The sequence below is a fragment of the Dactylosporangium aurantiacum genome (assembly GCF_000716715.1).
GTDB classification, from domain to species: domain Bacteria; phylum Actinomycetota; class Actinomycetes; order Mycobacteriales; family Micromonosporaceae; genus Dactylosporangium; species Dactylosporangium aurantiacum.
On the sequence record NZ_JNYJ01000038.1, the window covers coordinates 170,515 to 228,185 of the forward strand.

A 57,671-nucleotide genomic window follows, 5' to 3' on the forward strand; every position below is an offset into this window, starting at 1 on the left:
AAAAGATGGGCTGGCACTGCTCCGACACCGCCGAACTGTCCTTCGTGGACGTGCCGGTGCCGCGCGGCCACGACGTGGGCGGCTTCCACGCGCTGATGCGGCACTTCGCGGCGGAGCGGATCTCCCTGGCCGTGCAGTGCTACGCGACCGCGCAGCGCTGCCTCGACCTGACCGTCGCATGGGTGCGGGACCGGCACACGTTCGGCCGCCCGCTGGCCAGCCGGCAGCTGGTCAGGCACCGGCTCGCCGAGATGGCGCGGCAGGTGGACGTCGCCCGCACGTACGTGCGACACACCGCGCTGCGTGTCGCAAGCGGCGAGCGACTCGTTACGGAGGTGGCGATGGCGAAGAACACGGCGGTCGCGGCCTGCGACCACGTCGTCGACCAGGCCGTGCAGTTGCACGGTGGCCTCGGGTACCTGCGCGACACCGAGGTCGAGCGCCATTACCGGGACGCTCGGATCATGGGCATCGGCGGCGGGACCACGGAGATCATGAACGAGATCATCGCGAAGCAGTTGGGGGTCTGAGGCATGCCGGTTCTGACGAGTGCCCTCGACCCGCGCGGGGCCGCCTACCTGGACAACCGGGAGGCGATGCTGGAGCGGCTGACCGAGCTGGAGTCGGCGCTGCGGCAGGCGCGCGGCGGCGGGGGCGAGAAGTACGTGACCCGCCACCACGCCCGCGGCAAGCTGCTGCCGCGCGAGCGGATCGAGCTGCTGGTCGACCGGGACTCGCCGTTCCTGGAGATCTGCCCGGTCGCGGCGTGGGGCACCGACTACCCGGTCGGCGCCAGCGTGGTCACCGGCATCGGGATCGTCGAAGGCACGCCGTGCGTCATCGTGGCGAACGACCCGACGGTCCGCGGCGGCGCGGTCAACCCGTTCTCGCTGAAGAAGACCCAGCGGGCCGGCCAGATCGCCCGCGAGAACCGGCTGCCGATGATCAACCTGGTCGAGTCGGGCGGCGCGGACCTGCCGCAGCAGGCGGAGATCTTCATCCCGGGCGGGGCGGCGTTCCGCGACCTGACCCGGCTGTCGGCGGCGAGCATCCCGACGATCGCGGTGGTCTTCGGCAACGCGACCGCCGGCGGCGCGTACGTGCCGGGCATGTCGGACTACACGATCTTCGTGCGGGACCGGGCCAAGGTGTTCCTCGCCGGCCCGCCGCTGGTGAAGATGGCCACCGGCGAGACCGTCGACGACGAGACCCTGGGCGGCGCGGCGATGCACGCCACCCGGTCCGGCCTGGCCGACTACATGGCCGAGGACGAGCGCGACGCGCTGCGCCTGGCGCGCGGCTGCGTGCGCAACTTCCGGCACACGGTCGCCCGCAGCTACGGGCCCGAGCCCAAGTACGACGCCGAGGACCTGCTCGGCATCCCGTCGGCCGACCTGCGGGTGCCGTTCGACCCCCGGGAGATCCTCGCCAGGATCCTCGACAGCAGCGAGTTCGACGAGTTCAAGCCCGCCTACGGCCAGGCCCTGTGCACCGGCTGGGGGGCCATCCACGGCCACCGCATCGGCGTGCTGGCCAACGTCCGCGGCGTGCTGTTCTCCGCCGAGGCGCAGAAGGCGGCCCAGTTCATCCAGCTGGCCAACGCCGCGGGCACGCCGCTGCTCTTCCTGCAGAACACCACCGGGTACATGGTGGGCAGCGAGTACGAGCAGGGCGGCATCATCAAGCACGGCGCGCTGATGATCAACGCGGTGGCCAACTCGAGGGTGCCGCACCTGACGGTCAACATCGGCGCGTCGTACGGCGCCGGCAACTACGGCATGTGCGGCCGCGCCTTCGAGCCGCGGTTCCTGTTCACCTGGCCGAACGCCAAGTCGGCGGTGATGGGCCCGCAGCAGCTGGCCGGGGTGCTGTCGATCGTGGCCCGGCAGGCCGCGGAGGCCAAGGGCCACGCCTACGACGAGGAGCAGGACCGCACGATGCGGTTCATGGTCGAGCACAAGGTCGAGCAGGAGTCCGCGGCGCTGTTCCTGTCCGGCCGCCTGTACGACGACGGCGTCATCGACCCCCGCGACACCCGCACCGTGCTCGGCATGTGCCTGGCGCTCGTGGGCCGCGGCCAGGCCGAGCCCAACTTCGGCGTCTTCCGCCTTTGAGCCACTCCGTACAGGCTTCAAGCCACTACGCAAAGGACCGAGCCGTGATTCGCAGGCTGCTTGTCGCCAACCGCGGCGAGATCGCCAGGCGGGTGTTCGCCACCTGCCGGGCGATGGGTGTCGAGACGGTCGCCGTCTACTCCGACGCCGACGCCGACGCGCCGCACGTCGCCGAGGCCGACTACGCCGTCCACCTGCCGGGCAACGCGCCGGCCGCCACGTATCTGCGCGGCGACCTGATCGTCGCGGCGGCCCGCAAGTGCGGCGCCGACGCGGTGCACCCCGGGTACGGGTTCCTGTCGGAGAACGCGGAGTTCGCCCGGGCCGTCATCGACGCCGGGCTCACCTGGGTCGGGCCGTCGCCGAAGGCGATCGCGCTGATGGGTTCGAAGATCGAGGCGAAGGCGCTGCTCGCCGACGTTGGCGTGCCGATGCTGCCGACCGCGCTGGAGCCGGAGCAGGTCGACACGTTCCCGGTGCTGGTGAAGGCGTCCGCCGGGGGCGGCGGCCGGGGCATGCGCATCGTCCGGGATGCCGAGTCGCTCGCCGAGGCGGTCGCGGCCGCGCGGCGCGAGGCGGCGTCGGCGTTCGGCGACGGCACGGTCTTCTGCGAGCGGTACGTCGAGCGGGCCCGCCACATCGAGGTCCAGATCATGGCCGACTCGCACGGCAACGTGGTGACGCTCGGCGAGCGGGAGTGCTCGATCCAGCGCCGGCACCAGAAGATCGTCGAGGAGACGCCGTCGCCGGCGGTCGACCCGCAGCTGCGCGACCGGCTCTGCCAGGCGGCGGTCGCGGCGGCCCGCGCGGTGTCCTATGTGGGCGCCGGGACGGTCGAGTTCCTCCTCGCGCCGTCGGGCGAGTTCTTCTTCCTGGAGATGAACACCCGGCTGCAGGTCGAGCACCCGGTCACCGAGTGCGTGGTGGGCGTCGACCTGGTGCGGCTGCAGCTGGTCGTGGCCGAGGGCGGCCCGCTGCCGTTCAACGGCCCGCCGCCGCTGCGCGGGCACGCGATCGAGGTCCGCCTGTACGCCGAGGACCCCGCCTACGCGTGGATGCCCTCCACGGGCACGGTGCACCGCTTCGACGTGCCGGGCGTCGCGCACGCGTTCGGCCCGCTGCCCGCGCCGGGCCTGCGCCTGGACGCCGGGGTGGTGGACGGCTCGGTCGTGGGCGTGCACTACGACCCGATGCTGGCGAAGCTGGTCGCCTGGGCGCCGACCCGGGCCGAGGCGGCCCGCATGCTGGCCAACGCCCTGGCCAGGGCGCGCATCCACGGCGTCACCACCAACCGGGACCTGCTGGTGCGGGTGCTGCGGCACGCGGCGTTCCTGTCCGGCGGGACCGACACCGGCTTCCTGGACCGGCACCCGGAGGTGTTCGCGCCGCTGCTGTCCTCCGTGGACGCGGTGCGGCTGTCGTGCCTGGCCGCCGCGCTGTCCGGGGCCGCCCGCCGGGCGAAGACGGCCACCCTGCCCGGCCTGCCGTCCGGCTGGCGCAACGTCCCCAGCGCGCTGCAGACGGTGGTGTACGAGGGCCCCACGGGCACGATCGAGGTCGGGTACCGGCTGGACCGCTCCAACGACCTGGCCGCCTGGGCGGTGCGCCGCATCGACCCCGACGACATCGGGCTGCCCGGCGCCGCGCTCGACCCGGCCGGCGCGCCCGACCACCCGCCGGCGCGGATCGTCTCGGCGACCGGCGACCAGGTCGTGCTCGACGTCGCCGGGGTCCGGCTGCAGTTCGCCGTGCACGAGGTCGGCGGCGTGTCCTTCGTGGACAGTTCCGAGGGCTCGGTGACCCTGACCGAGCTGCCCCGCTACCCGCTGCCGGTCGCCGAGCAGCCCGAGGGCTCGCTGATCGCGCCGCTGCCGGGCGCGGTCGGGCGGGTCCTCGTCGTGCCCGGCCAGCGGGTCGCCGCCGGTGAGCTGCTGCTGACCGTGGAGGCGATGAAGCTCGAACACCCCGTGCACGCCCCCACCGACGGCGTCATCAGCGACCTGCGGGTCGCGGCCGGCTCGCAGGTCGAGTCGGGCGCCCTGCTGGCGGTGCTGACCCCGGCGTAGATACGCGACCAGATTGGAGCCCACCCCTCATGGACTTCGACTACACCCAGGAGCAGCAGGACCTCCGCGACGCGGTGGCGAAGCTCGGCCGGCGCTACGGGCACGAGTACTTCGTGCGCAAGGCCAAGGCCGGTGAGCACTCCGACGAGCTGTGGGACGAGGCGGCCAAGCTCGGCTACCTCGGCGTCAGCGTGCCGGAGGAGTTCGGCGGCGGCGGTGGCGGCATCACCGAGCTGGCGATCGTCTGCGAGGAGCTGGCCGCGGCCGGCGCGCCGCTGCTGCTGCTCGTCGTGTCGCCGGCGATCGCGGCCACGATCGTCAACCGGCACGGCACCCAGGCGCAGCGCGAGCGCTGGCTGCCGGGCTTCGCCGACGGCACGCGCAAGGTGTGCTTCGCCATCACCGAGCCCGACGCCGGGTCCAACTTCCACAAGCTGTCCACCGTGGCGAAGCGCGACGGCGACGAGTACGTGATCACCGGGCGGAAGGTGTACATCTCCGGGGTCGACGAGTGCTCCCAGGTCGTCGTGGTCGCCCGGATGGCCGACGAGCGGACCGGCAAGCTCAAGCCGGCGCTGTTCATGGTCCCCACCGACGCGCCGGGGCTGACCCTGTCCAAGCTGGACATGGAGATCGTCTCGCCGGAGAACCAGTTCCTGCTCTTCTTCGACGAGGTGCGGGTCCCGGCCGACACCCTGATCGGCGAGGACGCCGAGGCGGGCCTGCCGGCGCTGTTCGCCGGCCTGAACCCGGAGCGGATCACGGTGGCCGCGATGGCGTGCGGCACCGCCCGGTACGCGCTGGAGCGGGCCTCGACGTACACCGCGAGCCGCTCCGTGTGGGGCCGGCCGATCGGCAGCCACCAGGGCGTGGCGCACCCGATGGCGCACGCGCACATCCAGGTGGAGCTGGCCCGGCTGATGGTGGCGAAGGCCGCGGCGCTCTACGACGCCGGCCGGGACCTGGAGGCGGGCGTCAACGCGAACATGGCGAAGTACGCCTCGGCCGAGGCGTCGGCGCTGGCGGTGGACACCGCGATCCAGGCGCACGGCGGCAACGGCATGACCACCGAGTACGGCGTCGCGACCCTGCTCGGCGCCACCCGCGCCGGGCGCATCGCGCCGGTGTCCCGCGAGATGATCCTCAACTTCGTCGCCCAGCACCTGATGGGCCAGGAGAAGTCCTACTGACGGCGCAGCTGCTGGCCGGTGAACGTGCTCGGCGGGTTGCCGGCCAGGCAGCGGAACGTCGTCGGCCCGGCCTGCTGCTCGGCCGGGCCCGGCAGCAGGACGTCGACCCGCCAGCCGACCGCCGGCAGGTACACCAGCAGCAGGGTCTTCAGGCTGCACACCTCGCCGACCGTCGCGCTGTCCTTGGCGGTCCTGACCTGGCTGCCGGCCGGCAGGTCACCGTAGGCGAACACCTCCCAGGTGTGCGCCCCTGCGCAGTCAGCGGGCCTGCGGTCGGCGTCGAAGCACTCGACCGTCTGCGAGCAGCGGGCCGCCTTCGACACCGCCGCCGGGCAGGCGACCGTCGCCGGGATCCCGCCGGTGCCGCGGGTCGGCGAGGCCGCGGCGCCCGTCGGCGGGCCGGCCGACGGGCTCTTCGCCGGGTCCGGTCCGGCGCCGGCGTTGAGGTTGTACGCGATGCCGGCCCCCACCAGGGCCAGCACGAGCAGGATCACCGCGCCGGCGACCAGCATGAACTTCCGGGCGCCGGGCGGGGGCTGCGGCGTGTCCGGCACGATCCCGTCCCCGGGCGGCCCGGCCGGTGGTGGGGTCTCGCCGGCGGCGTGCTGGACGGTCTTGTCGGGGTCGTCGCCGCCGAGGAACGGCGAGTCGAGCAGGCGGCCCGGCGGCGGAGGCGGTGGGGGCGGGGGCGGAGGCTTGGAGGTGTAGACCGGCTCGACCGGCGGCGAGCCCAGCGGCGGCACGATCACCGGCGGCGTCGGCTCCAGCCGCAGCCCGATGAGCATGTCGCGCAGCTCGATCGCGCTCGGCCGGTCGGCCTCCTCGTTGGCCATGCCGGCGCGCAGGACCGCCATCAGGCTCTCGGGGCAGCCGGGCAGGTCGGGGATGTGCTCGTTGAACATGTCGACCAGCGACAGCAGGCTCGGTGCCTGGTCGTCACGCCAGCGCGGCGGGCGGCCGCGCATGAGCGCGTAGAGGGTGGCGCACAGCGCGTAGACGTCGGCGGCCGCGGCCGGCGGTGACTGCCGGAACGTCTCGGGCGGCGCGTAGGCCGGGGTGAGCGTGTCGAGGGTCATCGACTCGTCGCGCCACTCGGCGAGGATGGCCAGGCCGAAGTCGGCCAGCGCCGGCTCGCCGAACCGGCTGAAGAGGATGTTGGCCGGCTTGACGTCGCGGTGCAGCACCCCCAGCGCGTGCGCGTCGGCGAGGGCATCGGCGATCTTGAAGCCGACGTCGCGGGCCTCGGCGGCGGTGAGCGGCGAGTCGCGCATGCGCTCGGCGTAGGAGCCGTCGCACAGCTCCATGATCAGGTAGGGGTGGCCCTGGTCGGTCACGCCGGCGTCGAAGAGGTCGACCACGTGCGGGTGGCTGGACATCCGCCCGGCGGCGCGGGCCTCGCGCAGGAACCGCCGCCGGTCGCGCTCGGTCTCCAGGGTGCGGTTCTCGACCTTCACGGCGACCTCGCGGCCGACCGACTCCTGGGTGGCCCGGTAGACCGTCGCGTAGCCGCCGCGCGCGAAGACGGACAACCCGGTCATCCCGGGCACCGTCGGCAGGGGTGCGGCTGCGGTCACGGCTAGAACGGTACGACAGCCGCCGGACATTCGCCGTCACGCATCGGCAACAACGGATGCTGGCCCACCCGCGCCGCGCTCAGGGTGCGGGCGTCAGGGCCGCCGTCACCACCGCGGCCTCGTCACACTGGCCGTTGGCCTGCAGCGCGTCGGCGAGGACCCGGGCGGCGTAGACCCGGCTGCGGACGTCCTCCCCCGCCAGGGTCTGCGCCTGCCGGGCCCAGTCCAGGGCCTCGACCTGCCGGCCGGCGGCCAGCAGCGCGCCGGCGTAGGCGGCGACCGCGTACCGGCGGGAGAACATCACCGACGGGCCGGGCCGGTCGGCGGCCACGCAGCCGAGCACCTCCAGCGCCGCCTCCAGGTCGCCCTGCGCCTGGCGGGCCAGGCCGAACAGCACCTTCGGCGCGACCTTCGCCGCCTCCAGCACGTCATGGGTCTCCACGACCTGCAGCACCACGCGGGCGTCGTCCTCGGCGGCGGCGGGGTCGCCACGGTCCAGGAGCACGAAGCCGCGCATGGTCCGCGACATGCCGATGAGCAGCGGGTGGCCGGTCTTCTCGCCGTACTCGGTGGCGTCGGTGAGCAGGTCGTGGGCGTGCGCCGGCTCGGCCAGCTCGCGGGCGATCACGCCGCGCACGACGAGCGCGAGGCCGCGGCCCCAGTCGTCACCCGCGGCGGCGAAGTCCCGGTACGCCCGGCGCGCCTCCCGGTCCGCGTCGGCCAGGTCACCGCTCTCCGCGGCCGCGAACGCCTCGACCGCGCGCAGGGTGCCGACCGCCCAGGCGTCGCCGACCCGCTCGCCGAACGGCAGGAACGCCTTCGCCAGCCGCCTGGCCTCGCCGAGCCGGCCGGCGAGGAGCCGCACGAACGCGGTGGTGCCGCGCAGCCAGGCCCGCCCGACGGGGTCGCCGAGCTCGGCGAAGCGGCGGGCGGCCCGGCCGAGGGCCGCGTCCGCGCCGGCGAAGTCGCCGCGGGTGGTGGTGACCCACGCCAGGTGCTGCAGCGACCAGGCCTGCGCCCGCCGGTCGCCGGCGCTCACCGCGATCTGGAACGACTCGGCGAAGCGCCCGCCGGCCTCGGCGAGCCGCCCTTCGAGGAAGTCGGCCATGCCCAGGCGGCGCATGGCGTCGCCGCGCTCGTACGTGAGGCGCGCCGCCGTCGCGGCCTCGAGCGCCTCGGTCAGGGTCTGGTAGCTGCGGCGCTGGTCGCCGGCGGCACGGTAGGCGCGGCCGGCGACGAGGAGCGCCCCGACGCGCACCGCCGGGTCGTCGGGAGCATTGGCGGTGATCTTCTCGGCGCCGGCGAGGGCCTCCGAGACCCTGCCGAGCTGCAGCAGCGCCCGCGCGTGCACGAGCCGGTCGGCGGGCGGCACGACCCCGCCGCCGAGCGCGACGGCCCGCTCGGCGGCCTGCGCGGCCTGGGCGGGCTCGCCGGTGGCGAGCGCCTCGCGGGCGGCCCGGCCGAGGGCCTGGACGCCGAGCGGCGCCGCGGAGCGGGCGAGGGAGTCAGGGCGCAGCCCGACGACGTCGGCGAGGCGCGAGGCCCGCTCGGCGTGCTCGGCGATGAACGCGTCGGCGGCGCCGGCGGTCATGTTGAGACCGGTGACCGTGCCGCCGGTGTTGCCGGCGCCGTGGTGGGCGGCCATCGCCGCGGCGGCCCAGCGCGACAGCGCCGCGTGCCGCTCGGCGAGGTCGGCCTTGCCGATGCCGGCATACGCGGCCTCGCGCAGCAGCGGCGTGGCGAACGCGAACCCGCCGCGGGCGCGCCGCAGCATGCGCCGCTGCAGCAGCTCCTCCACGGCCCGCTCCAGCTCGACGGCGGCGACGACGGCGGGCCGGGCCGGCTGGCCGGGCGGGTTGAAGCGCAGCGCTTCCAGCGCCCGGCCGGGCACGGTGTCGCCGATGACGGCGGCGTCGCGCAGCACGGCGCGGGTGTCCGGCGGCAGCGCGTCGATGCGCGCGGCGAGGACGGCGGCGAGGTCGCGCGACAGCAGCCGCCCGCCGAGGGACCCGGGCGTGAGCCGCCAGCCGGTGGGGTCACTGCCGGGCACGGTGCTCAGCGCGCCGCGCTCCTGCAGCAGCGTGACCAGCTCGGCGAGGTAGAACGGGTTGCCCTGGGCGGTGGCCAGCAGCCGGTCCTCGTCCGGCGCGGCGAGCCGCCCGCCGCCGAGGTACGCGGTGAGCAGCCGGGCCGCGTCGGCGCCGCGCAGCGGCGGGATCGGCACCAGCTCGGCGTCGGGGACGCGGGTCAGCACGCCGGCGGAGCGGACCAGCTCCGGCCGGCCGAGCAGCACGATGAGGACCGGGCCGGTGATCCGCTCGATGACGGCGCCGAGCGCGTCGACGGTCTCGGCGGTCGCGTCGTGCAGGTCGTCGACGATGACCACGAGGGGCGTCTCGGCGGCCATGCCGGACAGCAGCTCGGCGACCGCGTTGGGCACGGCGTGCAGGTCGAGCTCGTCGGGCTTGGCGCCGGGCGCGACCCAGGACGCCTCCGGCGCCGAGCCGGAGTAGCCGATGAGGCTCAGCAGCAGGTCGGTGGCGAAGCGCGGCGGCTCGGGGCGGCCGCGGGCGGCGCGGGCCAGCCGCTGCGCGAGGCGGCGCAGGCGCTCCTCGACCGCCTCGCGGGTGAGGTTGGTGGCGTCCGGCGGCAGGCCGATGGCGGCGCGGACCAGGTCGGCGAGGGGCGCGAGCCGGCGGCGCTCGCCGAACGCGGCGCAGTGCACCGACAGCACCCGGGCACCGCCGCCGGGGGCGAACCCGGCGCTGGGCGTGTAGCCGGCGCCGCCGAGGTAGCCGGCGGCGAAGCGCTCGATCTCGCCGGCGAGCCGCGACTTGCCCAGCCCGGCCTCGCCGGTGAAGACCAGCACCCGGGTCTCCTGCCGGTCGGCGATCTCGGCGAGCCGGCCGGAGACCCGGGCCAGCTCCGCCTCGCGGCCGACGAACGGCGCCTCGTCGCCGAGGCCGGAGCGGGTGCCGGGGGCGTCGAGCAGGCCGAGCAGCTCGAACGCCTCGACCGGCTCGCGCTTGCCCTTGAGGCGCAGCGGCCGCAGCGCGCGCCACGAGGCGAGCCGCCGGGTGGTGGCCGCGGTGCGGTCGCCGGCGTAGACGGCGCCGATCGCGGCGGCGTCGGCGAGGCGGGCCGCGGTGTTCACCGTGTCGCCGATGACCGTGTACTCGATGCCGGCCTGGACGCCGGCGACGACGGCGCCGGTGTTGAGCCCGATGCGCAGCCCGAGGGGGGCGCCGCCGCCGCGCTCGTCGTCGAGCACCCGGCGCACCGCGCGCTGCATCGACAGGGCCGCGCGGACGGCCCGCTCGGCGTCGTCCTCGTGCGCGACCGGCGCGCCGAAGACGGCCATGATGCCGTCGCCGGTGAGCTTGTCGACGTGGCCGCCGAAGGTCTTGACCGCGCCGGCGAGCGCGGCGAGCACCCGGTCGGTGACCGCGCCGACCCGCTCCGGGTCGAGGTCCTCGGACCAGGCGGTGAAGTCCGACAGGTCGCCGAAGAGCACCGTCACGATCCGCCGCTCGGCGGCCGGCAGGGTGGCGGCGGCCGGCAGCGCGGAGCCGCAATGGTGGCAGAACCGCGCACCGGGAACGGCCACGGTCCCACACACCGAACACGTCACGTTGCGTCCAACCCTAAGTGGGGTGGTTGTGATTCCCGCCTCAGGTAGGCAAGTTGCGCGCGGACCGACCACTCCGCCGCCTCCCACAGGCTGCGGTCGACGTCGGCGTACACCCGGGCGACCACCTCGGCCGGCTCGAGCGCGCCGGCGGCGAGCGCCTCGCGGACCTGGTCGAGCCGCGCCTCGCGGTGCTGGCGGTAGAAGCGGGCGGCGACCGCGGCGTCGGTGAGCGCCGGGCCGTGGCCGGGCAGGGCGGGCACCGCGTCGAAACCGGCGAGGCGGTCCAGGCTGTCCAGGTAGTCGCCGAGGTCGCCGTCGGGCCAGGCCACGATCGTGGTGCCGCGGCCGAGGATGGTGTCGCCGGTCAGGAGCACCCGCTGGTCGCCGTGCCGGGCGGCGAAGCAGACCGAGTCGGCGGTGTGACCGGGTGTGACGACGGGCTCCACCACCACCCCGTCCACGTCCAGCGTCGCGTGTACGGGTGGCTGGTGCACCGGCGCGCCCGTGAGCTCCGCGAGCCGGGGGACACCTTCCGTGTGGTCGATGTGGCTGTGGGTAAGGATGATGGCGGCGACCGGGGCGTGCTCCGCCACCGCCCGCAGGTGGCCTTCGTCCAGCGGGCCCGGGTCGACGACGACACAGCCGCCACCCGGCGCCCGCAGGAGCCAGGTGTTGGTGCCGTCGAGCGTCATGGGCCCCGGATTGGGCGCGCGCACGAGCGTCACCCAGTCGGGCAACGTCGTGAGGACCTCGGCGGTCGGGGCGGTGACGTGGCTTACCACGAAGAGATCGTACGGCGGGCCAGTTCACTCGACACGTCACCCGACCGGCTGAGGGACCCGCGCCGGGACCCGCGCCGCCCGCCGGCCGGGGACCGCGTCCGGTCGCGTCAGGCGACCTCGAAGATGGCCTCGACCTCGACCGGGGTGTTCAGCGGCAGGGCGGAGACGCCGACGGCGCTGCGGGCGTGCCGCCCCGCGTCGCCGAAGACCTCGCCGAACAGCTCGCTGGCGCCGTTGACGACGCCCGGCTGGCCGGTGAAGCCCGGCCCCGACGCGACGAACCCGACGATCTTGACCACCTTGACGACCTTGTCCAGGCCGACCAGGGCGTGCACGGCGGCGAGGGCGTTGAGCCCGGCCTGGCGGGCGAGGTCCTTGGCCTGCTCCGGCGTCACGTCCTGGCCGACCAGGCCCTCGGCGGCCAGCTTGCCGTCGACCATCGGCAGCTGTCCGGAGACGTAGACGTGGTTGCCGGTCCGCACGGCCGGCACGTACGCGGCGACCGGCGGCACGACCGCCGGGATCGTCAGCCCGAGCTCCTCGAGCCGGGCGAACACCTCGCTGCCCATGTCAGCCGGCCTTCGGCCGCTTGAAGTAGGCGACGAGATTCTCCGGGTTGAGGCCGGGCACGATCGCCACCAGCTCCCAGCCGTCCTCGCCGAAGTTGTCCAGGATCAGCTTCGTGTTGTGGACCAGCAGGGGTGCGGTCAGGTACTCCCATTTCTGCATGAGGCGAGACTATCGGTCAGCCCCTGCGCGCCGATGGAATCGGGTCCCCCAATGCATGCGCGCGGCGGCTACCCTAAGGGCCGCGCCGCACGGGTCCCGGGAGCCGGACCGCCGGCGGACCCGGTCGTCGCACACGAGGTGGAGACATGACACAACCGCCCCAGTACCCAGGGCAGCCCGAGTACCAGGGCCAGCCAGGCGACCCTTACGCCGCGCCGGGCCAGCCTCCGCAGGCCCCGCCGGGGCAGGGCTGGCCGCCCGCGCCGGCGGTGCAGGACCCCTTCGCGCCGCCCACCTCCGCCCCGCCGACGTCCGCGCCGCCCACCTCCGGCCAGCCGTACGCGGTGCCGGTCCAGCCGCCGTTCCCGCAGGCCGGGTATCCGCAGCAGCAGCCGGACCCGACGCAGTTCGGGCAGCCCCCGCAGTACGGGCAGCCCGACCCGACGCAGTTCCCGCAGCAGGGCTTCCCGCAGCAGCCGCAGCAGTACCCGCCGACGGGCGCGTTCCCGACCGGCCCGCAGCCGACCGGGCAGTTCCCGCAGCAGCCGACCAGCGGCTTCCCTGGCCAGCCCACCAGCGGGTTCCCGGGCCAGCCGACCAGCGGCTTCCCCGGCCAGCCCACCAGCGGGTTCCCGGCCGACCCGTATGCCGGCGGCTACCAGCCCGGCTACCAGCAGCCGGCGCCGCCGCGCAAGCGCGGCCTGATGATCACGCTGATCGTCCTGGCGGTCGTGCTCGTCCTGTGCGGCGGTGGCGGCGCGGCCGCGTACTTCGTCACCAAGGGCAACCAGGGCAAGGGCCAGCCGACCGCGATCGAGGCGGTCAACGGCTTCCTCAAGGCGGTCTACAAGGACAACAACACCGCCGAGGCGCTCAAGTACGTGTGCTCGAGCGCGCGCGACAAGAACAAGCTGGCGGCGCGGGTCGACGAGATCCGCAAGTACAACTCCGGCCTGAGCAGCCCGACCTACTCGTGGCCGGCCCCGACGGTGGAGAAGCAGGACTCCTCCTCCGCGACGCTGCTCGTGCCGATCAAGGTCGCCACCAGCGACGAGAAGGTCGCGGAGACCAAGTACAAGATCCTCGCCACCAACGACAACGGCTGGTGGGTGTGCGAGATCACTGCGGCGTAGTCCCGCACGGCGCCCTGTAGCGTCGAGGGGTGACAACGCGCGAGGCTCAGGACGGGCGGGGCGGCCGGGTGGGAAACCTGGGCTGGCCCGCCCGTCTGCATGTGGTCACCGGCAAGGGTGGCACCGGCAAGACGACGGTCGCCGGCGCCCTGGCCCTGGCGCTCGCCCGGGACGGCCGGCGCACGCTGCTGGTCGAGGTCGAGGCGCGGCAGGGCATCGCACAGCTCTTCGACCGCGACCCGCTGCCCTACCAGGAGCTGCGGATCGCGACGGCGCGCGACGGCGGCGAGGTCCGGGCGCTGGCCGTGGACGCCGAAGAGGCCCTGCTGGAGTACCTGGAGATGTTCTACCGGCTCGGGGTGGCGGGCCGGGCGCTGCGCAAGGTCGGCGCGGTCGACTTCGCCACGACCGTCGCACCGGGGCTGCGCGACGTCCTGCTGACCGGCAAGGTCAAGGAGGCGGTGACGCGCACCGCCGACGGCCGCCGGGTCTACGACGCGGTCGTGCTCGACGCGCCGCCGACCGGCCGCATCGGTCGCTTCCTCAACGTCACGGCGGAGACCGCGCGCCTGGCGAAGGTCGGCCCGATCAAGACGCAGAGCGAGGGCGTGGCGGCGATCCTGCGCTCGCCGATGACCGCGGTGCACGTGGTCACCCTCCTGGAGGAGATGCCGGTCCAGGAGACCGCCGACGCGATCGACGAGCTCACCAGGCTGGGCATCCCGATCGGCACGGTGATCGTCAACGCGACCCGCCCGCCGGTGCTCGCCGGGGCCAAGGTGACCCAGGCCGACCTGCGCCGCGGCCTGACCGCGGCCGGGCTCAGCGCCGACAAGGAGGTGCTCGCGGGCCTGGCCGGCGAGGCGAAGGCGTATCAGACCAGGGTCGCCGCCGAGGCATCCCTGCGGGCCGACCTGCAGGCCCTGGGCCGGCCGGTGGTGGAGCTGCCGGTCCTGCCGGGGGGCGTCACCACGCAGGCACTGGAGTCGCTCGGTGATCTGTTGCTCACCTCGGCTTGACCGAGCGCCCAGCGGATACGCTCGCTAGGTGGGGACTGGGAAGCTCGACGTCGACGCGATCCTCGCCGACCCGGCGATCCGCATCGTCGTCTGCTGCGGCTCCGGCGGCGTGGGCAAGACCACGACGGCGGCGGCGCTGGCGGTGCGCGCCGCCGAGCGGCACGGCCGGCGCACGGTGGTGCTCACCATCGACCCGGCCCGCCGGCTGGCGCAGGCGCTGGGCCTGACCGAGCTGGACAACACGCCGCGGCTGGTCAAGGGCCTGCAACCGGACTCCGCCGAGCTCCAAGCCATGATGCTGGACATGAAGCGGACCTTCGACGAGGTCGTGCTCGAGCACACCGACCCGAAGCGCGCCGAGGAGATCTTCGCCAACCCCTTCTACCAGGCCATGAGCTCCACGTTCTCGGGGACGCAGGAGTACATGGCGATGGAGAAGCTCGGCCAGCTGCGGGCCCGCGACGAGTGGGACCTGATCGTGGTCGACACCCCGCCGTCGCGCTCCGCGCTGGACTTCCTGGACGCTCCGGCCCGGCTGTCGCGCTTCCTGGACGGCAAGATGCTGCGGCTGCTGCTGGCCCCGGCCCGCGCCGGCGGGCGCAGCGTGTTCAACCTGGTGTCCGCGTCGTTCGGGCTGTTCAGCCGTACCGTCACGAAGATCCTCGGCGCGCAGCTGCTGACCGACCTGTCGGGGTTCGTCGGCGCCCTGGACTCGATGTTCGGCGGCTTCCGCGAGCGGGCCGAGCAGACCTACCGGGTGTTGCAGGCACCGGAGACGGCGTTCCTGGTGGTGGCGGCCCCGGAGCCGGACGCGGTGCGCGAGGCGATGTACTTCGCCGGGCGGCTCGCCGCCGACCGGATGCCCCTGGCCGGGCTGGTGCTCAACCGGGTGGTGTCGGTGCCCGCGGAGCTGGCCGCCGACGAGGCCCGGGCGGCCGCGGAGCGGCTCGACGAGCTGGGCGGCCATCAGGCGACCGCGGAGGTGCTGCGGGTGCACGCCGAGCTGGCGGACCAGCGCGACCGGCAGGCGGCGGTCTCCGGCCGGTTCCTGCGCGCCCATCCCGGTGTGCCGGTCGTCAAGGTCCCGGCGCAGCCCGCCGACGTCCATGACCTCGACGGGCTGCGCGCGATCGGAGTTTCGTTCTGACCGGTGCCTCAGCCGGTCGGCACGAGCTCCTTGGGAGCATCCTTCTCATTGCGGTCCATGGCGGCTTCGAACATCTTGCGCCAGCTGGGCACCTGCGGGTGACGGCGCAGCAACGCACGGCGCTCGCGCTCGGTCATGCCGCCCCAGACTCCGAACTCGATCCGGTTGTCGAGGGCGTCCGCCAGGCACTCGTACCGCACAGGGCAGCTCCGGCAGATCCGCTTCGCCACGTTCTGCTCGGCACCCTGGACGAACAATGCGTCCGGGTCGCCATTGCGACACGCGGCGATGCTGGGCCAGTCGACGACCATGCTCATATTTCCTCTTCCCCCCTTGGACTCCCCCCGGGTCCATCCGCCGTGCTTGCCCCAGCGAATAGCACCCAAACCACGTCCCCCCATGGCTTTTGGATGCAGTTCGCCGGGCTACCCGGCGCGACGGCAGGGTCCCCGGCCACGGGAACCCCGAGAGGAGCTTTCCGGAACATCATGCTCTGTAGTCGTCCAGTTACGCAACGTTGTTGCACCAGGTTAACCGGCCCTTTGCGATCCACCAAAAGGCCGGAGCGTGCTACCGCAGCGTCACGACCGGGTGCGATTTACCCAAAATGCCCGCACTCCCGTGTTCCGTGCATCAGACTCGGCTACGGGTCAACCTCACGCGCGGTGTCACGCGTCTAGTGCAACGAGGACGCCAGCATCTGGACGCGGCCTCATGACGTCGTCCCGTAGGCTGAGGAAGTGACCTGGATGCGTAAACGCGAACACGGCCTGCTGCCCAATGCAGCATCGCTCCTGCTGTGTGGGCTGCTCGCGGGCTTGGTGGTCGCTGCGGCCGCGTTCCCCGCGGTCGCGATGTCCGGCCTCGCCGCGAAGGCCGGAGCTGACACCTTCGAGAATCTGCCGACGGACATCGACGTGCTTCCGTCGCCGCAGATCAGTTACATCTACGCATCCGACGGCAAGACCCTGCTCGCGATGATGTACGACGAGAACCGGCGCGACGTCCCGCTGACCGATGTCGCCGACGTCATGCGCAAGGCGATCGTGGCCGCGGAGGACAACCGGTTCTACGAGCACCGCGGCGTCGACGTGAAGGGCGTGGCCCGCGCGTTCGTGGCCAACCAGAACGCCGGCGGCCAGACCGAGCAGGGTGCCTCGACGCTGACGATGCAGTACGTGCGCCAGGCGATCTCCTACTCGGCGAAGACGCCGCAGGACGTCGTGGACGCCACCGACAAGACCCCGACGCGCAAGCTGCGCGAGATGAAGTATGCGATCGACCTGGAGAAGAAGCTCAACAAGGACCAGATCCTCGAGCGGTACCTGAACATCGCCGCCTACGGACACGGCGCCTACGGCATCTTCGCCGCCGCGCACGTCTACTTCGAGAAGGACCCGAAGGACCTGACGCTGCCGGAGGCCGCGCTCATCGCCGGCCTGGTCAAGGCGCCCGGCACGAGCGACCCGGCAACCACCGACGGTTACCCGCGCGCCATCGACCGGCAGAAGTACGTGCTCAACCAGATGGTCGCGATGGGGTACATCAACCAGCAGCAGGCCGACGAGGCCGCCAACACGAAGCTGAACATCGTCGGCAAGCGCACGCCTGAGGGCTGCGAGTCGGTGCAGCGCCCCGAGGTGCTCGGCGCCGGCTTCTACTGCGACTACCTGCGCCGCTGGTGGATGGACCAGAAGATCTTCGGCGAGGACCAGTACCAGCGCGCCAACCGGCTGCGCGCCGGCGGCTACACGGTGATCTCCGCGCTCGACGTCAACACCCAGACGGCGGCTCACAAGTACGCGCAGGACCAGCCGAACGTCGGCAAGAACGAGAAGATCCGGCTCGGCAACCAGAACGCGATCATGCTGGCCGCGGTCGAGCCGGGCACGGGCCGGGTCACGGCGATCGCCACCAACCGCACGTTCAGCAACGACAACAGCAAGAACGGGCCCAACACCAACCCCGACAAGAAGGGGCAGAAGGGCAACTACCCCAACACGACGGTGCCGATCATCACCGGTGACAAGGACATCCCCGGCTACCAGGCCGGCTCGACGTTCAAGATGTTCACCGCGGTGGCGGCGCTGGAGGCGGGCCTGCCCCTGGCCACGACGATCAACACCGAGAAGCAGTTCCAGTCGACGTTCAGGATCAACGCGAGCAGCCCGGCGGCCTGCAACGGCCCCTGGTACTGCCCGAAGAACGCCGGTGGCCAGTCGGGCCCCTTCAACATGTGGACCGCGTTCGGCAGGTCGATCAACACGTACTTCGTGCCGCTGGAGCAGCAGGTCGGCGCCGACAAGGTGGTCGACGTGGCGAAGCGGCTCGGCATCCAGTTCAACGCGAAGGATGATGCCGACTACGCCACCTACCCGGCCTCGAAGCAGTGGGGCGCCTTCACCCTCGGCGTCAGCGCCACGACGCCGCTGCAGCTGGCCAACGCCTACGGCACGCTCGCCGCGGACGGCCTGTACTGCGAGCCGACCCCGATCGTCGAGGTCAAGGACAACAGCGGCAGGAAGGTCGAGGGGCTCGACCCGAAGTGCAAGCAGGTCGTCGACAAGGAGGTCGCGCGCGCGGCCGTCGACATGGCCCGCTGCCCGGTCGGTGACCAGTCCGCCACCGGCAAGTGCGGCGGCGCGACCGCCGAGTACGCCCGCAGGTACGTGGGCCGCCCGCTGGCGGGCAAGTCCGGCACGACCGACTCGGAGAAGAGCGCCACGTTCGTCGCGATGACCAAGCAGCTCGCGGTCAGCGGCTTCCTCACCGACCCGGACTGGCCCGAGACGAACAAGGACATGAAGCACCCGCAGATCAACTACGCCACGCTCGGCACGCTCAAGGACGGCCTGGCCGGCAAGCCGGTGGTCCCGTTCGTCGCGCCGACGAAGGACAAGTCGATGGGCAAGCTCGTGGAGATCCCGTCGGTCAAGTGCCAGGCCGTCGACCAGGCGCGCAGCCGGATCACCCGGGCCGGGTTCACCGTGACGGTCTCCGGCACCCAGATCCCCTCGGACTGCCCGGCGGGCACGGTCGCGCGGACCGAGCCGGGCGGCGCCACGGTCAAGGGCGGCCAGGTCTCGCTGGTCATCAGCAAGGGCCCGGGCAACCAGGCCCCGCCGTACCTGGGCACCGACCCGGGCACCGGCAACGGTGTGCGTGACGACGAGTGCCCGCTGCCCTGGGTCTGCTGACCCGACCCCGCACATGACGAAGCGGCCGCCCCGGATGCCCGGGGCGGCCGCTTCGTCGTCGCGGCGGTCCGCTCAGCCCTTGGCGAGCTGGGCGCGGACCTCGGCGGCGACCCGGCCGCCCTCGGCACGGCCGGCCACGGCCGCCTGCGCGGCCTTCATCGCCTGCCCCATGCTCGCCATCCCGCTGAGCCCTGCGGCGGCGAGGGCATCGCGGACGATGCCGGCGAGGTCCTCGTCGGAGAGCTGGGCCGGCAGGTACGCGGCGAGCACCTCCTCCTCGGCCCGCTCCTTCGCCGCCTGGGCCTCCCGCCCGGCACCGGCGAACGCCTCGGCGGCCTCCCGCCGCTTCTTCGCCTCCTTGGTGAGCACCGAGAGGATCTCCTCGTCGGACAGCTCGCGGGCGGCCTTGCCGGCGACCTCGGCGTTGCGTACCGCGGTGATCGCCATCCGCAGGGTCGAGGTCACCAACTCGTCACGGGCCTTCATGGCCTCGTGCAAGTCGGACTCCAGACGCTCCTTCAACATGAGCGAAGTCTATCGGCGGCCATCGGGCCATATTGGGTTGTAAAAGCGCACCACCTGCCGGCCGGTACCCTTTGCACATGCGCTCGAAGACTGTCCGGCGGCTCGCGGTCGGAACCGCCGCGGCCGGTGCTGCCACGTTCGCCTACGCCTCGCTCGTCGAGCGCAACATGTTCACCCTGCGCAGGTTCGACGTGCCGGTGCTCGCCCCGGACGCGGAGCCGCTGCGGGTGCTGCACCTCAGTGACTTCCACCTCACCCCGGGCCAGCACCGCAAGCAGCGCTGGATCGCCGAGCTGGCCGGCACCGACCCGGACCTGGTCGTGGTCACCGGCGACACCATGGCCCACGTCGACGCCGTCCCGGCGGTGGTGCGGGCCCTCACGCCGCTGCTGGACCGGCCCGGCGCGTTCGTGTTCGGCAGCAACGACTACCGCGGCCCGGTGTTCAAGAACCCGTTCGGGTACTTCAACCGCGACAAGCCCTACGTGCAGGGCGCCGTGCTGCCCACCGAGGAGCTGCGCGACGTGCTCGCCGGCTCCGGCTGGGCCGACCTGAACAACGCCCGCACCACGATCAAGGCCGGCGGCCGCACCGTGGAGCTGGTCGGCGTCGACGACCCGCACGTCGGCCGCGACGACTACGACAGCGTCGCCGGCCCGGCCTCCGCCGACGTGGACGTGCGCATCGGCCTGACCCACTCCCCCGAGCCGGCGCTGCTGGACCGCATGGCCGACGACGGCTTCGACCTGCTGCTGGCCGGCCACACCCACGGCGGTCAGGTCGCGCTGCCGTTCTTCGGGGCGCTCGTCACCAACTGCGGCCTCGACCGGCGGATGGCCAAGGGCCTGCACCGCTGGCCCTACTCGTCGGCGTTCCTGCACGTCTCCGCCGGCCTCGGCACCCACCCGACGGCGCCGGTCCGGTTCGCCTGCCCGCCCGAGGCGTCGATCCTGACCCTCATCCCGCGATGACCGCCTCGACCGCGCCGGCCGCCGCCGTCGGCGCGCCGGCCGTCAGCAAGTGGCCGCGCCGGGCCGCGTACGCGGGGGTGGCGGGCGCCGCCGGGCTCGCCGTGCTGCTGCCCACGGGCACGGCCGGCGCCGGCTGGTTCCTGGCCGGTCAGGTGCTCAACGTCAACGCCGTGCGGGCGTATCCGGTCCGGGTCCGCGCGTGCGCCGGCGACCGGGTCACCCTGACCCGCACCCCGGACACGTCCCGCTCGATGCCGCTGGCCTTCGTGTGGCCCGCCGGTCACGCCGTCCTCGGCCCCGTCATCGCCACCGACCGCGCCACCGTGACCCGCCAGATCACCAGCGTGACGCGCGGCACACTGACGAGCGGGCTCAAGGGTTACACCACCGGATATGTCTTCGAGGGCGACCCGCTGTCCGCGCGCGGCCTGCCCTTCGAGGAGGTGCTCGTCCCCGCCGAGCTCGGCGACTGCCCCGCGTGGCTGGTCGCGCCGACCAGCGGCCCCGCCGACGACACCTGGATCATCGCGGTGCACGGCCGGGGCGCCCCCCGCGGCGAGGCGCTGCGCATCCTGCCCACGCTCGCCGAGTCCGGGCACAACACCCTCGTGGTCACCTACCGCAACGACCCCGAGGCGTTCCCCAGCCCAGATGCCCGGTTCCACCTGGGCCACACCGAGTGGCGCGACGTGCTGTCGGCCATCGAGCACGCCCGGGCCGCCGGCGCCCGGCAGGTCATCCTCTACGGCTGGTCCATGGGCGGCGCCGCCATCCTCAACCTGCTGCGCAACTGGGAGCACGGCGGCCTCGTGCGCGGCGTCGTCCTGGACTGCCCCGTCGTCGACTGGACCGCGACGCTGCGGATGAACGCCCGCCAGCTCAACGTGCCGCCCCTGTGGACGTGGACCGCGCTCAAGCTCATCCAGCACCGCCTCGGCCTGCGCTCCGCCGACCTCGACTACCGTGACGTGCGTCTCGACGTGCCGACCCTGGTCTACGTCGACCACGACGACCGCACCGTCGCGCCGCAGCCGACCGTCGAACTGGCCGCGGCCTGCCCGTCCGTCCAGCTCGTCGAGACCCGCGAGGCCGGCCACTGCCGCAGCTGGAACCTCGACCCGGCCGCGTACGAGGCCACCGTGAGCAGGTTCCTCAAGTCCCTCTGACGCCACAGGGGATACCGAGTTGGAGCCCTGCCGGGCGTGGGCTACGATTACTCGGCACGCTCGGGGTATAGCGCAGCTTGGTAGCGCGCTTCGTTCGGGACGAAGAGGCCGTCGGTTCAAATCCGGCTACCCCGACAGCGTCCAGGGCCGGTCTTCCACACGGAGGACCGGCCCTGAGCCGTTTTCCGGCCCGTCGGGTGCCCGAACGGCGCTCCCGCCATGCCTGTCCTGGTCGAACGCGCCAACACGGCGCTGTCGTCAACGTCCCTGCGGGCCGTGCTCGGCTCGACGTCCGGGCCGGGCGTCCCGGACGTCGACGTCTCGGCCCTGCTGCTCACCGCCACCGGGAAGGTGCGCGGCGACCTGGACTTCGTCTTTACAACCAGCCGGCCCATCCCGGCGGTGCGGCGCGGCGGCGCCCCTGACGGCCGTGCTGCAGACCGCCCCGATGGCGTCGGCGGGGTTCCCTCCGCCCGTCGGGGCCGACCTGCGCCCCACCGCGCCGGCTACCTGCGCCCCACCGCGGCGGCTACGGCACCCACGCCCCGGCGGCCGACGACGATCGGTCCCAGCAAGGGCAGCGGCCCGGCCCTGCTCACCAAAACCCCAGGATCGTCGCCTCGGCGTCGTGGAGTTCGAGGACCGTCTACGACCTCTACGCGCTGGTCGTCACCCGCGACGGCAAGGTGCACCACGTGGCGCGGTTCGGCGCCCGGGGAATGCGCGTGACGCCGCAGTTCCGCGGTGTCCGGCAGGAAGGCGACGCCGGCGCAGGCGAACGGGACCGGATCGTTCCACCAGCACCGGGTCTCGCTCGCCGTCGACAACCGGGGCCGGGGAGTGCGGCGGCGACCAGCCGTCATGGATCGTCGTGCCCGGGTGACGAAACGGCACCTTCGGCGGTCATCGGGGCCCGGTGGCCGTCCACCGGTCACCCGACACGCGTCCCCCGAAGTGTCAAAACCTGCTGAACACCTCAGCGGCGCCCCGGGTAGGCCGATCAAGTTGACAATGAACGTGCAGGGCGGCCCGGCACCGGTGACGATGGATCCAGTCACCGGTGCTCATTCGCGTGCCGCGCTGGACGTCGCCCTGCACGACGTCACCGGGTGCAGCCTGCTGCTGTTCGACGTCGACCACTTCAAGACGGTCAACGACGCCTTCGGCCATCTGCGCGGTGACCTGCTGCTGCGCCAGCTCGCCGACCGGATCGCCGGGCTCATCCGCGCCGACGACGTGCTGTTCCGCTACGGCGGCGACGAGTTCGTGCTGCTGCTGCCCAACACCGGGGCCGAGGAGGCGCTGCGCCTCGCGATCCGGCTGACCGACGAGATCCGGGCCAGGGAGTTCGCCGGGACGCCGCCGCTGCACCTGTCGATCAGCCTCGGCGTGGCGAGCAGCCCCGTGGACGGCACCGACGGCGAGACCCTGATCGAGGTCGCGGACCGCCGCAACTACCTGGCCAAGCGGCGCGGCCGCGGGCAGGCGGTCGGCGACGACGTCGCGGCGTCCGCCGCCGCCGGCTCGTCCCGGCTGTGGGAGCGGGACGCGGCGCTGAGCGGCACCCAGGAGTTCATCACCCGGGTCGCCGCCGGCAGCCACTCCGCGCTGCGGATCGTCGGGCCTCCGGGCGCGGGGCACACCCGGTTCCTCCGCGAAGTGGCGCAGATCGCCCGTTTGCGCGGTTTTCCGGCGGTACCGGCGGCGGACCGCACCCCGGGCTGCATCCTGCTCGCCGACGTGGGCGACCCGGTGCCGGAGCTCGGCGACGCGGCGGCCATCGTCTACGCCACCACCAGCCCGCACGACGGTGACCCGCGCCGGACCGGGCTGCCGGAGGCGGTCGTCGAGCTGACCCCGTGGTCGCCGGCGACGCTGCGCATCTGGCTGCGCATCGCCCTCACCGGCGAGCCCAGCGCCGCCCTGGTCGACCGGCTCGCCGAGCGCTCCGGCGGGCTGCCCGCCCGGGCCGAGGCGGAGCTGGGGCGGCTGCGCGCGCAGGGCGAGCTGATCGGCTCCCAGGACGGCACGTGGACCGTCAAGCCGCCGAAGGTGAAGCGGCGGCGTGGCCGGCTGCCCGTACCGATGACCAGGCTCGTCGGCCGGGACCGGGAGACCGCCAAGGTCGCCGCGCTGGTCCGGGACGGGCGCCTGGTCACCCTGGTCGGGCCGGGCGGCATCGGCAAGACCCGGCTGTCGCTGGCGGCCGCGACGGTGCTCGCGGACGACTTCGCCGACGGCGTCGTGTTCGTGCCCCTGGCCGACAGCACCGACGCGGAGCTGATGACGGCCGCCCTGGCCCGGGCGCTGCACGTCAGTGAGCTGCCCGACCAGCACCTGTTCGACACCCTGCTGGACCAGCTCGAGGAGTCCGAGCTGCTGCTCGTGCTGGACAACTTCGAGCAGGTCGTCGACGACGGCGCGGCCCTGGTCAGCGACCTGCTGGCGGCGGCGCCGGGAGTCCGGGCGCTGGTCACCAGCCGGGAGCGGCTCTCGCTGTACGGCGAGCAGGTGTACCAGGTGCCGACGCTCGCCGACTCGCCCGCGGTGACGCTGTTCGAGCAGCGGGCCCGTGCCGTGGACGCCGACTTCGAGATCACCGTCGACACCGCGCTGCCGGTCGCGGCGCTGTGCCGCCGCCTCGACGGCCTGCCCCTGGCGATCGAGCTGGCCGCCGCCCGCATCGACCGCTGGACCCCGGACGAGCTGCTCAACCACCTCACGGAGCACCTCGACCGGGATCTCGACTCGCTCGGCGGTGCCGGCCCGCGGGACCTGCCGGCGCGCCAGCAGACGCTGCGCGGGGCGATCGACTGGAGCTTCGTGCTGCTCGACTCCGAGGAGCAGCGGCTGCTCACGGAGCTGTCGGTGTTCGCCGGCGGCTGGACCGCCGCGGCGGCGCTCGCGGTGACCCTGCCGGGCGGTGACCTGCACCTGCTGGAGAAGCGGCTGTCGGCGCTGGTCGACAAGCACCTGGTGGTCCGCGACGAGGACGACGACGGCCGGTACCGGCTGCTGTCGACGATCCGCGCCTACGCCCGGCACCGGCTCGGCGACGCGGTCGAGCCGCTCGACCGGCACGCGGAGTTCTACGCCGCGTTCGCCGAGGCGTCGGCGGCCGGGCTGTCCGGACCCGAGCAGGTCGAGTGGACGGGCCGGGTGGAGGCCGACTACCAGAACGTGCGGGCCGCCTTCGCGCACGCCGGCGTCGCCACGAAGACCCGGATCTGCCTGGGGCTGTGGCGGTACTGGCGCAACGGCGCCCACATCAACGAGGGCCGGGAGTGGCTGTCGGCGCTGCTGGCGGCGCCGGGCCTGGAGGACGGCGCCCTGGCGCGGCTGCTGCACGCCGCCGCGATCCTGGCCGCGACCCAGGACGAGCACGAGGAGGCGCTGCGCCTGGCCGCGTCGGCGCTGCGGAAGGCGACGGCGGCCGGCGACCGCGCGACGGTCGGGCACGCGTACAACGCGATGGGGATCGCGGCGATCGGCGGCGGCGACCACGCGGCCGCGACCGAGCACTTCGGGCACAGCCTGGCGATCTGGCGGGAGCTGGACGTGCCGCAGGGGGTGGCCGCGTCGCTGGGCAACCTCAGCAAGGTCGCCCTGTCGCGGGGCGAGATCGCGGAGGCCGAGCGCTACGCTACCGAGTGCCTGGCGCTGGAGCGCGCCGCCGGCAACACGCGGGGCATCCAGCTCGCCCTGGAGTGCCTCGGCCAGATCATGCTGGCCCGCGGCGACGTGGCCGCCGCACGCGAGGCGCTCGACGAGAGCCTCGCGCTGAGCCGGCAGATCGGCGACGCGTTCGGCGCCGCGATGGCCCAGCACCAGCTGGGGCTGGCCGCGCGCCTGGAGGGCGACCGGGTGGAGGCGCTGCGACTGCTGGTGACCGCGCTGGTCACCCGGCACGAGGTCGGCGACCGGCTGGACCTGGCGATCTCCCTGGACGTGGTCGCGGCGCTGCTCGCGGCCGACGACCCGGCGCACGCGGCGCGGCTGGTCGGCGCCGCGGACGGGCTGCGGGCCCGGCACCGGCTGGCCGAGCCGCCGGACGCGCAGACGCTGCGCTCGGTGACGCTGCCGCTGCTGGCGGACCACCAGCGCGACCGCACGGCCGGCCGGGCGGTCAGCGTCGAGCACATCGTGGAGGTCCTAAAGTCGTCCTATGGTGTCGTTGGCTGACTGGCAGCGCCTGTTCCCCGCGGACTCGGCGGCCGGGGCCGACCTGATCGAGCGGTGGTCGCAGCCGCACCGGCGCTATCACACGCTGGAGCACCTGGCCGTGATGCTCACGGTGATCGACGCGCACGCGGACCTGGCCGACGACGCGGACGCGGTGCGGCTGGCGGCGTGGTTCCACGACGCGGTCTACGAGCCGTTCGCGCCCGACAACGAGGAGCGCAGCGCCGAGCTCGCCGCCGCGGTGCTGCCCGGGCTGGGGGTGGCGGCGGACCGGGTGGCCGAGGTCGTGCGGCTGGTGCGGCTGACGGCGGGCCACGCGGTGGCCGGTGGAGACCGCAACGGTGCCCTGCTCGCCGACGCCGACCTGGCGATTCTCGCGTCGGCGCCGGACGATTATGCCCGTTATGCGGCGGCGGTACGGGATGAGTACGCGGCCGTGCCGGAGGATGCGTTCCGCTCCGGCCGCGCACAAATCCTCGGCACCTTCCTGGGCCGGCCGGAGCTGTTCAGGGCGGTGCCGGGGCGGGCGGAGTGGACCGCCCGCGCGCACGACAACCTGCGGGCGGAGATCACGACGCTTCTGGGTGCTCCGTGACGTTCTGCAGGTAGAGCGGCTCGCCCAGCTTCTCGATCAGGCCGAGCTGGGTCTCCAGGTAGTCGACGTGGTGCTCCTCGTCGGCCAGGATGTCCTCGAAGATGTTCGCGGACGTCACGTCGCCGATCGAGCGCATGTACTCGATGCCGCGGCGCAGTCGGTCCACGGCCTCCAGCTCGATCTGCATGTCGCACTTGAACTGCTCCGGGACGGTCTCGCCGATCCGCAGCGGGAAGAGGCGCTGGTAGTTGGGCAGCGCCTCCAGGAAGAGGATCCGGTCGGTCAGCACCTCGGCGTGCTTCATCTCGTCGATCGACTCGTGCCGGGTGTGTTTGGCCAGGATCGTGTATCCCCAGTTCTCCTGCATCTTGGCGTGTAGGAAGTACTGGTTGATCGCCGTGAGCTCGGCGGTCAGCTGTTCGTTCAGAAACTCGATGACTCGTGCATCCCCCTGCATGTGGGCAGGGTAACCGCTCTTCTAGGCCAAAGCGGGCAATACTGCCTGAGGTACCTCGGCCTCGATGAGATCGGCCACCCGATCGAGGCAGGTGCCGCAGCCGGTGCCGGCGCCGCACTCGTCGCCCACGGCATCCTCGGTGTGCGCTCCGGCCCGGATGACCCGCCGGATCTCGCACTCCCGTACCCGGGCGCAGATGCAGACATACACGTTGGTGCTCCTCGCTTAGGCTTACCTAAGCAAGGGTGACCTAAGTTGGTCGCCGAGACAAGGGCTGAGCAGCTATTTCACTGTTCTGGATGCGACGGTGGAACCGAACAAATGGCGCGGCCGGCGCAGGCCGGCAGCTTTCAGGCGCGTCACGATCTCCTTGCTGGTCACGCTCCTGGCACCCAGCCAGACGGCCACCTGCGCCCGGTCGGCGGGCACGTCGTAGTGGTCGCGATCGAATCCGCGCCGCGGCACGCCCAGCAGCTCGGCGAACGCGTGCAGCTCCGCGACCGAGACGTCACTGACGAGATGGGCCCAGAGCCGGCCGTGCGCCGGCCACCGCGGCGTGTCGATGTAGAGCACGCCCGTTAGCCTGCCAAACATGGATCTCGACATGGATCTCATTGAGGAGCTTCGCGCCGCGCTGCCCCACGAGGGCGCCGTGCTCACCGACCCTGACCTGCTGCGATCGTACGAGCACGACGAGGCCGACCTGTGCGCGTACGGCACCCCCGCGGTGGTCGTTCGCCCCCGCACCACCGGCCAGGTCTCCGCGGTGCTGCGCGCCGCGAGCCGCCGCCGAATCCCCGTCATCCCGCAGGGTGCCCGCTCCGGCCTGGCCGGCGGCGCCAACGCCATCGACGGCGCGATCGTGCTGTCCCTGGTCGCCATGAACGAGATCGTCGACATCGACCCCGCCAACCGCATCGCCGTCGTCCAGCCGGGCGTCGTCAACGCGCAGCTGCGCCGCGAGGTGGCCGCGAAGGGGCTGTACTACCCGCCGGACCCGGGCTCCTGGGAGCAGTCCACGATCGGCGGCAACGTCTCCACCGACGCCGGTGGCATGTGCTGCGTCAAGTACGGCGTCACCAGCGACCACGTCATCGGCCTGGAGGTCGTCCTGGCCAGCGGGGAGGTCCTCAACTGCGGCCGGCGCACCGCGAAGGGCGTCGCCGGCTACGACCTGACCAGCCTCTTCGTCGGCTCCGAGGGCACCCTCGGCGTGATCACCGAGATCACCGTCAAGCTGCGCCCGGCACCGGCGTCGTCGCTGACCCTCGTCGCGGTCTTCGACACGCTGCCCGCCGCCGGCGCCGCCGTCGAGTCGATCATCACCGCCGGCATGCAGCCGAGCATGCTGGAGGTCATCGACCGGGTCACGCTCAGCGCCATCGAGGCGTTCCGGCCGATGGGCCTGCCCACCACCGCCGCGGCACTGCTCATCGCCGCGGTCGACTCCGGCGGCAGGGCGCCGGACGACCTCGCCGCGATCGCCGCCCTCTGCCAGCAGGCCCAGGCCGCCGACGTCCACGTCGCCACCGACGCCACCGAGGCCGACGCCCTCCTCGCCGCCCGCCGCCTCGCGCACCCGGCGATGGAGCAGTTCGCCACCGGGCTCTTCCCCTCCGGCGGCGGCATCATGGTCGACGACGTCGCCGTGCCCCGCACCCGCCTGGTCGAGCTGATCGAGGGCATCGAGGGCATCGCCGCCGAGTACGGCGCGGTGGTGGCCACCGTCGGGCACGCCGGCGACGGCAACCTGCACCCGATCATCGTCATCGACCGCTCGGACCCGACCAGCCTCGCCCGCGGCCAGAAGGTCTTCGACGCGATCATGTCCCTGGGCCTCTCCCTCGGCGGCACCTCCACCGGCGAGCACGGCGTCGGCCTGCTCAAGCGCGACTGGCTGGCGCGCGAGATCGGCCCCACCGGGTTGAAGGCGCACCGCTCGATCAAGGCTGCGCTGGACCCCGACAACATTCTCAACCCGGGCAAGATCTTCTAGGCGGCCGCCGCGGTCAGCACCCGCAGGTCCTCGACCAGGCCGTCGAAGGCGGCGTCGCGGTCGTCGGCGCGCAGCACCGCCGACGGGTGGATCGTCGCGACCAGCACGGCGTCGTCGGCGGCCGCGAACTCCGCCGGCACGGCCAGCCGGCGACCGTGCTCCTTCGTCACCCGGAAGGCGGGGCCGAGCATCGCCTTGGCCGCCGTCGCGCCCAGCACCACGACCTGCGCCGGGCGGATCCGGGCGAACTCGGCCACCAGCCACGGCCGGCAGGCCACGATCTCGGTCCGGTCCGGCGTCTGGTGGATGCGCCGCTTGCCCGGGGCGGCCGGCCGGTGCTTGAAGTGCTTGACGGCGTTGGTGACGTACATGCGGCCGCGGTCCAGGCCGGCCGCGTCGAACGCCCGGTCCAGCACCTTGCCGGCGGGGCCGACGAAGGGCGCGCCGCGCCGGTCCTCGATGTCGCCGGGCTGCTCCCCGACGACGAGGATCCTCGCGTCCCCGGGCCCTTCGCCGAAGACCGTCTGGGTCGCGTCGCGGTACAGGTCGCAGCCGCGGCACGCCCGCGCCGCGAGCCGCAGCTGCTCCAGGCCGCCCTGCTCCGGCACGTACTCCTGCGCTGTCATACCGGTACTGCTACCCCGCGGGCCGGGGGTTAAGAGATGGCCGTGCGATCCGATTGGAAGCCGCGCACGTCGGGGACGCCGAGCCGGGCCGCGTCGGCGGTCAGGTCGTCGGGCATGCGCTGCGACTCCTGCTCCGCGGCGACCCGCGCCAGGTAGTGCTCGATCTCCCGGGACCTCGTCGCCGCGTCCCAGCCCAGCACCGCCCCCATGACCTCGGCGGTCTCGGCGGCCGAGGCGGCACCGCGGTGGTCGGTCTCGAAGGAGATCCGGGTCCGGCGGGTCAGCACGTCCTCCAGGTGCAGGGCGCCCTCGGCGAGCGCCGCGTAGGCCACCTCCGCCGCCAGGTACTCCGGGGCGCCCGGCAGCGGGCGGCGCAGCGACGGGTCCAGGGCGAGCACGTCGAAGGCGAGCGAACCGTACCGCTCCAGCAGGTGCTCCAGGACGCCGGCGGAGATACCGTGCCGGCGGGCCAGGTCCGCGCGGTTGGTCCACAGCGCGTGGTAGCCGTCGGCGCCGAGCAGCGGCAGGTCGGCGGTGCGGGACGCCGGGACCAGCCCGCCGTGCCGGCGCAGGCCGCCGAGGCGGTGCGCGACCCGGTCGATGACGTCGGCGGCCATGACCCGGTACGTCGTGTACTTGCCGCCCGCGATCAGCATCAGCCCCAGCATCGGCTCGACCACGGCGTGCGTACGGGACAAGGCCGAGGTCTGCTCGTCGCGGGTGTGCGGCTGCCGCTGGCGGGCCTCGCGGGACAGCAGCGGGCGCAGCCCGGCGTAGACGCCCTCGATGTCCTCGGTCGACAGCGGCCGGTCCAGCACCGCGTTGACCTGGCCGAGCAGGTAGGAGATGTCGGTCGCGGACGCCGCCGGATGCCCGCGGTCCAGGTGCCAGTCGGTGTCGGTGGTACCGATGATCCAGTGCCCGCCCCACGGGATGACGAACAGGACCGAGGTCTGGGTCCGCAGGATCAGCCCGGCCTCGCCGGTGATCGCGGAGCGGGGCACCACCAGGTGGACGCCCTTGCTCGCGCGCACCTGCAGCCCCGACGACTCGCGCGGGCCGGCCCCGGACAGCAGGCCGGCGATGTCGTCCATCCACACGCCGGTGGCGGCCACGACCGTGCGGGCGTGCACCTCGAACTCCTCGCGGGACTCCAGGTCGCGCACCCGCACCCCGGTGACCTCGCGCGCGTCGCGCAGCAGCCCGACGGCGCGGGCGCTGGGCACCACCGCGGCACCGAGGCTGGCGGCGGTGCGGGCGAGCGTCGCGACCAGGCGGGCGTCGTCGACCTGGCCGTCGAAGTACTGGATGGCGCCGCTGATCGCGTCCTCACGCAGCGACGGGAAACGCCGGTGGGTCTCGGCGCGGGACAGGTGCCGGTGCAGCGGCATCCCGCGGGGCGCGGACCCGCGCAGCTGGGCGGCGGTGGCGAACGCGTCGTAGAGCCCGACGCCGGCGCCGTAATAGGCCCGCTGCCAGACGCGGTGCGCGACCCCCGTCAGGCCGCGGTGCGCGGGCAGCGGCACCAGGATCGGCACCGGCCGGACCAGGTGCGGCGCGAGGCGGGTGGCGAGCAGGCCGCGCTCCTGCAGGGCCTCGGCGACCAGGCCGAACTCGAGCTGCTCCAGGTAGCGCAGGCCGCCGTGGATCAGCTTCGACGACCGGCTGGACGTGCCGGAGGCCAGGTCCCGTGCCTCGACGAGGGCGACGGACAGCCCGCGGGACGCGGCGTCGACGGCCGCTCCGACGCCGGTGACGCCACCGCCGATGATCAGGACGTCGAAGCGCTCACGGCGCAGCCGCGCGACGTCCTGCGCACGGCGGCCGGGCGACAGGCGGCTGGCCTGGAAACGGGACGTGGAGGGTTCACGGCGCACCTCATTACCGTAGCCGCGCCCGTCACGAGTTGGTGTGGGATGAGGCGGTGGGGGAATCAGACCAACGTGTCCATCACCGAACGTATCGTCAGCGCGCCCGTCGACCGGGTCTACTCCGTCCTCGCCGACGGCTGGTCCTACAGCGACTGGGTCGTCGGCACCGCGCACATCCGTGACGTCGATGCGTCGTGGCCCGAACCCGGCTCGCGGCTGCATCACAAGGCCGGCCCGTGGCCCATGTCGATCAAGGACCGCAGCGAGTCGCTGGCCTGCGAGCAGGACAGGATGCTGCTGCTCAAGGTGCATCTGTGGCCGCTCGGCGCGGGCCAGGTCCGCTTCACGCTCGACCCGCTGGACGACCAGGCGACCCGGGTGACGATGCAGGAGCAGTTCACCGACGGGCCGCTGGTCGGGGTACGCAACAAGATCGGCGACGTCCTGCTGCACTACCGCAACGCCGAGGCGCTGAGCCGGCTGGCGGACCTGGCGGAGCGGCGGGCTCACTCCCTGCCGTAGAGGGCGCGCATCGCCTTTCCGACACCGGCCGCGTAGACGTCACCGAGCAGCGGCCGGTGCCGGGACAGCGCGGCCCGGGCCGCGTTCGCGCCCGGGGCGCCGTGCACCCCGCCGCCCGGGTGGGCGCTGGAGCTGGCCAGGTACAGCCGGTCGACCGGCGTGTCGGCCCGCCCGAGGTTCGTCACCGGCCGCCAGAACAGCTGCTGGTGCGCCGCGGCCGTGCCGCCGTTGATCGCGCCGTCGACCAGGCTCGGGTTCTCCTCGGCCAGCTCGGCCGGGCCGCTGACGTGCTTGGCGAGGATCAGGTCGTCGAACCCGGGGGCGTGCCGGCGCATCGCGTCCTCGATCCGGGTGACCTGCGTGCGCACCAGCTCCGCGTCGACCTGGCCGGGCTTCACGGGGCGTGGCAGGTGGGTGTACGCCCACAGCGACTCCGTGCCGGCCGGCGAGCGGGTCGCGTCGGCGGTGGTCATCTGGCCGATGAGCAGGAACGGGTCCCGCGGTGCCCGGCCGACGGCCAGGTCGGCGGCGTAGCGCTGCGGGTCGGCGCCGAGGTGGATGGTGCCGGCACCGGCGACGTCCGGCGAGATCCACGGGGCCTTGCCCGACAGCGCCCAGTCGATCTTCAGCGTGGCGTTGTCCCAGCGGAAACCCTCCAGGTCCCGCAGCAGCCGGGCGGGCAGGTGATCCTGGGGGACGAGGCGCTGGTACAGGGTGGGCGCCGGCACGTCGGCCAGCACGGCCCGGCGGGCCCGCACGAAGCCGCCGTCGGCGCACCGCACACCCAGCGCCCGCCCGCCGCCGACGATCACCCGCTCGACCATGGCGCCGGTGCGGATCCGGCCGTTGCCGGTCGCCGCGAGCCGGCGGACCAGGGCGTCGGTCAGCTGCTGGGCGCCACCGACGGGCACCGGGAAGCCGTACTGCTGGCCGAGCATCGCCAGCAGCCAGCCGAACCCGCCGCTCGCCGAGTCGTCCGGGGTGAGGTCGGTGTGCAGGGCGAGGCCGGTGAGCAGCAGCCGGCCGCCGTCGCCGCGGAACAGCTCCTCGCCGAGGACCCGCGCCGGGACCAGGAACCTGCGACCGAGCCGCAACGCCCCGCCGAGGCCCGCCCGCGCGGCCAGCCCGATCCCCGACCGGACCGGCGGGAACGGGGTGAGCAGCGCTGGGAGCAGGTCCCCGGAGAGGCGGCGCCATTCGGCGTACATCTGCCGCCAACGCTGCCCGTCGCCGGGCGCGAACCGGTCCAGCGACTCGGCCGTGAGGTCCAGCTCCCGGCTGAGCACCGCGGCGCGGCCGTCCGGGAAGAGATGCGCGACGACGGCCGGCGCGTGCGTCCACCGCAGCCCGTGCGCCTCCAGGTCGAGCGCGAGCAGCGGCGGCGAGCCGGCGCCGAGCGGATAGAACGCGCTGCACAGATCGTTGAGGAACCCGGGCGCGGTGATCTGCGCCGAGCGGACCGCGCCGCCCACGTGGTCGGTGCCTTCCAGCACGACGACGTCCCAGCCCGCGTCGGCGAGCATGTTGGCGGCGACGAGCCCGTTGTGCCCGGCGCCGATGACCACCGCGTCCACTGTTACCGTCATACCTCCCACTTTGCCCCCGCAGCTCATCCGAAACTGTCACAGCCGGGTCGTAGAGTGCCGCCATGACGAGGTCACGGGGTTGGGCGCTGGGATTGACCATCGTCCTGGGCCTTTGGGCCGCGGCGGTCACGGTCGGCGTCCACGCCGGCGCCTGGCTGACCGGCGAGACCCTGCAGGCGCTGGGCTCGGTCGCCCCGCGGTCGCTCTGGCCCGCGGCGGGCTGGCTCGCCGCCGTCCTCGTCGCCGGTCCGGCCATGCTGCTGGCGTGGCTGTCGCCGGTGCCGTTCGCGCGCACCGCCGGCCGGCAGTGGGCGTTCACCGCGCTGCTCGGCGGTCTGCTCGGCACCGTCCGGCTGGTCCCCGACACCTATCACGAGATCTATCTGACGCTGCTGGCCTGCCTCGCCGCGGTGGCGGCGCTCGTGCACCGCGCGGTGCGCGGCCGGGCGGAGCGGGCCGACCGCTGGCTGCTGTGGCTGTCGCTGGCGGCCGGGCTGGTCGGGCTGCTGCCGTGGCTGTGGGTCGGTGCGCTGGGCGGCCTGGTGGAGACGGTGGCCGCCCTGCTCGCCGCGGTGGCGGTGGCCTGGCTCGCGGCGCGGCCGGTCACGGCGCTCACCGCGCTCGGCGCGTCGCCGCGCAGCGCCTGGGGCGGCACGGCGCTCGGCGGCCTGACCGCGGGCGTCGGCCTGCTCACCCTGGTCGCCGGCGTCGGCGAGCCGGCGGTGCAGCTCTTCGCCATGGTCGCGATCCCGCCGCTGGCGTTCCCGCTGGCCGCCCTGGCGCGCCGGGGGCGCCCGGCGGTGCCGGCGCTGCTGGCGCCCGCCCTGTTCGGGCCGCTCGCGCTGGTCGACCCCGACGAGACGACACTGCTGCTGGGCCTGCGCGACGTCGCCTTCTGGGCGCTCGTCGGCGCCGTGGCCGGCCTGATCCTGGCGCTGCTGACCGGCGTGTCCCTGGTGCCGGCGACGGGGCGCGTCCGGTGGCTGCCCCGCTTCGCCGCCCTGACCGCGGCCGTCGTCGCGGCCGCCGGCGTGCTCGTCGCCACCGCCCTCGGCCAGCCGGGCCTGCACGGCGAGCACCTCTTCGTGATCATGAAGGAGCAGACCGACCTGAGCGGGCTGCGCGACGTGCCCGACCGCACCACCCGCATCCGGCAGACCTATGAGCGGCTGGTCGGCACCGCGGAGCGCTCACAGGGCCCGCTGCGCGCGGCGCTGCGCGCCAAGCACCTCGACTACACCCCGTTCTACCTGGTCAACGGGGTCGAGGTGCACGCCGGCCCGCTCGTGCGCCAGTGGCTGGAGGGCCGCTCCGACGTCGACCGGGTCCTGCTCAACCCGCAGCTGCGGCCGCTGCCCGTCACCCCGGCACCGGCACACGAGGGTCCGTCGGCCGCGCCGGCCACCCCACCGTGGAACGTGACGCTGATCAAGGCCGACCAGGTCTGGTCCGAGTACACCACCGGCCGCGGCATCGTCGTGGGCAGCTCCGACTCCGGCGTCGACGGCACCCACCCGGCGCTGCGGGCCTCGTTCCGCGGCTCGGACGACTCCTGGCTCGACCCGATCGACCACAGCACCGTCCCGTTCGACCCCAACGGCCACGGCACGCACACCCTCGCCACCGCGGTCGGGGCCGGCGTCGGGGTGGCCCCGGGCGCGCAGTGGGTGGCCTGCGCCAACCTGCCCCGCAACCTGGGCAGCATGTCCGCCTACCTGAGCTGCCTGCAGTTCATGCTCGCCCCGTATCCGGCCGGCGCCGACCCGCTGCACGCCGGTGTGCCCCAGCGCGCCCCGCACGTGCTCACCAACTCGTGGGGCTGCCCGACGCTGGAGGGCTGCGACGCCCGCTCCCTGCAGCAGGCGGTCGACGCCTTCTCCGCCGCCGGCATCTTCTTCGTGGCCGCCGCCGGCAACACCGGCCCCGACTGCGCCACCGTCACCGACCCACCGGCCAACTACCCGTCCACCTTCACCGTCGGCGCCGTCACCAGGTCGTCCCAGGTCGCCTCCTTCTCCAGCCGCGGCCCCACCCCCGCCGGCCTGCCCAAGCCCGACCTCATGGCCCCCGGCGCCGCCATCGTCTCGGCCCTGCCGGGCGGCGGCTACGGCGCCCTGAGCGGCACGTCGATGGCGACGCCGCACGTGGCGGGCGTGGTGGCCCTGATGTGGGCGGCCAACCCTGCCCTGATCGGCCACATCGAGCAGACCCGCGCCCTGCTGCTGCACACCACCCAACCGGTCGACGCCGCGTCCTCCTCCTGCGGGCAGGCCGACACGGCGGGCGCGGGCCTCGTGGACGCTTTGGCCGCCGTACGCGCCGCCACCACCTCATGACGGCGCCCACCTCCCACCCCGCCGCGGGCCGTGACGACGTCCGCCGCGCAGCGGCCGCGGCACGCGTTCGGCTGCGCAGCGGTCGTGGCTCGCGTCCGACCGCGCACAGCGGTCCTGGCTCGCGGACGGCCGCGCACAGCGGTCCTGGCTCACGGACGGCCGCGCACAGCGGTCACGCCTCGCATAACGGCTACGCGCAGTGGTCGTGGCTCCCGTCCGGCCGCGCGCAGCACCCCCGACCGAGCACATCCGGCTGCGCGCAGTGGTCGCGGCTCCCGTCCGGCTGCGCGCAGTGGTCGTGGCTCCCGTCCGGCCGCGCGCAGCACCCCGACCGAGCACATCCGGCTGCGCGCAGTGGTCGTGGCTCGCACGACGGCCGCGGCTCGCATCTGGCTGCGTGCAGCACCTGCCCGACGGACCGCGCTGCCGCGCGGCGGCTGGGGCTCGGGGGTTTTCTCGTGCAGCGCCCCGACTGCCGCATCGCCACGCGCCGCGCCGCGACCGCGTTGGCCACGAGCAGCGGCCGCGGCGTGCGTTGGCCGCACGCAGGCGGCCCCGCCGCGTCACGACGGTCCTGGCAGCCGGGCGTGCAAGGCGATGTGGAGCGGGCTCACGGTGCGAGGCAACGCCGCGGCCTCATGCACGCCTTGACTGCCGCGTCAGCCCGCCGCCGATGTCGACCGCGCCGCCGCCGTGGACCCAGCTCACCGTGCAGGGCGGCATAACAATGCTGGCGCGCGTCGACCGCTGGGACGCCCATCACCTGCAAACCCATCCGATTTGTCGGCCTCGTCACGAACCAGGCTCCCTCCAGCAGCGTCCGGACCTCAGCCGGCATGCGATTCGAGGGTTCACCCACCAGCGCCGTCGACCGCCACCGCGCCAGCCGGGCCGCGCCGGTCGTGCTCGGCGGGTGAGTGGCCGGGCGGTCGCGTCGAGGCGAGCTAACAGTTAGGTATGTTTACCAAATGATCGTTGACGGGGTGGATGCGGTGCTGGCGGGGCGGCTGTGCGGGCAGGCGCTGGACCTGCCGGAGGACGCCGGGGAGGCGGAGGCGCTGGTGCGGCGGCTGGCGGAGCCGCCGGCCGGGCGGGCCACGGTGCGCCTCGCGGTGCTGGACCAGGACGGGACGGCGGCTGGCGTGGTGCTCGGTTCGATCAGTGACGCCGACCCGCTGCTGGGGCACGTCGAGCTGATCGCGGTGCACCCTGGGCGGCGGCGGGCGGGGATCGGCACGGCGTTGCTGGCGGCGGCGGAGCGGCGGTTGGCGGATCTCGGGGCGCAGCGGGTCAGGATCGGGGGGAACCCGCCGTGCTACGCGTGGCCCGGGATCGACGTGCGGTACACGCCGGCGGTGTGCCTGGCGCAGCGGGCCGGGTACGAACGCAGCAACACCGCCTGGAACATGACCGCCGACCTGAGCGTGGTGAGTCCGGCGGCGCGGGCGGACGAGGAGCGGCTGGACGGCGCCGGGGTGAAGGTGGTGCGGGCCGGGGCAGACACCCCGGAGTGGGTGCGCGGCATCTGGGGCGACGGCTGGGCCTGGGAGGTCGGGCAGTCGCTGGACCGGGCCGGCGCCGGCTGCTGGGTGGCGGTGCGCGACGGGGAGATCCTCGGGTTCGCGGCGTACGGCGCCAACCGCCCCTCCTGGTTCGGCCCGATGGGCACCGCGCCGGCCGCCGAAGGGCTCGGGGTCGGGCGGGTCCTGCTGCGGCGGTGCCTCGCGGACCAGGCCGCCGGCGGGCACCACACGGCGCAGATCGGCTGGGCGGGCCCCGTGGCGTTCTACTCCAAGACGGTCGGCGCGCGCCTGGAGCGCATCTTCTGGATCTACACCAAGCAGCTGTGACGCATGAAGGGCAGGCCGTGGGTTCGCCACGATCCTGCCCCGCACACGTCGCACCGGCGCCCAGTGATCCCCCGTCGTGCCACGGGCGGCCGGTGCCGCCTCGAGAGCGGCAGCGAACGCCGCAGCGTCAGCGGTCCGGCTGGTTGCCGCGCTTGTCCTGCATCGTCGTCTGCTCCATCTGGAGTTTCTTCGCCTGCATCGTGGCCGTGTTCGCCGTCGCCGACTGGCCCGCGATGTCGGCGTCAGGCGTGATGGTCATGTCGTCGGAAAGGTCCGGGTCCATGTAGCCGAGGTCGTCTTCGCTGCGGTGCATGCCGCGGCTGTCGAAGTTGCTGTTCTTCTTTGACTTACCCATGGCTTCCCCCTCGTGTAGGCCGCTCCCACCATATGAGGACCCTTCACGTGATGCGGGCAAAATCCGCAATTCATCCCTACAGTCGGTGGGATGAGTGGTGCGATACCCGTCATCGACGGCCACAATGACCTGCCGTGGCGGCTGCGGATGCGGGCCGGGGCGCCCGACGTCGCCGGGCACGCCGAAGGACTGCACACCGACCTGCCCCGGCTGCGGCAAGGCGGGGTGCGGGCCCAGTTCTGGTCCGTCTATGTGCCCTGCGGCGGGCCGCAGTCCGAGGCGACCGTCAAGGTGCTCGAGCAGATCGACCTCGTCCGGCGGTTGGTCGAGGCGCACCCGGACCAGTTGGCGCTCGCGACCACCGCCGGGGAGGTCGAGCGGATCAGCCAGAGCGGCCGGATCGCGTCGCTGCTGGGCGCCGAGGGCGGGCACTGCCTGGACGACTCGCTGGGTGTCCTGCGCAGTCTGTACCGGCTGGGCGTGCGGTACCTGACCCTCACCCACGGCAAGAACACCGCCTGGGCGGACAGCGCCACCGACGAGCCGGCGGTCGGCGGGCTCTCGCCGTTCGGCGTGGAGGTGGTGCGCGAGCTCAACCGGCTGGGCATGATGGCCGACCTGTCGCACGTCGCGCCCGCGACCATGCACGCCGCGCTGGACGTGTCGACGGCGCCGGCGTTCTTCTCCCACTCCTCGGCGCGGGCGCTGTGCGACCACCCGCGCAACGTGCCCGACGACGTCCTGACCCGAGTGCGCGACACGGGCGGGGTGGTGATGGTGACGTTCGTGCCGTTCTTCCTCAACGAGGCCTGCCGGCAGTGGGGCGACGAGCTGTACCGCGTCGAGGACGCCATCCCGGCCGAGTTCGGCTCGGCGGAGTTCGAGCGGCTGCAGCGGGAGTGGATCGCGGCCAACCCGTGCCCGCCGTCGAGCGTGCGGGACGTCGCCGACCACGTGGAGCACGTCCGTGACGTCGCCGGGATCGGCGCGGTCGGCATCGGCGGTGATTTCGACGGTACGGAGGTGCTGCCGGAGGGCCTGCCCGACGTGTCGGCGTACCCGGCGCTGTTCGACGAGCTGCGGGGCCGTCGCTGGTCCGAGCCCGACCTGCGCAGGCTGGGCTGGGACAACACTCTGCGCGTCCTGCGCGACACCTGCGGCTGATCGCGGCGGCCGGGCAGCGAAGGACGAACCGCCCGCGGACAGCCGAAGGACGAACCCGACCGCGGACAGCCGAAGGACGAACGCGCCCGCGGACAGCCAAGGGCGCACCCGACCGCGGACAGCAAGAGGGGCAGGCCCGGCAGGGCCTGCCCCTCTACGAAGAACCGGACTCAGAAGTCCATGTCGCCGCCGCCGGGCGCACCCGCCGGCGCCGGGGTCTTCTCCGGCTTGTCCGCCACCACGGCCTCGGTGGTGAGGAAGAGCGCCGCGATGGAGGCGGCGTTCTGCAGGGCGGAACGGGTGACCTTGGCGGGGTCGATGATGCCCTCGCCCAGCAGGTTCACGTAGTCGCCCGTGGCGGCGTTGAGGCCCCAGCCCGCTTCGAGGTTGCGGACCTTCTCCACCACGACGCCGCCCTCGAGGCCGGCGTTGACGGCGATCTGGCGCAGCGGCGCGTCAAGGGCGACCTTGACGATGTTGGCGCCGGTGGCCTCGTCGCCGACGAGGTCCAGCTTGTCGAACGCCGACTTGCCGGCCTGCACGAGCGCGACACCACCGCCGGGGACGATGCCCTCCTCGACGGCCGCCTTCGCGTTGCGAACGGCGTCCTCGATGCGGTGCTTGCGCTCCTTGAGCTCGACCTCGGTGGCCGCGCCGACCTTGATGACCGCGACGCCGCCGGCGAGCTTCGCCAGCCGCTCCTGCAGCTTCTCGCGGTCGTAGTCCGAGTCCGACTTCTCGATCTCGGCACGGATCTGCGCCACCCGGCCGTTGATGGCGTCGGCGTCGCCGGAGCCCTCGACGATCGTGGTCTCGTCCTTGGTGATGACGACCTTGCGGGCCTTGCCCAGCAGGTCCAGCGTCGCGTTCTCCAGCTTGAGACCGACGGTCTCGGAGATGACCTGGCCACCGGTCAGGATCGCGATGTCGGTGAGCATCGCCTTGCGGCGGTCACCGAAGCCCGGGGCCTTGACGGCGACGGACTTGAACGTGCCACGGATCTTGTTCACGATCAGGGTCGCGAGGGCCTCGCCCTCGACGTCCTCGGAGATGATCGCGAGGGGCTTGCCGGACTGCATGACCTTCTCCAGCACCGGGAGCAGGTCCTTCACCGCGGAGATCTTCGACTCGACGATGAGGATGTAGGGGTCGTCGAGGACCGTCTCCATCCGCTCGGTGTCGGTGACGAAGTACGGCGAGATGTAGCCCTTGTCGAAGCGCATGCCCTCGGTGAGCTCCAGCTCGAGCCCGAAGGTGTTGCTCTCCTCGACGGTGATGACGCCTTCCTTGCCGACCTTGTCCATCGCCTCGGCGATGATCTCGCCGACGGTGGAGTCACCGGCGGAGATCGAGGCCGTGGAGGCGATCTGCTCCTTGGTCTCGACGTCCTTGGCAAGGTTGGCCAGCTCGGTCGCGACGGACGCGACGGCGGCCTCGATGCCGCGCTTCAGCGCCATCGGGTTGGCACCCGCGGCGACGTTGCGCAGGCCTTCACGGACCAGCGCCTGGGCGAGGACGGTCGCGGTCGTCGTGCCGTCACCGGCGACGTCGTCCGTCTTCTTCGCGACCTCCTTGACCAGCTCGGCGCCGATCTTCTCGTAGGGGTCCTCGAGCTCGATCTCCTTGGCGATGCTCACACCATCGTTGGTGATGGTGGGCGCGCCCCACTTCTTCTCGAGGACGACGTTGCGGCCCTTCGGGCCCAGCGTCACCTTGACGGCGTCGGCGAGGGTGTTCATGCCCCGCTCGAGGCCGCGGCGCGCTTCCTCGTCGAACGCGATAATCTTGGCCATTCGGCGTTGTCCTCCTGGACACTCCGGTTACGCCTCGACCCACGTGGGGCCGGCGGCTCACCGCCTGCTTTCGCACCTTCAAGGATCCAGCGGATCCCCGGTGGTCGGGCCGGATGAGCCCGCGACGACCAGCTCCCGGACGCTCTCGCACCCAGGCGCTGCACCGCCCCGACCGTTGGCACTCACCTGTCGCGAGTGCCAACTCCTGTTTAGCACTCTGACCGTGCGAGTGCAAGCAAACCGAAGGTGACGACGCGGGTGGTCGAAGCGCGGCAAACGCCAACAAACCAGGCACCAATGGTACGAAGAACGCCCGAACAGACGCAGGGCACCGTTCCTCATCAATGAGGACGGTGCCCCGGCGGGGTGGATCCAGACGATGTCAGGCGATTTGACGGACCTTCTCCGCCTGCGGGCCCTTCTGACCCTGCGCGATCTCGAACTCGACGCGCTGTCCGTCTTCCAGCGATTTGTAGCCATCCATCTCGATCGCGGAGAAGTGGACGAAGACGTCCTGCCCCCCGTCGACCGCGATGAACCCGTAGCCCTTTTCGCTGTTGAACCACTTCACGGTGCCCTGTGCCACGGTGCACTTCCTCTACTTCGGTCCCTCTTCGTCACTCCGGCTGGCTGTGGGGACCAGCCTTGAGGTCCTCGGCCGGCCACGCCGGCCCGTGGGGTGGCACCGGCGCGAGGATCGACGACCGAAACGGACGGTACACGAGATAACCCGAGACCCGACAGCCCCCAAATCGGACAGCAAGGTCACGAATCATGCGCGCGCAAAAGGTTTCCGATGGGACCTTTTCGGCGCAGTTCTTGCCGGCGCGAACATCGCCAGTCGACTAAGCCCCGACAAGGCGCCGGCAAGGCCTGCGACTAGGCGTGCCTGCGCGACTGCACGACGCGGAAGCGACTGGCCACGTACGCACCGTCCGTGAGCGCGGCATTGGCCGCGGGATTGGCGCCGCTGGCGTGGAAGTCCGAAAACGCGGCCGACTGGTTCACGAAGACGCCACCGGTAAGGTTGACTGACAAATGAACTCCGGCCTGGAGAGCGGCCTCTTCCATCGCGTCCAGGACATCGTCAGACGTCGAATACACCGAAGCGGTCAATGCGCCCTTCTTACCCACCGTGTCGGCGAAGATCCGCAAACTGTCCCCGGTCGAATCGGTGGCGACAACGAAGGAAATAGGACCGAACCACTCGGTGCCATAGGTGGCCGCCGCATCGGCGTCGAGCCGCACGATCAGAGGCGTGCGGACGGTCGCGTTCTGATATACCGGATGCGTAACGTCAGACGATTCCAGCAGCACGGTGCCGAGGGTGCGGGCTTTCTCCAAGCGGCGCAGCACGCCTTCATTGACGATGGCGCCGGAAAGCTCCACACCGCGGGCCGGGTCGCGGGTCAGTGCGGCCACCGCGCCGGCGATCCCGGCGGCGACGTCGTCGAAGCTCTTGTGCCCGTCCTCCGTGGCGATGCCGCCCGAGGGCACCAGCACGTTCTGTGGCGTCGTGCACATCTGCCCGGAGTACAGCAGCAGCGAGAAGCCGATGTTGCGGCACATCCCGGCGAAGTCGGCGGTCGAGTCGACCACGATCGTGTTGACGCCGGCCTTCTCGGTGTGGACGGCGGCCTGGCGGGCGTTGTCCTCCAGCCAGTCGCCGAACTCCGTGGAGCCGGTGAAGTCGATGATGCGCACCTCGGGCCGCACCGCGAGGACCTTCGCCAGCCCCTCGCCCGGCGCCTCGGGCGCCAGCAGCACCAGGTTGGGGTCGAAGCCGGCGTCGGCCAGCACCTCCCGGGCCGTCTTCACGGTGATCGCCAGCGGCAGCACCGCCCCCGGGTGCGGCTTGACCACGACGGGGTTGCCGGTGACCAGGGACGCGAACAGGCCGGGGTAGGAGTTCCAGGTCGGGAACGTGTTGCAGCCGATCACCAGGGCGACGCCGCGGGGCACGACATGGAAGGTCTTGCGCATCCGCAGCGGCTCACCCTTGCCCGCCGGCTTCTCCCAGGTGGCGCTCGCCGGGGTGCGGGTCATCTCGCGGTACGCGTAGGCGATCGCCTCCAGCGCCCGGTCGAACGCGTGCGGCGCGCCGGCCTGGAACGCCATGACGAACGCCTGGCCGGTGGTCGCGTGCACGGCGTTGGCCAGCTCGAAGGCGCCGGCGTGCAGCCGCGCGAGGATCTCCAGGCAAACCCCGGCCCTGGTCCGCGGCCCGGCGTCGCGCCAGGCCGGCATCCCGGCCGCGGCGGCGGCGAGCAGCCCGTCGACGTCGGCGTGCGGGTACCGGATGTCGAGCGGGATGCCGAAGGGCGAGGCCTCCGTCGCGACCCAGCCGGTGATCGCGGGCTGGTCGGCGAGGGGGAAGTCGCCGCCCAGGTACGCGCGGAAGGCGGCCTCACCGTCGGCCGCGGCGTGCTCGCCGTAGATGCGCGGGCTGGGCGACTCCGGGTACGCCGACCAGTACGCACGCTCGGCGATCGCGGTCAGCGCCCGCTCGAGGGTGTCGGTGTGGGTGGTGAACATGGGGTGTGGGTGCTCCATGTCGCCATCCTGCCATTTGGGAAGCGCCGATCTTGCGGTTGTGCTTGGAAGCCGCGACTGGAACCACGCAACCGCTGCACAACCGCAAGATCGGCCTACTTCCGCACTACTTCCGTGCCCGCGGAAGGTGCGGACGTCAACTCGCGGAGCTTCCGCAAGGGTGACAGAAGGAGTGGCACCACGGATATCAGCATTCCGGCGCACGCCACCCAGATCGTCGGGTGGACACCGATGGCCGCGCCGAGCAGCCCGCCGGCCAACCCGCCCAGCGGCATGGTGCCCCAGACGATGAACCGCATCGTGGCGTTCATCCGGCCGAGCAGCTCGTCAGGGGTGATCGTCTGCCGGAAGCTCACCTGGGTCACGTTGTACACCACGACCCCGATGCCGAACAGGATGCCGCCGGACGCGGCCAGCCACAGCCGCCAGTCGGCCCGCGCGAACGGCACGAGCAGGTTGCCGAGCGACGCGACGGTCATCGCGATCCACATCGCCGGGCCCTGGCCGAACCAGCGCACGAACGGGGTGACGAGGAACGCGCCGGCCAGCGCGCCGAGGCCGGTGACGCTGAAGTACAGGCCGATCAGCGCCGGCGACAAGGCCAGGTCGCGGGCCAGGTACACGATCAGCATCGCGTTGAAGATGGCGCCGAAGAAGTTGCCGGTGCCCGTGCACATGGAGATCGCCCGCAGCAGCCGGTTGCCCAGCACGAACCTCAGGCCTTCCATGATCTCGCGGCCGAGGTGGGCGTCGGGCCGCCGGGCCGGCCGCTCCTCGGTCTTGCGGATCCGCCAGAGGAACAGTGCCGAGACGAGGTAGCTGGCCGCGTCGGTGGCGATCGCGAGCGGCCCGCCGAGCAGCTTGACCAGGCCGCCGGCGACGGTCGGCCCGCCGATCTGCGAGGTGGAGCGGACCATCTCCAGCCGCGCGTTGCCCTCGACCAGGCGGTCCTTGCCGACCAGGAACGGCAGGTAGCTCTGGTACGCCACGTCGAAGAACACCGTGCACACGCCGCAGAGCAGGCCCACGACGTACAGCTGCGGCATCTGCAGCGTGCCGGTCCACCAGGCCAGCGGCACCGACGCCAGCAGGACGGCCCGCAGCACATCGGCCACGACCATCGTCCCGCGCCGCCGGAGCCGGTCGACCAGCGCGCCGGCGGGCAGGCCGACCAGCAGGAACGCGGCGGTCTCGCAGGCGGCGAGGATCCCGACCTCCAGCGCGGTCGCGTCCAGGGTGAGCACCGCGACCAGCGGCAGCGCCAGCAGGGTGACCTGGGTGCCCACCTGGCTGATGGTGTCGGCGGTGAACAGCAGCCTGAAGTCGCGGTCGCGGAGCAGGCCGATTTCCACGAGACCACTGTCACCGAGTGATTGGGAAAAGTCAATCAATACAATCGGACGATGCGGCGACCAGCTACCGACGCGGAGGCCAAGGCACTCGCCTCCGGCGTCCGCCTGCGCATCATCCGGCTCTGCCTGGACCGGGCGCTGACCAACAAGGAGATCGCCGAGCGGCTCGACGCCAACCCGGCCACCGTCCTGCACCACGTGCGCACGCTGGTCGCGACCGGGTTCCTCGTGCCGCAGGAGGAGCGCCGCGGCCCGCGCGGCGCCCGCGAGGTGCCCTACCTCGCGACGGGCAAGTCGTGGCAGCTCAGCGTCGGCGAGCACGGCGCGGGCACCAACCAGGCGATGCTGGAGGCGTTCCAGCAGGAGCTCGCGCTGCTGGAGGACCGGGCCGAGTCGGTCAACTTCGCCCGTCTCGGCCTCCGGCTCACCCCGCAGGAGTGGCAGGAGCTGCAGGACCGGTTCCAGGCGCTGCTGGACGAGTACGCCCATCGGGAACGCACCCATGGCCGGCCCTATTCGATCTTCCTCGCCATGTACGAGGACCGTTCACGCGACTGAGGCCTGCCAGTTCGCCCAGCGGTCCACCGCGCGGAACCCCATCGCCTCGTTGATCGCGATCATGTGCGTGTTGACCTCGGCGTTGAACGTATCGATCATACGGACCGCGGGCTCCTGCGCGCGCAGCGTCCGCAGGTTGACCACCTTGGCGATCATGCCGAGGCGGTGACCGCGGTGCCCGGGGTGCACCAGCGTGATCAGCTGCCAGGCGTGCCAGTCGATGGTCTTGGCCACCCGGATCGCGGTCCAGGCGACGAGCCGGCCGGTCGCGTCGTGGACGATGCCCGTCTCGTACCGGCGGGCACCGTACTGGGCGCGCACCTGCGACGCGCGGCGCAGCCGGTCGGCATCGACCTTCTCCGCCTCGTAGTCCAGGTCGCCGTTCGGCGTCTCGTCGAGGAAGGAGCTGTCCAGCTCGGCCAGGTCCTCGATCAGCTCCTCCGGCGGGAGGTTTCCCCATTGGACGACGGAGTAGCCGGCCGCCTTCGGCCAGCTCCCGGCGAGCAGCCGGTCCAGCTCGGCGTCGTCGGCGGTCGACAGGTCGAGCCGGCGGCGCACGTCGACCAGCTTATTCTCCTGGCCGACGGCGGCGGCGAACGGCGCCGACGAGCCGATCGGCGCGCCGTCACGATCGGTGAACACGCTGAAGCCCATCGCCGAGGTCCGGCCGCGGGCCAGGCCGAAGTCGACGGCGTGGCGGTACAGCGCGCGGCCGACGCCCTGGCGGCGGTGCCGCTTGAGCACCAGCACGTCCAGGATCGCCTTGGTGAGGTTGTCGTAGACCGGCAGGTCGACGTGGACCATGCCGACCGGCTCCGCGCCGCGGTACGCCAGGAAGGTGTGCCGGTCCGCGCCCGGCATGGGTACGCGGACCCGCACGTCGTGCTCGTAGCGGCACACCGGCGGCAGGTCCGGCAGGTCGGCCGCGATCGCCTCGTTACCGATCAGGTAGGCCGCGTCGACTGCCGCCGGGTCATCGACGTCCAGCTCGACGATCGTGAGGTCATGGCTCATGCCGCCAGGGTGGCGCAGGTGGACATCGACGGACAACACATATTCGCCTCGATGCGCCGCCGCCGCGACCTGCCCGGAAATTGGTCGAGAGGACGCTCGCCAGCACCTCCGGTGCTGTGGTCGCGGGCCTGGACCAGGGTCCGGGCCTCGCGGCGACACGTCCTCCCGCACCGAGCATCCTGGCGCGCGGTCCCCAGGTCGTCAAGCCCCTCGGTGGATGGCTTCGAGACGCTCGGCTCGACCGCGGTCACCGTGCGTGCCGGCCGCCTCCGTCGATCGGATGAGTCCGTCCTCGTCCGAGCGTGGAAGCGCTCTCTCAAGCGCAGCCGGTCCGACACCGTCCGTCACCGGTGCCGACCGGTTGCGCAAAAAAATCAGCCCTCAGCTCAAAAGCCCGGCCTCGCGGACCGACTTCAGCGACGGCTTCACCCGGTGCGTCGGGCCGACCGAACCGGCGACCGCGTCGAGGGTCTTGAGCCCGTCGCCGGTGTTGAACACGACGGTCTCCTTCGACGGGTCGAGCTTGCCGGTCTCGACGAGCTTCTTCAGCACCGCGGTGGTGACCCCGCCGGCGGTCTCGGCGAACACGCCGGTGGTGCGGGCGAGCAGCTCGATGCCGGCGCGGATCTCGTCGTCGTCGACGTACTCCATCCAGCCGCCGGTGCGGCGCACCGACTCCAGCGCGTAGACCCCGGCGGCCGGGTCGCCGATGTTGAGCGACTTGGCGATGCCGGTCGGCTTGACCGGGACGATCTCGTCGGTGTCGTTGTGCAGCGCGACCGCGATCGGGTTGCAGCCGGCGGACTGTGCCCCGTACACCTTCCACTCCGACGCCGGCACGAGGCCGATCTCGACCAGCTCGCTGAACGCCTTGTCCACCTTGGTGAGCAGCTCGCCGCTGGCCATCGGGATGACGACCTGCGCCGGGATCCGCCAGCCGAGCTGCTCGGCGACCTCATACCCCAGGGTCTTGGAGCCCTCGGCGTAGAACGGCCGGACGTTGACGTTGACGAACGCGGTGTCCTCGAACTCGTCGGTCTCCGTCAGCTCCGAGCACAGCCGGTTGACGTCGTCGTAGGACCCGTCGATCGCCACGACGTTGCCGCCGTAGACGGCGCTCATGACGACCTTGCCCGGCTCCAGGTCACCCGGGATGAACACGGTGGAGGGCACCCCGGCGCGCGCGGCGTGCGCGGCGACCGAGTTGGCGAGGTTGCCGGTGGAGGCGCACGAGTAGCGGGTGAAGCCGAGCGCCTTGGCCGCCGTCAACGCCACCGACACGACCCGGTCCTTGAACGAGTGGGTCGGGTTGGCCGAGTCGTCCTTCACCCACAGCGACCCGGTGATGCCCAGCTCCTTGGCCAGCAGGTCGGCCTTGACCAGCGGGGTCAGCCCCGGGTCGAGGGTGACGCGGCTGGCGGGGTCGGTGCCGACCGGCAGCAGCGGCGCATAGCGCCAGATGTTCTGCGGGCCCGCCTCGATCTGCTCGCGGGTGACCCGGGCGAGCGCCGCGGCGTCGTAGCCCACCTCGAGCGGGCCGAAACACTCATAACACGCGTGCTGGGCGGCGAGCGGGAACTGGGTGCCACAGCCACGGCAGACCAGGTGGCGGGCGGGAGAGTCGGTGAAGACGCTGAGCGTCGAGGTCATGGAGGCCTTCCTCTCATCTTCCCCAGGTGCATGGCCTTGCGCACCGGGACGGATTTGGCACCTACCGCGATCGGCCTCGTCGTCGAGACGTCGTCGCAGGGGTTGCCGGGGCTTCATCGGGCCGTATCCCTCTGCCCCTCTGGATGAGGTATTCAGTTGTGTCGTGCCTGTTACGACTCTCAGTGTAAGGGGCGACACCGCCCGCGCTGTATGAGTCATCTCACGGGATGGGCATGGCTACCGTTTCACTCATGCACCCCGACGCGGCGGCCTGGTTCGCCAAACGTACCTCCTCCTGGCGCGACTGGTCCCTCGCCGACCTGCGCCGCCGCAAGGGCGACACCCGCATCAGCGTGGTGCTGCCCGCCCTGGACGAGGAGCCGACCGTCGCCGAGATCGTCACCGGCGTGCGCACTCTCATCCCCCTCGTCGACGAGGTGATCGTGGTCGACTCGGGCTCGGTCGACCGCACCGCCGAGGTGGCCCGCCGGGCCGGCGCCGCCGTCCACCACCGCGACGACATCCTGCCGGAGACCGGCTCCCGCCCCGGCAAGGGTGAGGTGCTGTGGAAGGCCCTCGCGGTGGCCACCGGCGACATCCTCGTCTACGTCGACGCCGACCTCACCGACTTCCGCCCGCACTTCGTCACCGGCCTGCTCGGCCCACTGCTGGAGGACCCGGCGACCCTGATGGTGAAGGCCTTCTACGACCGTCCCCTGCTCGACGTCTCCGCCGCCGGCGGGGGCCGGGTCACCGAGCTGGCCGCCCGCCCGCTGCTCAACGCGTACTTCCCGGAGCTGGCCGGGGTCGTGCAGCCCCTCGCCGGCGAGTACGCCGCCCGCCGCTCGCTGCTGGAGTCCCTGCCCTTCGCGGCCGGCTACGGCGTCGAGACGGGGCTGCTCATCGACACGTACCGCACCGCCGGCCTGGACGCGGTGGCCCAGGTCGACCTCGGCCAGCGCACCCACGGGCACCAGGACACCGCCGCCCTCGGCCGGATGGCCGCGACGATCCTGCACACCATCCACGCCCGGGTGTTCCCCGACCGGCCGACCTGGCCGACCCTCACCCAGTTCGAACGCCACGGCGACACGGTCACCCCGGCCGACCGTGAGGTCGCCCACCCGGACCGCCCGCCGATGGTCACCGTCGCGCAGTACCGCTGACCGCCGCACGGCCGCGTCAGACGGGGGCCTCGGCGTCGGCGAACTGCCACAGCGTCGAGGTCGTGATGCCGGCGCCGAGCAGGGCGGTCGCCACCGCGGCCCACTCGGTCAGCAGCAGCCAGACCGGGGTGTCGATCAGCGCCGCCGGCGGCTCACTCGTCAGCGACGCGACCACCACGACCACCGCGACCAGCGCCAGCAGCACGAACGTCAGCACCACCGTCAGCCGCAGCGCCCAGTGGCCGAAGCGGCGGCCGGTGGCGAACAGCAGCGCGCACACGGCGACCAGGACGGCGACGCCGGCCGCGGCGAACGCGCCGACCAGGGTGAAGATCTGCGCGGTGAGGGCCTGGGCCGGACCGTTCATGGCGTTGGAGGACGCCGGGTAGCTGGTCCAGCCGGCGATGTTGGCCTGGTCGTAGTAGAGGGTGCCGGACAGCGCGGCGAGGCCGAGCACGAGCAGCCAAGCGCCGCGGAGCGCCGAGGTTCGCATGGACCGGCACCCTACCGGTCAGTACGCGAAACGCCTTCAGCTCACCACGTCTTTTCGCAGGAACCGCCACCACGCGAGGGAGAAGAAGATCGTCGCGTACGCGAGGGAGGCGATGCAGCCCTTGACGATGTCGTCGGTCTGCAGCGGGGTGGACAGCAGGCCGAGCCAGGCGTCGCCGTAGTGGGTCGGCAGGAAGTTGCGGATCGTGCCGAGCGCGGTGATCTGGTCGAGGATGTTGGACAGGATCTGCAGCAGGACCGCGCCGCCGACGGCGCCGAGCGGGGCGTCGGTGGACACCGACAGCAGGAACGCGAGCGAGGCGACGACCAGCAGCGACACGCACAGGTAGCCGACGATCTCCAGCAGCCGCACGACGCTGGTGCCGGCCGCGATCTCGCCGCCGATCGGGGCGTTGAGCGGGGCCCAGCCGTAGCGCAGCGTGCCCGCGAGCAGGGCGGTGCCGACCAGGATCAGCATGGCGAGCAGGCAGTAGAGCAGCGCCGCGGTCACCTTGACGCCGAGCAGCCTGGCCCGCGGGACGGGCATCGCCAGCAGGTACCGCAGACTCCCCCACGACGCCTCGCTGGCCACCGTGTCGCCGCAGAAGAGGGCGACGACCACCACGATTAGGAAGCCCGAGGAGACCAGCAGGGTGAAGAGGGTGAAGTTGGCGCCGCCGGCCGTGGCCAGGTCGGCGAGGCGGGAGAACTCGCCGCCGCCGCCCTCGCCGTCGTCGCCGCCGTTGTCGAGCTGGAAGGCGATCAGGATGATCAGCGGCAGCAGCACCATGAACCCGAGCGCCAGCTGGGTGCGGCGGCGGGCCGCCTGGCGGCGGATCTCCGTCCACAGCGAGAGGGTGGCGCCCGGCCGGTAGCCCGGCGCGCCGCCGACGGCGTCGACCGCGGCGGAACCCGGAGTGGAGGTGGATGTCATGACCGCTCCCCGCTGGCCTTGGTGTCGCCGCCGACCAGCGACAGGAACGCGTCTTCGAGCCGCCGCCGCGGCGTGACCCGGTCGATGCCGACGCCGGCGCGCACGAGCGCGGCGACCACCTCGGACCTCGGTGTGCCGTCGATGTCGACGACCAGTCCGTTGCCGCCGGACCAGGCGACCGAGCGGATCCCGGCGAGCTCCTCGAGGACCTTCCCGGCGGCGTCCACGTCGGACACGTCCAGCTGCACCGTCGGCGAGTCGCCCACGATGTCGTCGACCTTGCCGGCCGCCACGACCTCGCCCTTGTGCATCACGACGACGTCGGTGCAGGTCTGCTCCACCTCGGCGAGCAGGTGGCTGGACACCAGCACGGCCCGGCCGCCGGTCGCGTACCGGCGCAGCACCTTGCGCATCTCCGCGATCTGCGGCGGGTCCAGCCCGTCCGTCGGCTCGTCCAGCACGAGCAGCTCCGGCAGGCCGAGCATGGCCTGGGCGATGGCGAGGCGCTGGCGCATGCCGTGGCTGTAGGTCTTCACCCGCCGGTTGACGGCCGTGCCCAGACCGGCGATCTCGAACGCCTCGTCGAAGTGCGCGTCCTGTGCCGGCCGGCCGGTCGCGGCCCAGTACAGGTGCAGGTTCTGCAGACCGGTGAGGTGCGGCAGGAAGCCCGGGCCCTCGACGAGGGCGCCGACCCGGGACAGCACCGGGGCGCCCGGCAGGAGCTGGTGGCCGAAGACGAGGATCTCGCCCTCGCTGGGCCTGGTCAGCCCCATCAGTACCCGCAGCGACGTGGTCTTGCCGGCGCCGTTCGGGCCGAGCAGGCCGACGACCTGCCCACGCTGGACGGTGAAGTCGACCTTCGCGACGGCGACGAAGTCCCCGTACGTCTTGCGCAGCCCCCGCACCACGAGCGGCGTGTCGGCGTGGTCGGGGTCGATGCGGCGCTCGATGCGCCTGGCCCGGGCGCGGGCGACCAGCACCGCGGCGACCAGCCCGACCAGGATGAGCGCGACGAGTGCGGCGAGGACGTACCGCCAGATGACGTTCGGGTTCGCCAGCGGCGTGCCGGCCACGTCCGGCAGGCTCACCGCCCCGTCGACGGCGACCTGGTAGACGACCGGGTCGGGTGGGGAGGCGTACGCGCTGTCGGCGGAGGCGACCGTGATGCGCACCCGGCTGCCCGCCTCGAATCGGTGCACGACGGCGGGCAGCGTCACGGTCACCGGCTGCGCGTCGGCGATGGTCTTCGGCAGCCCGGTCAGCCGTACCGGCGCGATCAGCCCGTCGGGGATCGAGGCGGCGCCCTTCGCCGGCACGTCGTACAGCTTGACGAAGAGCACCGCCTCGCCGGTCGGCGACGCGGCCCGGATGCGCACGACCGGCGCGCCCGCCACGTCCAGCGTCGCGGGCAGCGGTGCGGACGTGTAGTCGGCGTGCTGGCCCGGGATCTCGGCGGAGACACCGCTGCCGAGCAGGCTCGCGACGCTGGCGATCGGCAGCGAGGAGATCGCGGCCGGGTTGCCGTTGGGCGGGTTGGCGATGTCCTGGGGACCGCCGGTGAGCGCGATGCTCGCGGTGGAGGTGCCGGCCAGGCCCGGGTACGCGTCCAGCGACGACGCCGCGGTGACCAGCCCGCGGCCCTGCGCGTTGAGGCCGGACACCCGCGAGTAGGTGAAGCTGTTCTCCGGCGCCTTGCCGTTGCCCTTGACGTAGTGGTCGAGCCACTGCGCGGTCAGGAACCGCAGCCGGTCGACCTCGGACTGCGGGCCCTTGCCGCCGTCGTGGCCGCCGGTGAACCAGGCGACCCGCACGGGCGTGCCGGCGGCGGCGATGCCGCGGGCGTTGGCGTCGCCCTCGCTGAGCGGGAACAGGGTGTCGACCTGGCCCTGGATCAGCAGCGTCGGTGCCTTGATCCGGTCCAGCACCGGGGCCGGGCTGGAGCGGCGCAGCAGGGCGAGCGCCGCCTCGCCGGCCTTGCCGGTGGTGGCGATGTCGAGGTACGCCTCGCAGACGTCCCTGGCGAAGCGGCCGCACTGGGCGTCGCCGGTGGGGGTCCGCTGCGGCGCGGCCGCGCCGCCGCCGGTGAGCGCGTCGGTGATGGGGTCGGCGCTGCCGGAGCCGAAGAACAGGCCGGCCCACTGCTTCTTGAACACGCCGCCGGCGGGGTCCTTGCCGGTCGACTCGGGCAGGAAGGCGCGGGACAGGTCGTTCCACGTGATCATCGGGACGATCGCGTCGACCCGCCGGTCCTGCGCGGCCAGCAGCAGGGCGAGCGCGCCGCCGTAGGAGCCGCCGACCGCGGCGACGCGCGGGTCGCCGGCCGCGTCGGTCTGGATGTCGGGCCGGGCGGCGAGCCAGTCCAGCAGCCGCTGCGCGTCCTTGACCTCCCAGTCGGGGCTGTCGAGGTGGATCTCGCCGGTGGAGCGGCCGAAGCCCTGTGCGGTCCAGGTGAGCACCGCATACCCGAGATCGGCGAAGTCCTGCGCGTCGGACCGCACGCTCTGCTTGGTGCCGCCGAAGCCGTGCGCGAGCAGGATCGCCGGTTTCCGGCCGCTCTTCTTGGGCAGGTACAGCGTCGTGTCGAGGGTCACCTCGGTCGCGTCGCCGGGGCCGGTGCGCACGGTGATGCGCTGCTCCTCGGTGCGGTACGTGGCGGGCGAGGGCACGACCGCCCAGCCGACCAGACCGACCAGCACCAGGGCGACCACCGAGCCGGCGATGACCCGGCGCCGGTTGAGACGCGGTAAGAGACGCATCGGCCAAACGTACGCAACCGATGTTGCGCGATGGCGAATTCCTCAGCGCCTTCTCAGCAAGCGGCCGGGATATACGCTCGCGGAGTGGCCGCGACCTTGACGCTCACCGCCAGCCTGCGCCCGGCGGCGCTGGACGCCCGCCGCGGCGTGGTCCGGCTGCATCCGGAGGTGCTGGCCGCGCTGGGGCTGCGCGCGGGGGACCCGATCGCGCTCACCGGCCGCCGCGAGTCGGCGGGGATCGCCGCGCCGGCGGAGGCCGGCGCCAGCCGCGCCCTGCTCTACGCCGACGACCTCCTGCTGGGCAACCTGGGGCTGCGCGACGGCGGTCAGGTCACCGTCGCGGCCGCGCGGCTGCGCGCGGCGACGTCGGTGACGCTGACCGGTCCGGCGCAGATCGCCGCGGTCGTCTCGCCGGAGATGCTGCGGCTGGCCCTGCTCGGCAAGGTCGTCACCGTCGGCGACAACGTGTCGCTGCTGCCGCAGGACGTGTCGCTCACGTCGCTGGACCCCGGCGTGTTCGAGGCGGCGCGGCGCAGCCTGTCCAACACCGTCGGCTACGCGTGGACCAGCGCCCTGCTCACCGTCGTCGCCGCCGACCCGGGGCCCGGTGCGCTGGTCACGATGGACACCGCCGTCGGCTGGCGGCACGGGCACGCCACCCACGCCCCCGGCAGCGTCCTCGCCCCCGCCCACCACCCGTCCGACAGCCCGGCGCCGGTCGCCACCGTGCAGCTCGACGACCTCCCCGGCCTGCGCGCCCAGGCGGAGCAGCTGACCGAGCTGCTCGACCTCGGCTTCCACCACCGCGAGGTGCTGGCCAAGCTCGGCACGACGGTGTCACTGGGCGTCCTGGTGACCGGCCCGGCCGGCTCCGGCAAGTCCGACCTCGTGCACGCCGTCGCGGCGGGTGTCGAGGCGCGGGTGGTGCCGCTGTGGGCGCCGGAGCTCGCGGCGCTCACCAACAACGACGCGGCCGGCCGGCTGCGCGAGGCGGCCGGCCAGGTGCGCGCCCCCGGGCCGGCGGTCCTGCTCGTCGCCGACGTCGACGCGCTCGCCCCGCGCGAGCAGCCCGGCCCGCTGTCCACCGTGTTCCGCCAGCTGGTCGGCGAGCTGATCCGCGACGGCGAGGCGGTCGTGTGCACCACCAGCCGCCCCGAGTCCGTCGACCCGGCGCTGCACTCCCCCGGCCTGCTCGCGCACGAGATCGCGGTCCCGCTGCCCGACGCCGCGCTGCGCCGCGAGCAGCTCGCCGTCCTGACCCGCGGCATGCCGCTCGACGAGCACGTCCGCCTCGACGACGTGGCGGGACGCACGCCCGGCTTCGTCGCCGCCGACCTCGCCGCGTTGTCCCGCGAGGCAGGTGTACGAGCAGCGCTGCGCCACCGCCGCGAAGGCGAGCCGCCGGTCGTCCTCATGGCCGACTTCGACGCCGCGCTGGAGGTCGTGCGCCCCACGTCGATGGCCGAGTCGTCCCTCGAGCTGGCCAAGGTCACCCTCGACGACGTCGGCGACATGGCCGAGGTGAAGCAGACCCTGACCGAGTCGGTGCTGTGGCCGCTGTCGTACCCCGACGCGTTCTCCCGCCTGGGCGTGGAGCCGCCGCGTGGCGTCCTGCTGTACGGCCCGCCCGGCTGCGGCAAGACGTTCCTGGTGAAGGCGATCGCCGGCACCGGCAAGGCCAACGTCCTGTCGGTCAAGGGCGCCGAGCTGCTGTCGAAGTGGGTCGGCGAGAGCGAGCGCGCCGTGCGCGAGCTGTTCCGCCGGGCCCGGGAAGCCGCACCGACGCTGGTCTTCCTCGACGAGGTCGACGCCCTCGCCCCGACCCGCGGCCAGGCCACCGACGGCGGCACCACCGACCGCGTCGTGGCCGCCCTGCTCACCGAGCTCGACGGCGTCGAGTCCCTGCGCAACGTCGTGGTCATCGGCGCCACCAACCGCCCCGACCTGGTCGACCCGGCGCTGCTGCGCCCCGGCCGCCTGGAGCGCCTCGTCTTCGTCCCGCCCCCGGACGCCGACGCCCGCGCCGAGATCCTGCGCACCGCCTCGAAGTCGGTCCCTCTCGCCGCCGACGTCGACCTGCCCTCCCTGGCCGCGTCCCTGGACCGGTTCTCCGCCGCGGACTGCGCCGCGCTCATCCGCGAGTCCGCCCTCGCCGCCATGCGCGAGTCCCTGGAGGCCACCGAGGTCACCGCCGCCCACGTGGCCCTGGCCCGTGAGCGGGTCCGCCCGTCGCTGGACCCGGCCCAGGTCGCCTGGCTCGCCGCGTACGCCGAGCAGCAACAGTCCCGCGGCTGACTCCCCCTGCCCCGGGCACGCCGTCACGCCGGTCGGGCCTGGCCCGGGTCGGCCGCCACCCGCAGGTCCTGCGCCGCGAGCAGCATGTCCTCCTGGACCGGGCTCCTCCATGCCCACGGGGCCGGTCCGCCTGGCAGGTGGAGAGGGTGAGTCGTGCCGAGAACGGACAGCACCGGCCCGCCCGGCAGCGGCGCGGGTCACGGTCGACCTGACGCCCGCGGTCGATCAGGGCACTGGAGCGGACCAGCCGGGCCGCTGGTGACACGAGGACGGACACCAGCGCGGGCGGCCGCCGTGTTCGTCAGCGGCGGCGGGAGCGGGAGGCGCGCAGGCGGCGCAGGCGCTGCACGACGACCGGCTCGTGCGCGAGGGCCAGCGGGTCGTCGAGCAGGGCGTTGAGCAGCTGGTAATAGCGGGTCGCGGACAGGTTGAACGTGTCGCGGATGGCCTGCTCCTTGGCGCCGGCCTGGCGCCACCACCGCCGCTCGAAGTCCAGGATCCGCTTGCCGCGCTCGTCGAGCTCCGGCGGCTCCTCGACCGCGGCGACGTCGAGCCCGCCGTCGCCCTCGGCACCGTCCAGATCCGCGTCCAGATCGGTGTCCAGATCCGCGTCCAGATCGGTGTCCAGGAAGTCGTCATGGGTCGACGGCTGTGCCGGGACACGAGTGGCGGCGAGGTCGTCGCGCTGCATCGTCGCTCCCAAAGGTCCGGGGGTCGGCCCAGCCTACCGGCGCCCGCCGGTGATCGCCCGCACCCGCGACGGGCTATGCGGTGACGATCTTGACGCCGGCGGCGCTGAAGGCGGCCAGGGTCTCCGGGGTGGCGTTGAAGTCGGTGACCAGGGTGTCGATGCGGTCGATCGGGCAGATCCGGGCGAACGCGTGGCCGCCGAGCTTGGAGCTGTCGGCGATGATGACGACCCGGCGGGCGCGGGCGACCATGAGGCTGTTCATCGCCGCCTCGCCCTCGTGGTGGGCGGCCGCGCCGAGGGTGACGTCGAGCGCGTCGACGCCGAGCAGGGCGATGTCGAGGGTGACGTCGCGCAGGATGTTGCCGCCGAGCGGGCCGACGAGCTCGAAGGACTGCGGCCGGACCACGCCGCCGGTCACGACGATCTTCATGCGGGAGCGCACGAGCAGCTCGTTGGCGATGTTGAGCGCGTTGGTGACCACGGTGAGCTGGGCGTCGTCGACGCCGCCGGTCAGCTCCGGGCGCACGGCCAGGGCACGGGCGACCTCGGTGGTGGTCGTGCCGCCGTTGAGGGCGACGACCATGCCCGGGGAGACCAGGGCGGCCGCGGCGGCGCCGATACGCTGCTTCTCGGGGGCGTGTTTCGCCGTCTTGTACCGCAGCGGCAGGTCGTAGGAGACGCCGTTGGCGACCGCCCCGCCGCGGGTCCGGGTGATCATCTGCTGCTGCGCGAGCTGGTCGAAGTCGCGGCGGATCGTGGCCTGCGAGACGTCGAGCCGCTCGGCCGCGTCCTCGACGCTGATCCGGCCGCTGTCGGTGAGGATCTCGAGGAGCGCGTTCCAGCGCGCATAGCGGTCCACGGGCCCCTCCCCTGCGCGTACGGTGCGAGATGTGTGCACAATAATGCGCGAAACTACGGGTAAACGCAAAGGCAACTGCTCGAACTAACCCGGGGGGTACGGTTGCCAGCCTGCCCGGCAGTGCGCAATGATGCGCGAACCCGCCGAGTTTCATGCCACATCGATCAGCGCGAGGACGAGCCCGCATGACGCAGACCGTGATAGCCCTCGATGTGGGAGGGACCGGGATCAAGTGCGCGCTGGTCGGCGCCGAGGGCGACGCACTGCACCAGGTGCTGCACGCCGAGCGGCACGCCACCGGCCGGGAGCGCGGGCCCGAGGCGGTCATCGCGACGATCCTCGACATCGCCGAGGGCCTCGCCGCCACGGCCCGGGCGAAGGGCCTCGAGCCGCGCGCCGCCGGGCTGGTCGTGCCCGGCGTGATCGACGAGCGCGGCGGCGTCGCCGTCTGGGCCGCGAACGTCGGCTTCCGGGACGTGCCGCTGAAGGCCCTGCTGGAGGAGCGCCTCGGGCTACCCGCGGCCCTCGGTCACGACGTGCGCGCCGGAGGGCTCGCCGAGGCGCGGCTGGGCGCCGGGCGGGGACACTCCTACGTGCTGGTCATCCCCATCGGCACCGGCATCGCCGCGGCCAACGTGGTCAACGGGCAGGTCTACACGGGCGCGCACGGTGCCGCCGGCGAGATCGGCCACATCGTCGTGCGCCCGGACGGCCCCGAGTGCGGCTGCGGCCAGCGTGGCTGCCTGGAGTCGATCGCGTCGGCGTCGGCGGTCG

General features: G+C 73.0%; 45 protein-coding genes, 1 tRNA gene, 1 pseudogene and 1 riboswitch (2 of these 48 only partly in view). Of the genes and pseudogenes, 22 read left to right on the forward strand and 25 right to left on the reverse strand.

Annotation, left to right across the window (positions count from 1 at the left end; all coding sequences use genetic code 11):
* The 4 genes in view from OP18_RS35780 to OP18_RS35795 are tightly spaced (at most 44 nt apart) and all read left to right on the forward strand, a layout consistent with a single transcriptional unit that may run on beyond the window.
* Positions 1-530: the 3' portion of an acyl-CoA dehydrogenase family protein gene (locus tag OP18_RS35780; RefSeq protein ID WP_033363539.1), read on the forward strand. Its footprint begins 571 nt before the window's first position; the window shows 530 of its 1,101 coding nt (coding positions 572-1,101); its start codon lies beyond the left edge, outside the window; its stop codon occupies positions 528-530.
* A 3-nt stretch (positions 531-533) separates the two neighbouring features.
* Entirely contained in the window at positions 534-2,114 is a 1,581-nt protein-coding gene (locus OP18_RS35785; RefSeq protein WP_033363540.1) for an acyl-CoA carboxylase subunit beta, read from the forward strand.
* A 44-nt stretch (positions 2,115-2,158) separates the two neighbouring features.
* Positions 2,159-4,180: an ATP-binding protein gene (locus OP18_RS35790; protein ID WP_033363541.1), complete on the forward strand. Its 2,022-nt coding sequence runs from the start codon at positions 2,159-2,161 to the stop codon at positions 4,178-4,180.
* A 29-nt stretch (positions 4,181-4,209) separates the two neighbouring features.
* Positions 4,210-5,370 carry an acyl-CoA dehydrogenase family protein gene (locus OP18_RS35795; protein WP_033363542.1) on the forward strand — a complete coding sequence of 387 codons (1,161 nt, stop codon included), beginning with the start codon at positions 4,210-4,212 and terminating at the stop codon, positions 5,368-5,370.
* On the opposite strand, the gene OP18_RS35800 is transcribed toward OP18_RS35795, so the two are convergent.
* The 5 genes and pseudogenes from OP18_RS35800 to sp36 all read right to left on the reverse strand — a co-directional run bounded on the left by OP18_RS35800 (position 5,364) and on the right by sp36 (position 12,086).
* Positions 5,364-6,944, reverse strand: coding sequence for a serine/threonine-protein kinase (locus OP18_RS35800; protein ID WP_313900945.1), 1,581 nt, complete (start codon positions 6,942-6,944; stop codon positions 5,364-5,366). The two genes, OP18_RS35795 and OP18_RS35800, sit on opposite strands and share 7 nt — an antisense overlap.
* Positions 6,945-7,071: 127 nt before the next feature.
* Positions 7,072-10,575: pseudogene (locus tag OP18_RS51545) on the reverse strand (adenylate/guanylate cyclase domain-containing protein); the annotation flags it as partial.
* Positions 10,572-11,357 (reverse strand): MBL fold metallo-hydrolase, encoded by a 786-nt coding sequence (locus tag OP18_RS35810; protein WP_033363543.1) that lies wholly within the window; start codon positions 11,355-11,357, stop codon positions 10,572-10,574. The pseudogene OP18_RS51545 and the gene OP18_RS35810, both read right to left, overlap by 4 nt.
* A gap of 107 nt (positions 11,358-11,464) precedes the next feature.
* The gene (locus tag OP18_RS35815; RefSeq protein WP_033363544.1) at positions 11,465-11,926 is read right to left on the reverse strand and encodes a RidA family protein; all 462 of its coding nucleotides are present in this window, start codon (positions 11,924-11,926) and stop codon (positions 11,465-11,467) included.
* A 1-nt stretch (position 11,927) separates the two neighbouring features.
* On the reverse strand, positions 11,928-12,086 hold the full coding sequence (gene sp36 / locus OP18_RS59235; protein ID WP_169788980.1) for a Sp36 family protein: 159 nt from the start codon (positions 12,084-12,086) through the stop codon (positions 11,928-11,930).
* A gap of 146 nt (positions 12,087-12,232) precedes the next feature.
* Here sp36 and OP18_RS53535 point away from each other — a divergent pair, with 146 nt between their 5' ends.
* The 3 genes from OP18_RS53535 (at position 12,233) to bagB (ending at position 15,385) form a co-directional block, all read left to right on the forward strand.
* Complete coding sequence (locus tag OP18_RS53535; protein ID WP_156090029.1) at positions 12,233-13,219, forward strand: Rv0361 family membrane protein; 987 nt, start codon at positions 12,233-12,235, stop codon at positions 13,217-13,219.
* Between the two features lie 68 nt (positions 13,220-13,287).
* Entirely contained in the window at positions 13,288-14,238 is a 951-nt protein-coding gene (gene bagA, locus OP18_RS35825) for an ATPase BagA (RefSeq protein ID WP_033363545.1), read from the forward strand.
* A 28-nt stretch (positions 14,239-14,266) separates the two neighbouring features.
* Positions 14,267-15,385: an ArsA family ATPase gene (bagB, locus tag OP18_RS35830; protein ID WP_033363546.1), complete on the forward strand. Its 1,119-nt coding sequence runs from the start codon at positions 14,267-14,269 to the stop codon at positions 15,383-15,385.
* 8 nt (positions 15,386-15,393) lie between these two features.
* Here the strand turns inward: bagB and OP18_RS35835 are convergent, their stop codons facing one another.
* Entirely contained in the window at positions 15,394-15,702 is a 309-nt protein-coding gene (locus OP18_RS35835) for a WhiB family transcriptional regulator (RefSeq protein WP_033363547.1), read from the reverse strand.
* A gap of 432 nt (positions 15,703-16,134) precedes the next feature.
* Between OP18_RS35835 and OP18_RS35840 the strand changes: the two genes are divergently transcribed.
* Entirely contained in the window at positions 16,135-18,582 is a 2,448-nt protein-coding gene (locus tag OP18_RS35840; RefSeq protein ID WP_052387847.1) for a transglycosylase domain-containing protein, read from the forward strand.
* 72 nt (positions 18,583-18,654) lie between these two features.
* Here the strand turns inward: OP18_RS35840 and OP18_RS35845 are convergent, their stop codons facing one another.
* Positions 18,655-19,107: a GatB/YqeY domain-containing protein gene (locus tag OP18_RS35845; RefSeq protein ID WP_033363548.1), complete on the reverse strand. Its 453-nt coding sequence runs from the start codon at positions 19,105-19,107 to the stop codon at positions 18,655-18,657.
* A 77-nt stretch (positions 19,108-19,184) separates the two neighbouring features.
* Between OP18_RS35845 and OP18_RS35850 the strand changes: the two genes are divergently transcribed.
* The 5 genes from OP18_RS35850 to OP18_RS35870 all read left to right on the forward strand — a co-directional run bounded on the left by OP18_RS35850 (position 19,185) and on the right by OP18_RS35870 (position 26,021).
* On the forward strand, positions 19,185-20,078 hold the full coding sequence (locus OP18_RS35850) for a metallophosphoesterase (RefSeq protein WP_033363549.1): 894 nt from the start codon (positions 19,185-19,187) through the stop codon (positions 20,076-20,078).
* On the forward strand, positions 20,075-21,244 hold the full coding sequence (locus OP18_RS35855) for an alpha/beta hydrolase family protein (RefSeq protein ID WP_052387826.1): 1,170 nt from the start codon (positions 20,075-20,077) through the stop codon (positions 21,242-21,244). The genes OP18_RS35850 and OP18_RS35855 overlap by 4 nt, the downstream gene beginning before the upstream one ends.
* Positions 21,245-21,305: 61 nt before the next feature.
* Positions 21,306-21,379: transfer RNA gene (locus OP18_RS35860), tRNA-Pro, on the forward strand.
* Positions 21,380-22,255: 876 nt separating this feature from the next.
* Positions 22,256-25,426 (forward strand): diguanylate cyclase, encoded by a 3,171-nt coding sequence (locus tag OP18_RS35865; protein ID WP_033363550.1) that lies wholly within the window; start codon positions 22,256-22,258, stop codon positions 25,424-25,426.
* The gene (locus OP18_RS35870) at positions 25,410-26,021 is read left to right on the forward strand and encodes an HD domain-containing protein (protein WP_052387827.1); all 612 of its coding nucleotides are present in this window, start codon (positions 25,410-25,412) and stop codon (positions 26,019-26,021) included. The genes OP18_RS35865 and OP18_RS35870 overlap by 17 nt, the downstream gene beginning before the upstream one ends.
* Here the strand turns inward: OP18_RS35870 and bfr are convergent.
* The 3 genes from bfr to OP18_RS35885 all read right to left on the reverse strand — a co-directional run bounded on the left by bfr (position 25,996) and on the right by OP18_RS35885 (position 27,051).
* Positions 25,996-26,478 carry a bacterioferritin gene (bfr, locus tag OP18_RS35875; protein WP_033363551.1) on the reverse strand — a complete coding sequence of 161 codons (483 nt, stop codon included), beginning with the start codon at positions 26,476-26,478 and terminating at the stop codon, positions 25,996-25,998. The two genes, OP18_RS35870 and bfr, sit on opposite strands and share 26 nt — an antisense overlap.
* A gap of 21 nt (positions 26,479-26,499) precedes the next feature.
* Positions 26,500-26,688, reverse strand: a complete 189-nt coding sequence (locus OP18_RS35880) for a (2Fe-2S)-binding protein (protein WP_033363552.1) — start codon at positions 26,686-26,688, stop codon at positions 26,500-26,502.
* Positions 26,689-26,760: 72 nt separating this feature from the next.
* Complete coding sequence (locus tag OP18_RS35885) at positions 26,761-27,051, reverse strand: DUF4031 domain-containing protein (protein ID WP_052387828.1); 291 nt, start codon at positions 27,049-27,051, stop codon at positions 26,761-26,763.
* Between the two features lie 31 nt (positions 27,052-27,082).
* Here OP18_RS35885 and OP18_RS35890 point away from each other — a divergent pair, with 31 nt between their 5' ends.
* On the forward strand, positions 27,083-28,474 hold the full coding sequence (locus tag OP18_RS35890; RefSeq protein ID WP_033363554.1) for an FAD-binding oxidoreductase: 1,392 nt from the start codon (positions 27,083-27,085) through the stop codon (positions 28,472-28,474).
* Here the strand turns inward: OP18_RS35890 and OP18_RS35895 are convergent.
* A complete protein-coding gene (locus tag OP18_RS35895) occupies positions 28,471-29,100 on the reverse strand; it encodes a UdgX family uracil-DNA binding protein (RefSeq protein ID WP_033363555.1) in 630 nt (209 codons plus the stop codon). The genes OP18_RS35890 and OP18_RS35895 overlap by 4 nt on opposite strands.
* Before the next feature lie 29 nt (positions 29,101-29,129).
* Positions 29,130-30,977, reverse strand: coding sequence for a glycerol-3-phosphate dehydrogenase/oxidase (locus tag OP18_RS35900; protein ID WP_033363556.1), 1,848 nt, complete (start codon positions 30,975-30,977; stop codon positions 29,130-29,132).
* 66 nt (positions 30,978-31,043) lie between these two features.
* Between OP18_RS35900 and OP18_RS35905 the strand changes: the two genes are divergently transcribed.
* Entirely contained in the window at positions 31,044-31,493 is a 450-nt protein-coding gene (locus OP18_RS35905) for an SRPBCC family protein (protein WP_033363557.1), read from the forward strand.
* On the opposite strand, the gene OP18_RS35910 is transcribed toward OP18_RS35905, so the two are convergent.
* Entirely contained in the window at positions 31,478-33,079 is a 1,602-nt protein-coding gene (locus OP18_RS35910; protein WP_033363558.1) for a phytoene desaturase family protein, read from the reverse strand. The genes OP18_RS35905 and OP18_RS35910 overlap by 16 nt on opposite strands.
* Before the next feature lie 62 nt (positions 33,080-33,141).
* On the opposite strand from OP18_RS35910, the gene OP18_RS35915 reads away from it, so the two are divergent.
* Complete coding sequence (locus tag OP18_RS35915) at positions 33,142-35,415, forward strand: S8 family serine peptidase (RefSeq protein WP_052387829.1); 2,274 nt, start codon at positions 33,142-33,144, stop codon at positions 35,413-35,415.
* Positions 35,416-36,383: 968 nt separating this feature from the next.
* Positions 36,384-37,265, forward strand: a complete 882-nt coding sequence (locus OP18_RS35920; protein ID WP_033363559.1) for a GNAT family N-acetyltransferase — start codon at positions 36,384-36,386, stop codon at positions 37,263-37,265.
* 127 nt (positions 37,266-37,392) lie between these two features.
* Here OP18_RS35920 and OP18_RS35925 read toward each other — a convergent pair whose 3' ends face one another.
* A complete protein-coding gene (locus OP18_RS35925; protein WP_033363560.1) occupies positions 37,393-37,620 on the reverse strand; it encodes a hypothetical protein in 228 nt (75 codons plus the stop codon).
* 90 nt (positions 37,621-37,710) lie between these two features.
* Between OP18_RS35925 and OP18_RS35930 the strand changes: the two genes are divergently transcribed.
* Entirely contained in the window at positions 37,711-38,784 is a 1,074-nt protein-coding gene (locus tag OP18_RS35930) for a dipeptidase (RefSeq protein WP_052387830.1), read from the forward strand.
* A gap of 170 nt (positions 38,785-38,954) precedes the next feature.
* Here the strand turns inward: OP18_RS35930 and groL are convergent, their stop codons facing one another.
* From groL to OP18_RS35950, 4 genes are all read right to left on the reverse strand, one after another.
* Positions 38,955-40,577 (reverse strand): chaperonin GroEL, encoded by a 1,623-nt coding sequence (gene groL, locus OP18_RS35935; protein WP_033363562.1) that lies wholly within the window; start codon positions 40,575-40,577, stop codon positions 38,955-38,957.
* A 382-nt stretch (positions 40,578-40,959) separates the two neighbouring features.
* A complete protein-coding gene (locus tag OP18_RS35940; RefSeq protein ID WP_033363563.1) occupies positions 40,960-41,163 on the reverse strand; it encodes a cold-shock protein in 204 nt (67 codons plus the stop codon).
* Positions 41,164-41,456: 293 nt separating this feature from the next.
* On the reverse strand, positions 41,457-43,130 hold the full coding sequence (gene paaN, locus OP18_RS35945) for a phenylacetic acid degradation protein PaaN (RefSeq protein ID WP_033363564.1): 1,674 nt from the start codon (positions 43,128-43,130) through the stop codon (positions 41,457-41,459).
* Between the two features lie 95 nt (positions 43,131-43,225).
* Entirely contained in the window at positions 43,226-44,482 is a 1,257-nt protein-coding gene (locus OP18_RS35950) for an MFS transporter (RefSeq protein ID WP_033363565.1), read from the reverse strand.
* 51 nt (positions 44,483-44,533) lie between these two features.
* Between OP18_RS35950 and OP18_RS35955 the strand changes: the two genes are divergently transcribed.
* Positions 44,534-45,040, forward strand: a complete 507-nt coding sequence (locus OP18_RS35955; protein WP_033363566.1) for a winged helix-turn-helix domain-containing protein — start codon at positions 44,534-44,536, stop codon at positions 45,038-45,040.
* Here OP18_RS35955 and OP18_RS35960 read toward each other — a convergent pair.
* Positions 45,029-46,054, reverse strand: a complete 1,026-nt coding sequence (locus OP18_RS35960; RefSeq protein WP_033363567.1) for a GNAT family N-acetyltransferase — start codon at positions 46,052-46,054, stop codon at positions 45,029-45,031. The two genes, OP18_RS35955 and OP18_RS35960, sit on opposite strands and share 12 nt — an antisense overlap.
* A gap of 381 nt (positions 46,055-46,435) precedes the next feature.
* Positions 46,436-47,704 (reverse strand): threonine synthase, encoded by a 1,269-nt coding sequence (gene thrC, locus OP18_RS35965; protein ID WP_033363568.1) that lies wholly within the window; start codon positions 47,702-47,704, stop codon positions 46,436-46,438.
* A 10-nt stretch (positions 47,705-47,714) separates the two neighbouring features.
* A riboswitch (SAM riboswitch) is annotated at positions 47,715-47,854 on the reverse strand.
* A 101-nt stretch (positions 47,855-47,955) separates the two neighbouring features.
* On the opposite strand from thrC, the gene OP18_RS35970 reads away from it, so the two are divergent.
* Complete coding sequence (locus OP18_RS35970; protein ID WP_033363569.1) at positions 47,956-48,870, forward strand: glucosyl-3-phosphoglycerate synthase; 915 nt, start codon at positions 47,956-47,958, stop codon at positions 48,868-48,870.
* A 16-nt stretch (positions 48,871-48,886) separates the two neighbouring features.
* Here OP18_RS35970 and OP18_RS35975 read toward each other — a convergent pair whose 3' ends face one another.
* Genes OP18_RS35975 through OP18_RS35985 form a run of 3 tightly spaced genes read right to left on the reverse strand, consistent with a single transcriptional unit; the run spans position 48,887 to position 53,052 of the window.
* Positions 48,887-49,363, reverse strand: a complete 477-nt coding sequence (locus tag OP18_RS35975; protein ID WP_033363570.1) for a hypothetical protein — start codon at positions 49,361-49,363, stop codon at positions 48,887-48,889.
* A gap of 36 nt (positions 49,364-49,399) precedes the next feature.
* Positions 49,400-50,296, reverse strand: a complete 897-nt coding sequence (locus OP18_RS35980) for an ABC transporter permease (RefSeq protein WP_033363571.1) — start codon at positions 50,294-50,296, stop codon at positions 49,400-49,402.
* Positions 50,293-53,052 carry an alpha/beta fold hydrolase gene (locus OP18_RS35985; RefSeq protein WP_033363572.1) on the reverse strand — a complete coding sequence of 920 codons (2,760 nt, stop codon included), beginning with the start codon at positions 53,050-53,052 and terminating at the stop codon, positions 50,293-50,295. The genes OP18_RS35980 and OP18_RS35985 overlap by 4 nt, the downstream gene beginning before the upstream one ends.
* Positions 53,053-53,136: 84 nt before the next feature.
* Here OP18_RS35985 and OP18_RS35990 point away from each other — a divergent pair, with 84 nt between their 5' ends.
* Positions 53,137-55,347, forward strand: a complete 2,211-nt coding sequence (locus OP18_RS35990; RefSeq protein ID WP_033363573.1) for an AAA family ATPase — start codon at positions 53,137-53,139, stop codon at positions 55,345-55,347.
* A gap of 301 nt (positions 55,348-55,648) precedes the next feature.
* On the opposite strand, the gene OP18_RS35995 is transcribed toward OP18_RS35990, so the two are convergent.
* Both OP18_RS35995 and OP18_RS36000 read right to left on the reverse strand, forming a co-directional pair.
* A complete protein-coding gene (locus tag OP18_RS35995) occupies positions 55,649-56,038 on the reverse strand; it encodes a DUF3263 domain-containing protein (protein WP_081971388.1) in 390 nt (129 codons plus the stop codon).
* 73 nt (positions 56,039-56,111) lie between these two features.
* Entirely contained in the window at positions 56,112-56,897 is a 786-nt protein-coding gene (locus OP18_RS36000) for a DeoR/GlpR family DNA-binding transcription regulator (RefSeq protein ID WP_033363574.1), read from the reverse strand.
* Positions 56,898-57,082: 185 nt separating this feature from the next.
* On the opposite strand from OP18_RS36000, the gene OP18_RS36005 reads away from it, so the two are divergent.
* Positions 57,083-57,671, forward strand: the 5' portion of a protein-coding gene (locus tag OP18_RS36005) for an ROK family protein (protein ID WP_033363575.1). Its footprint extends 386 nt past the window's final position; 589 of the gene's 975 nt are visible here — the first part of the coding sequence; its start codon is at positions 57,083-57,085; the stop codon falls past the right edge of the window.

Coding starts and splice junctions, on each gene's coding strand:
- OP18_RS35785 (WP_033363540.1), top strand. CDS start 534: ATGCCGGTTCTGACGAGTGCCCTCGACCCGCGCGGGGCCGCCTACCTG.
- OP18_RS35795 (WP_033363542.1), top strand. CDS start 4,210: ATGGACTTCGACTACACCCAGGAGCAGCAGGACCTCCGCGACGCGGTG.
- OP18_RS35815 (WP_033363544.1), bottom strand. CDS start 11,926: ATGGGCAGCGAGGTGTTCGCCCGGCTCGAGGAGCTCGGGCTGACGATC.
- sp36 (WP_169788980.1), bottom strand. CDS start 12,086: ATGCAGAAATGGGAGTACCTGACCGCACCCCTGCTGGTCCACAACACG.
- OP18_RS53535 (WP_156090029.1), top strand. CDS start 12,233: ATGACACAACCGCCCCAGTACCCAGGGCAGCCCGAGTACCAGGGCCAG.
- OP18_RS35835 (WP_033363547.1), bottom strand. CDS start 15,702: ATGAGCATGGTCGTCGACTGGCCCAGCATCGCCGCGTGTCGCAATGGC.
- OP18_RS35840 (WP_052387847.1), top strand. CDS start 16,135: ATGCGTAAACGCGAACACGGCCTGCTGCCCAATGCAGCATCGCTCCTG.
- OP18_RS35845 (WP_033363548.1), bottom strand. CDS start 19,107: ATGTTGAAGGAGCGTCTGGAGTCCGACTTGCACGAGGCCATGAAGGCC.
- OP18_RS35850 (WP_033363549.1), top strand. CDS start 19,185: ATGCGCTCGAAGACTGTCCGGCGGCTCGCGGTCGGAACCGCCGCGGCC.
- OP18_RS35855 (WP_052387826.1), top strand. CDS start 20,075: ATGACCGCCTCGACCGCGCCGGCCGCCGCCGTCGGCGCGCCGGCCGTC.
- OP18_RS35865 (WP_033363550.1), top strand. CDS start 22,256: ATGAACGTGCAGGGCGGCCCGGCACCGGTGACGATGGATCCAGTCACC.
- OP18_RS35870 (WP_052387827.1), top strand. CDS start 25,410: ATGGTGTCGTTGGCTGACTGGCAGCGCCTGTTCCCCGCGGACTCGGCG.
- bfr (WP_033363551.1), bottom strand. CDS start 26,478: ATGCAGGGGGATGCACGAGTCATCGAGTTTCTGAACGAACAGCTGACC.
- OP18_RS35890 (WP_033363554.1), top strand. CDS start 27,083: ATGGATCTCATTGAGGAGCTTCGCGCCGCGCTGCCCCACGAGGGCGCC.
- OP18_RS35895 (WP_033363555.1), bottom strand. CDS start 29,100: ATGACAGCGCAGGAGTACGTGCCGGAGCAGGGCGGCCTGGAGCAGCTG.
- OP18_RS35910 (WP_033363558.1), bottom strand. CDS start 33,079: ATGACGGTAACAGTGGACGCGGTGGTCATCGGCGCCGGGCACAACGGG.
- OP18_RS35915 (WP_052387829.1), top strand. CDS start 33,142: ATGACGAGGTCACGGGGTTGGGCGCTGGGATTGACCATCGTCCTGGGC.
- OP18_RS35920 (WP_033363559.1), top strand. CDS start 36,384: ATGATCGTTGACGGGGTGGATGCGGTGCTGGCGGGGCGGCTGTGCGGG.
- OP18_RS35925 (WP_033363560.1), bottom strand. CDS start 37,620: ATGGGTAAGTCAAAGAAGAACAGCAACTTCGACAGCCGCGGCATGCAC.
- OP18_RS35930 (WP_052387830.1), top strand. CDS start 37,711: ATGAGTGGTGCGATACCCGTCATCGACGGCCACAATGACCTGCCGTGG.
- groL (WP_033363562.1), bottom strand. CDS start 40,577: ATGGCCAAGATTATCGCGTTCGACGAGGAAGCGCGCCGCGGCCTCGAG.
- paaN (WP_033363564.1), bottom strand. CDS start 43,130: ATGGAGCACCCACACCCCATGTTCACCACCCACACCGACACCCTCGAG.
- OP18_RS35955 (WP_033363566.1), top strand. CDS start 44,534: ATGCGGCGACCAGCTACCGACGCGGAGGCCAAGGCACTCGCCTCCGGC.
- OP18_RS35960 (WP_033363567.1), bottom strand. CDS start 46,054: ATGAGCCATGACCTCACGATCGTCGAGCTGGACGTCGATGACCCGGCG.
- thrC (WP_033363568.1), bottom strand. CDS start 47,704: ATGACCTCGACGCTCAGCGTCTTCACCGACTCTCCCGCCCGCCACCTG.
- OP18_RS35970 (WP_033363569.1), top strand. CDS start 47,956: ATGCACCCCGACGCGGCGGCCTGGTTCGCCAAACGTACCTCCTCCTGG.
- OP18_RS35975 (WP_033363570.1), bottom strand. CDS start 49,363: ATGCGAACCTCGGCGCTCCGCGGCGCTTGGCTGCTCGTGCTCGGCCTC.
- OP18_RS35980 (WP_033363571.1), bottom strand. CDS start 50,296: ATGACATCCACCTCCACTCCGGGTTCCGCCGCGGTCGACGCCGTCGGC.
- OP18_RS35985 (WP_033363572.1), bottom strand. CDS start 53,052: ATGCGTCTCTTACCGCGTCTCAACCGGCGCCGGGTCATCGCCGGCTCG.
- OP18_RS35995 (WP_081971388.1), bottom strand. CDS start 56,038: ATGCAGCGCGACGACCTCGCCGCCACTCGTGTCCCGGCACAGCCGTCG.